Origin of the sequence: Glaciimonas sp. PCH181, from assembly GCF_003056055.1 — a bacterium.
GTDB lineage: Bacteria > Pseudomonadota > Gammaproteobacteria > Burkholderiales > Burkholderiaceae_D > Glaciimonas.
The window spans coordinates 1,038,088-1,095,758 of sequence record NZ_PYFP01000002.1 but is presented as its reverse complement, the minus strand read 5'-3'; the positions used below and the strand labels follow the sequence as shown (position 1 = coordinate 1,095,758).

General features: G+C 52.7%; 52 protein-coding genes (1 of these 52 running past the window's edge). 28 read left to right on the top strand and 24 right to left on the bottom strand.

Annotation, left to right across the window (positions count from 1 at the left end; translation table 11 throughout):
- Positions 1-2: 2 nt before the first annotated feature.
- A complete protein-coding gene (locus tag C7W93_RS18140) occupies positions 3-1,238 on the bottom strand; it encodes a SpoIIE family protein phosphatase (RefSeq protein ID WP_108441659.1) in 1,236 nt (411 codons plus the stop codon).
- A gap of 481 nt (positions 1,239-1,719) precedes the next feature.
- Between C7W93_RS18140 and C7W93_RS18135 the strand changes: the two genes are divergently transcribed.
- From C7W93_RS18135 to C7W93_RS18125, 3 genes are all read left to right on the top strand, one after another.
- Positions 1,720-3,012, top strand: a complete 1,293-nt coding sequence (locus C7W93_RS18135; RefSeq protein WP_108441658.1) for an EAL domain-containing protein — start codon at positions 1,720-1,722, stop codon at positions 3,010-3,012.
- A 211-nt stretch (positions 3,013-3,223) separates the two neighbouring features.
- Positions 3,224-3,550, top strand: coding sequence for a hypothetical protein (locus tag C7W93_RS18130; RefSeq protein WP_108441657.1), 327 nt, complete (start codon positions 3,224-3,226; stop codon positions 3,548-3,550).
- 258 nt (positions 3,551-3,808) lie between these two features.
- Complete coding sequence (locus C7W93_RS18125) at positions 3,809-4,192, top strand: hypothetical protein (RefSeq protein WP_108441656.1); 384 nt, start codon at positions 3,809-3,811, stop codon at positions 4,190-4,192.
- Between the two features lie 17 nt (positions 4,193-4,209).
- Here the strand turns inward: C7W93_RS18125 and C7W93_RS18120 are convergent, their stop codons facing one another.
- From C7W93_RS18120 to C7W93_RS18110, 3 genes are read right to left on the bottom strand one after another with little or no spacing between them, the layout of a single operon-like run.
- The gene (locus C7W93_RS18120; protein WP_108441655.1) at positions 4,210-5,571 is read right to left on the bottom strand and encodes an ATP-binding protein; all 1,362 of its coding nucleotides are present in this window, start codon (positions 5,569-5,571) and stop codon (positions 4,210-4,212) included.
- A complete protein-coding gene (locus tag C7W93_RS18115) occupies positions 5,526-6,221 on the bottom strand; it encodes a response regulator transcription factor (RefSeq protein WP_108441654.1) in 696 nt (231 codons plus the stop codon). Before C7W93_RS18115 ends, C7W93_RS18120 begins: the two co-directional genes overlap by 46 nt.
- Before the next feature lie 55 nt (positions 6,222-6,276).
- Entirely contained in the window at positions 6,277-6,873 is a 597-nt protein-coding gene (locus C7W93_RS18110) for a phosphatase PAP2 family protein (protein WP_108441653.1), read from the bottom strand.
- 466 nt (positions 6,874-7,339) lie between these two features.
- Between C7W93_RS18110 and C7W93_RS18105 the strand changes: the two genes are divergently transcribed.
- Positions 7,340-8,092 carry a hypothetical protein gene (locus C7W93_RS18105; protein ID WP_108442206.1) on the top strand — a complete coding sequence of 251 codons (753 nt, stop codon included), beginning with the start codon at positions 7,340-7,342 and terminating at the stop codon, positions 8,090-8,092.
- A gap of 22 nt (positions 8,093-8,114) precedes the next feature.
- Here C7W93_RS18105 and C7W93_RS18100 read toward each other — a convergent pair whose 3' ends face one another.
- Both C7W93_RS18100 and C7W93_RS18095 read right to left on the bottom strand, forming a co-directional pair.
- Positions 8,115-9,512: a sensor histidine kinase gene (locus C7W93_RS18100; protein WP_108441652.1), complete on the bottom strand. Its 1,398-nt coding sequence runs from the start codon at positions 9,510-9,512 to the stop codon at positions 8,115-8,117.
- Positions 9,509-10,174: a response regulator transcription factor gene (locus C7W93_RS18095; RefSeq protein WP_108441651.1), complete on the bottom strand. Its 666-nt coding sequence runs from the start codon at positions 10,172-10,174 to the stop codon at positions 9,509-9,511. Before C7W93_RS18095 ends, C7W93_RS18100 begins: the two co-directional genes overlap by 4 nt.
- Positions 10,175-10,308: 134 nt before the next feature.
- On the opposite strand from C7W93_RS18095, the gene C7W93_RS18090 reads away from it, so the two are divergent.
- From C7W93_RS18090 to C7W93_RS18080, 3 genes are read left to right on the top strand one after another with little or no spacing between them, the layout of a single operon-like run.
- Positions 10,309-11,118, top strand: a complete 810-nt coding sequence (locus C7W93_RS18090; RefSeq protein WP_201747285.1) for an ABC transporter ATP-binding protein — start codon at positions 10,309-10,311, stop codon at positions 11,116-11,118.
- Between the two features lie 8 nt (positions 11,119-11,126).
- Positions 11,127-12,029 carry an ABC transporter permease gene (locus C7W93_RS18085; protein ID WP_108441650.1) on the top strand — a complete coding sequence of 301 codons (903 nt, stop codon included), beginning with the start codon at positions 11,127-11,129 and terminating at the stop codon, positions 12,027-12,029.
- 58 nt (positions 12,030-12,087) lie between these two features.
- Positions 12,088-13,113, top strand: coding sequence for an ABC transporter substrate-binding protein (locus C7W93_RS18080; RefSeq protein ID WP_108441649.1), 1,026 nt, complete (start codon positions 12,088-12,090; stop codon positions 13,111-13,113).
- Positions 13,114-13,475: 362 nt separating this feature from the next.
- Here C7W93_RS18080 and C7W93_RS18075 read toward each other — a convergent pair whose 3' ends face one another.
- Genes C7W93_RS18075 through C7W93_RS18065 form a run of 3 tightly spaced genes read right to left on the bottom strand, consistent with a single transcriptional unit; the run spans position 13,476 to position 17,120 of the window.
- Entirely contained in the window at positions 13,476-14,405 is a 930-nt protein-coding gene (locus C7W93_RS18075) for an ABC transporter permease (protein ID WP_108441648.1), read from the bottom strand.
- Positions 14,402-15,472, bottom strand: coding sequence for an ABC transporter permease (locus C7W93_RS18070; protein ID WP_201747315.1), 1,071 nt, complete (start codon positions 15,470-15,472; stop codon positions 14,402-14,404). The genes C7W93_RS18075 and C7W93_RS18070 overlap by 4 nt, the downstream gene beginning before the upstream one ends.
- Positions 15,473-15,503: 31 nt before the next feature.
- Positions 15,504-17,120, bottom strand: a complete 1,617-nt coding sequence (locus tag C7W93_RS18065; protein ID WP_108441646.1) for an ABC transporter ATP-binding protein — start codon at positions 17,118-17,120, stop codon at positions 15,504-15,506.
- Positions 17,121-17,806: 686 nt separating this feature from the next.
- Between C7W93_RS18065 and C7W93_RS18055 the strand changes: the two genes are divergently transcribed.
- From C7W93_RS18055 to C7W93_RS17985, 14 genes are all read left to right on the top strand, one after another.
- Complete coding sequence (locus C7W93_RS18055) at positions 17,807-18,643, top strand: outer envelope protein (RefSeq protein WP_108441644.1); 837 nt, start codon at positions 17,807-17,809, stop codon at positions 18,641-18,643.
- A gap of 239 nt (positions 18,644-18,882) precedes the next feature.
- A complete protein-coding gene (locus tag C7W93_RS18050) occupies positions 18,883-19,968 on the top strand; it encodes a BMP family ABC transporter substrate-binding protein (protein WP_108441643.1) in 1,086 nt (361 codons plus the stop codon).
- Between the two features lie 232 nt (positions 19,969-20,200).
- Positions 20,201-20,926 carry a GntR family transcriptional regulator gene (locus C7W93_RS18045; RefSeq protein ID WP_108441642.1) on the top strand — a complete coding sequence of 242 codons (726 nt, stop codon included), beginning with the start codon at positions 20,201-20,203 and terminating at the stop codon, positions 20,924-20,926.
- A gap of 676 nt (positions 20,927-21,602) precedes the next feature.
- Positions 21,603-22,481 (top strand): formyltetrahydrofolate deformylase, encoded by an 879-nt coding sequence (gene purU, locus C7W93_RS18035; protein ID WP_108441640.1) that lies wholly within the window; start codon positions 21,603-21,605, stop codon positions 22,479-22,481.
- A 164-nt stretch (positions 22,482-22,645) separates the two neighbouring features.
- Complete coding sequence (locus C7W93_RS18030; protein WP_108441639.1) at positions 22,646-23,887, top strand: FAD-dependent oxidoreductase; 1,242 nt, start codon at positions 22,646-22,648, stop codon at positions 23,885-23,887.
- Positions 23,888-23,897: 10 nt separating this feature from the next.
- Entirely contained in the window at positions 23,898-24,164 is a 267-nt protein-coding gene (locus tag C7W93_RS18025) for a sarcosine oxidase subunit delta (protein WP_225869928.1), read from the top strand.
- Entirely contained in the window at positions 24,161-27,091 is a 2,931-nt protein-coding gene (locus C7W93_RS18020) for a glycine cleavage T C-terminal barrel domain-containing protein (RefSeq protein ID WP_108441637.1), read from the top strand. The genes C7W93_RS18025 and C7W93_RS18020 overlap by 4 nt, the downstream gene beginning before the upstream one ends.
- A gap of 8 nt (positions 27,092-27,099) precedes the next feature.
- Positions 27,100-27,873: a hypothetical protein gene (locus tag C7W93_RS18015; protein ID WP_146177580.1), complete on the top strand. Its 774-nt coding sequence runs from the start codon at positions 27,100-27,102 to the stop codon at positions 27,871-27,873.
- Positions 27,870-29,198 carry a type III glutamate--ammonia ligase gene (gene glnT, locus C7W93_RS18010; RefSeq protein ID WP_108441635.1) on the top strand — a complete coding sequence of 443 codons (1,329 nt, stop codon included), beginning with the start codon at positions 27,870-27,872 and terminating at the stop codon, positions 29,196-29,198. Before C7W93_RS18015 ends, glnT begins: the two co-directional genes overlap by 4 nt.
- A 109-nt stretch (positions 29,199-29,307) precedes the next feature.
- Positions 29,308-30,204 carry a class II glutamine amidotransferase gene (locus C7W93_RS18005; protein WP_108441634.1) on the top strand — a complete coding sequence of 299 codons (897 nt, stop codon included), beginning with the start codon at positions 29,308-29,310 and terminating at the stop codon, positions 30,202-30,204.
- Positions 30,192-30,881, top strand: a complete 690-nt coding sequence (locus tag C7W93_RS18000; RefSeq protein ID WP_108441633.1) for a protein glxC — start codon at positions 30,192-30,194, stop codon at positions 30,879-30,881. The genes C7W93_RS18005 and C7W93_RS18000 overlap by 13 nt, the downstream gene beginning before the upstream one ends.
- A gap of 14 nt (positions 30,882-30,895) precedes the next feature.
- A complete protein-coding gene (locus C7W93_RS17995; protein WP_108441632.1) occupies positions 30,896-32,260 on the top strand; it encodes an FMN-binding glutamate synthase family protein in 1,365 nt (454 codons plus the stop codon).
- 197 nt (positions 32,261-32,457) lie between these two features.
- Entirely contained in the window at positions 32,458-33,312 is an 855-nt protein-coding gene (gene folD, locus C7W93_RS17990; protein WP_108441631.1) for a bifunctional methylenetetrahydrofolate dehydrogenase/methenyltetrahydrofolate cyclohydrolase FolD, read from the top strand.
- A 540-nt stretch (positions 33,313-33,852) separates the two neighbouring features.
- Positions 33,853-34,248 carry a hypothetical protein gene (locus C7W93_RS17985; protein WP_108441630.1) on the top strand — a complete coding sequence of 132 codons (396 nt, stop codon included), beginning with the start codon at positions 33,853-33,855 and terminating at the stop codon, positions 34,246-34,248.
- Between the two features lie 201 nt (positions 34,249-34,449).
- Here the strand turns inward: C7W93_RS17985 and C7W93_RS17980 are convergent, their stop codons facing one another.
- Entirely contained in the window at positions 34,450-35,049 is a 600-nt protein-coding gene (locus C7W93_RS17980) for an XRE family transcriptional regulator (RefSeq protein WP_201747284.1), read from the bottom strand.
- 1,031 nt (positions 35,050-36,080) lie between these two features.
- On the opposite strand from C7W93_RS17980, the gene C7W93_RS17970 reads away from it, so the two are divergent.
- The 5 genes from C7W93_RS17970 (at position 36,081) to C7W93_RS17950 (ending at position 41,451) form a co-directional block, all read left to right on the top strand.
- Positions 36,081-37,721, top strand: coding sequence for an APC family permease (locus C7W93_RS17970; RefSeq protein ID WP_108441627.1), 1,641 nt, complete (start codon positions 36,081-36,083; stop codon positions 37,719-37,721).
- 168 nt (positions 37,722-37,889) lie between these two features.
- Positions 37,890-38,513, top strand: coding sequence for a dimethylamine monooxygenase subunit DmmA family protein (locus C7W93_RS17965; RefSeq protein ID WP_108441626.1), 624 nt, complete (start codon positions 37,890-37,892; stop codon positions 38,511-38,513).
- Positions 38,510-39,460 (top strand): PDR/VanB family oxidoreductase, encoded by a 951-nt coding sequence (locus C7W93_RS17960; protein ID WP_108441625.1) that lies wholly within the window; start codon positions 38,510-38,512, stop codon positions 39,458-39,460. The genes C7W93_RS17965 and C7W93_RS17960 overlap by 4 nt, the downstream gene beginning before the upstream one ends.
- 19 nt (positions 39,461-39,479) lie before the next feature.
- Positions 39,480-40,529 carry a DUF3445 domain-containing protein gene (locus tag C7W93_RS17955; RefSeq protein WP_108441624.1) on the top strand — a complete coding sequence of 350 codons (1,050 nt, stop codon included), beginning with the start codon at positions 39,480-39,482 and terminating at the stop codon, positions 40,527-40,529.
- Positions 40,530-40,851: 322 nt separating this feature from the next.
- Complete coding sequence (locus tag C7W93_RS17950; protein ID WP_108441623.1) at positions 40,852-41,451, top strand: GNAT family N-acetyltransferase; 600 nt, start codon at positions 40,852-40,854, stop codon at positions 41,449-41,451.
- A gap of 422 nt (positions 41,452-41,873) precedes the next feature.
- Here C7W93_RS17950 and C7W93_RS17940 read toward each other — a convergent pair whose 3' ends face one another.
- Positions 41,874-42,263, bottom strand: a complete 390-nt coding sequence (locus tag C7W93_RS17940) for a MipA/OmpV family protein (protein ID WP_108441621.1) — start codon at positions 42,261-42,263, stop codon at positions 41,874-41,876.
- Positions 42,264-42,455: 192 nt separating this feature from the next.
- Here C7W93_RS17940 and C7W93_RS17935 point away from each other — a divergent pair, with 192 nt between their 5' ends.
- Both C7W93_RS17935 and C7W93_RS17930 read left to right on the top strand, forming a co-directional pair.
- Positions 42,456-43,139 (top strand): response regulator, encoded by a 684-nt coding sequence (locus tag C7W93_RS17935; protein WP_108441620.1) that lies wholly within the window; start codon positions 42,456-42,458, stop codon positions 43,137-43,139.
- Positions 43,136-44,533, top strand: coding sequence for a HAMP domain-containing sensor histidine kinase (locus C7W93_RS17930; protein ID WP_108441619.1), 1,398 nt, complete (start codon positions 43,136-43,138; stop codon positions 44,531-44,533). Before C7W93_RS17935 ends, C7W93_RS17930 begins: the two co-directional genes overlap by 4 nt.
- A 132-nt stretch (positions 44,534-44,665) precedes the next feature.
- Here C7W93_RS17930 and C7W93_RS17925 read toward each other — a convergent pair whose 3' ends face one another.
- From C7W93_RS17925 to C7W93_RS17865, 13 genes are all read right to left on the bottom strand, one after another.
- Positions 44,666-45,760, bottom strand: coding sequence for a LytR C-terminal domain-containing protein (locus C7W93_RS17925; RefSeq protein WP_108441618.1), 1,095 nt, complete (start codon positions 45,758-45,760; stop codon positions 44,666-44,668).
- Positions 45,761-45,805: 45 nt separating this feature from the next.
- Positions 45,806-47,188 carry a VWA domain-containing protein gene (locus C7W93_RS17920; RefSeq protein ID WP_108441617.1) on the bottom strand — a complete coding sequence of 461 codons (1,383 nt, stop codon included), beginning with the start codon at positions 47,186-47,188 and terminating at the stop codon, positions 45,806-45,808.
- Positions 47,189-47,207: 19 nt separating this feature from the next.
- Positions 47,208-47,819, bottom strand: coding sequence for a TadE/TadG family type IV pilus assembly protein (locus tag C7W93_RS17915; RefSeq protein WP_108441616.1), 612 nt, complete (start codon positions 47,817-47,819; stop codon positions 47,208-47,210).
- Positions 47,816-48,334, bottom strand: coding sequence for a TadE/TadG family type IV pilus assembly protein (locus C7W93_RS17910; protein WP_225869927.1), 519 nt, complete (start codon positions 48,332-48,334; stop codon positions 47,816-47,818). The genes C7W93_RS17915 and C7W93_RS17910 overlap by 4 nt, the downstream gene beginning before the upstream one ends.
- A gap of 93 nt (positions 48,335-48,427) precedes the next feature.
- Complete coding sequence (locus tag C7W93_RS17905; protein WP_108441615.1) at positions 48,428-49,372, bottom strand: type II secretion system F family protein; 945 nt, start codon at positions 49,370-49,372, stop codon at positions 48,428-48,430.
- A 42-nt stretch (positions 49,373-49,414) separates the two neighbouring features.
- On the bottom strand, positions 49,415-50,392 hold the full coding sequence (locus C7W93_RS17900) for a type II secretion system F family protein (protein WP_201747314.1): 978 nt from the start codon (positions 50,390-50,392) through the stop codon (positions 49,415-49,417).
- Positions 50,393-50,493: 101 nt separating this feature from the next.
- Positions 50,494-51,855 carry a CpaF family protein gene (locus C7W93_RS17895; protein ID WP_108441613.1) on the bottom strand — a complete coding sequence of 454 codons (1,362 nt, stop codon included), beginning with the start codon at positions 51,853-51,855 and terminating at the stop codon, positions 50,494-50,496.
- Between the two features lie 56 nt (positions 51,856-51,911).
- Positions 51,912-53,147 carry an AAA family ATPase gene (locus C7W93_RS17890; protein WP_108441612.1) on the bottom strand — a complete coding sequence of 412 codons (1,236 nt, stop codon included), beginning with the start codon at positions 53,145-53,147 and terminating at the stop codon, positions 51,912-51,914.
- Positions 53,148-53,196: 49 nt separating this feature from the next.
- Positions 53,197-53,475, bottom strand: a complete 279-nt coding sequence (locus C7W93_RS17885) for a hypothetical protein (protein ID WP_108441611.1) — start codon at positions 53,473-53,475, stop codon at positions 53,197-53,199.
- A gap of 10 nt (positions 53,476-53,485) precedes the next feature.
- Positions 53,486-55,177, bottom strand: a complete 1,692-nt coding sequence (locus C7W93_RS17880) for a type II and III secretion system protein family protein (RefSeq protein WP_201747283.1) — start codon at positions 55,175-55,177, stop codon at positions 53,486-53,488.
- Between the two features lie 51 nt (positions 55,178-55,228).
- Positions 55,229-56,089 (bottom strand): Flp pilus assembly protein CpaB, encoded by an 861-nt coding sequence (gene cpaB / locus C7W93_RS17875; RefSeq protein WP_108441610.1) that lies wholly within the window; start codon positions 56,087-56,089, stop codon positions 55,229-55,231.
- Between the two features lie 61 nt (positions 56,090-56,150).
- A complete protein-coding gene (locus tag C7W93_RS17870) occupies positions 56,151-57,497 on the bottom strand; it encodes an ATP-binding protein (RefSeq protein ID WP_201747282.1) in 1,347 nt (448 codons plus the stop codon).
- Between the two features lie 37 nt (positions 57,498-57,534).
- On the bottom strand, positions 57,535-57,671 hold the 3' portion of the coding sequence (locus tag C7W93_RS17865; protein WP_201747281.1) for a prepilin peptidase. Its footprint extends 478 nt past the window's final position; 137 of the gene's 615 nt are visible here — the last part of the coding sequence; its start codon lies beyond the right edge, outside the window; it ends in the stop codon at positions 57,535-57,537.

Genomic DNA, 57,671 nt, shown 5'->3' with positions numbered 1-57,671 from the left:
TTTTAATGTACCCGGAAAGCAAAGAAGGTCAGATCGTCACGACGCAGATGTGCGCCTTGATAAGCTTTTTGTTCGCCCATGAGTGTCTCGGCGAACGCGCTCATCGGTAAATGTCGATTGGCCAGCATTGCGGTGCGGATACGTCGCTTGCCAAAAGCGATATTTCTGCTTCCGCCAATCTGATCGATGATGCCGTCGGTGGCGGCAAATACAATCGTATTGCGAGATAGGGTAGTCGTACTGTTGGACCAGTGGGCATTGAGCGGCGTAGCAACGTAGCCCAGGCCGATGCGCTCACCATCGACCATAACGACTTCGTCGTGCTCTGGCATGAGTACGAATAGCGATATTTTTGCGCCCGCGCTGGTTAATATCGACGTACTTGTGTCAAACCAGAAAAAAGTCGCGTCCATGCCATCATCGGATTCGGATAGTCGATCGGCTGCCGTGTGCTGACCTAACGATTGCTTGATGCTGCGATTGACCTCGCTTAATAACAAGGCCGGGTCTTGTGGGCCGTGTTGCACCAGCGCCTGAGCAAGCGTAGAAGAGGCAATCAGCGTCAAAAATGCACCCGGTACGCCATGCCCGGTGCAGTCAGCCACCGCAGCAAACCAGCCGCCCTCAAAGTGCGTGAAGTGGTAAAAATCACCGCCCACCACGTCACGCGGCTCCCATACCAGACAGGCGTCTGTCAACGCGCTGCTCATGTTGTCGCGTGAGGTACTCAACATGGCGCGCTGGATCACGCTGGCATATTCAATACTTTGCATGATGTTGCGATTTTTTTCAGACTGTAAATCGACCATCATCCGCATTAAATCAAGACCAGAACCCCAGCCTAAAAATGCGCCGTTGCTGATAATGATAAAGCCGTCCGCCAATGTTTTGTCCCCAGCTTCGACCGCCATCAAGGCCAGTTTTTCGATGACGGTTTCAGCCTCCACAATCAGTGGTTCCTTGTCCATGAACGCGATACAGCTCTTTTTTTCGTAAAGTTCGCGGTGATAGGGTTTGGACATCTGCGACATGAAGATATGCCGACTAATTAATCCCATGGGCCGCTGCTGTTGCAGCACCACCAGACTGACCAGATCGCGGTGCTGGCTAAATATCTCCACTACGCTGGCGTTATTTTCATCTACGGAGATGGTCGGCATGACGATACTGAGATCCCGGGCAGAGGGATGTCGCACTATCGGGCTTTTGGTCGGCGTACTGATGAAGCCATTTTTCATGTTTGCAGGGAAGATAAAGATGTGACGCTACATTTTTTCAGCGCTGACATTGAATGACAACAATATCGCAACGGTGTGACATAGAGATGACCTGGCCTTGGGATGCCGCGCACCGAACCAGAAACGCCCAGTGTGCAACTTGCTGGCGGTTCCTTATCGCTTTCATCAAGCTGTCATAAATGTTGGCCATAATTTTCGTTTGGGAAGAGTTTCCCGTTTGTCAGACGCGTGCGTCGCTGACGCAATTCTCCACCTTAGTTTCTATGTAATGCCTGCTTTTTGCAGCTATCTGTTTGATCCGGGATGGGCGCTTTTGCTGCTGACATTTCTGATAGACGGAGGATGCAAATGTCGTTGACAACACGCCGGCAGGCAACAGCATTGCTGCACTGATTCGTTGTCGCGCGGCGTCGGATTGTCCGCTGCCTGTGATTCAGATTCAGATACCGACCAGAGTATATTTTCAGGAAGTAAGAATCGTATGTTACTGGCGCGTCTTCAAGAAATTCTCGCAAAGCAGCAACTCAGTGCGTTGTTTCAGCCCATCGTTGGCATGCAAAATGGCGAGATTATCGGTTATGAAGGATTGATTCGGGGGCCATCGGATAGTCCGCTGCACGCGCCGATGGATTTGTTCAAGGTAGCCAAGGCCAATAACCTGACGGTAAAAGTAGAGCATATGTGTCGGCGCGTAGTGCTGGAAAGCTTTGCCAGGTTGGCGTTGCCCGGTAAGCTTTTTCTCAATGTTAGTCCGGAGGCGCTATTACAACCGGATGCGACGCACGGCGAAACACTGGATTCGATTCAGCGCCTCGGCATCTCTCCAGAGCGACTGATCATTGAGCTGACCGAAAGTCAGCCGACCTCAGACTACGAATTGCTGCGAAAAGCTGTCACGCATTACCGCAATATGGGTTTTCAGATAGCGATTGACGATCTTGGAGAAGGATTTTCCAGTTTGCGTTTATGGTCGGAACTGCGCCCCGAATACGTCAAAATCGACATGCATTTTATCCAGGGCATTAACCGCGATCCGGTGAAGTTGCAATTCGTGCGATCGATTCAAGAGATCGCACAAACTTCTGGCACCGTGGTGATCGCCGAAGGTATCGAAACCCAGATTGAAATGCTGATCGTTCGAGATTTGGGCATCGCTTGCGGACAGGGATATCACATTGCGCGTCCGCACAGCGCCCCGGCAATTACACTCGCGTCGGAAGTAGTGCAGAGCCTTGCCCGTGATGATCGTCACTATTTCGCTGCAGACGTCATAACCTCTTCAGGCGTGTCGAAAAAAAACATCGCCACCGCATTCAGGCTGGTGCGCGTTGTCCCGATCGCCACACCAGAGATGCCTAATCATGCAGTGCACGCGATGTTCCACGATACTCCCGATTTACACGTCATTCCCGTGGTGGGAAACGGGATTGTGTTGGGATTGATTACACGGGCAAATCTTCTGCAACAGTGTGCTTCTCCCTACTTGAAAGAATTGCACGCGGAAAAGGCTTGCACCTTGTTCATGGATTGCCAGCCGATCATCGTTGATCAGAGCACGACCCTTTACGACCTGAGTCAAACGATTGCAGTGGCTGAGCGCCATCATCTGTTCAACGGTTTTGTGATTGCCGATCAGGGGCAGTATCTAGGCATGGGGAACGCGCAAGATTTGATTCGCGAAATGGCCCGCATCGAGCACGTCGCTGAAGGCTTTCCTGACGCGCTGATGCTGCGGTCTCCCCATGTGGCATCGGGTTCGCTGAATCACCATTAATTAACTAATTAACTAATTAACTAACTAACGTTCACCATCGTTCACCGCCATCACGCCCGGCCAGCGACAAGTCCCGTATGTCTTTAACATCTATTTTCAATCAGTTGTAACGGTGTGTAATAACCGTCAACGTGATGCTTGCTGCAGTCGTTTATAGCGCAAGACCTCAAGAAACACTTGAGGATTTAAGACAACATAAAGGATTGAAAAAATGAACAAATTACTCGCTACTCTGATCGCTGGTCTGTTTGCAACTTCAGTTTTTGCACAAGCACCTGCTGCACCGACAACACCTACTGTAGCTACTTCAGTGTCTGCTAAAGCAGATCTGAAACAAAATAAAGCAGACGTTAAAGCCAATGCAGCGGAATCGAAAACCGATGTCAAGGCCGATGCAAAAGTAGCAGATGCGAAAGCCGACGCTAAAGAAACTAAGGCCAAAGCGCATCATAAAGCAGCTAAAGTTAAATCAGCAGCGAAGGCCGACAATACTGCCGCTAAAGTAGATGCAAACGCGACAGTCGGCGTCACTAAGTAAGCAGTTTGTTGTAGGAAAAAAGACAGGCTTAGCCTGTCTTTTTTATTTTTATCAGCATCAAATTAAAGTTGTGCGTCACAAAAAATCGGACAAATTTTCGCTGCAATGTTTTGTGACTGTTGTTACCAAAACCGGATAGCCTTGCAAGCGAATGGGGCGTTTAATAGCTACACATAGTTTACAACATAGCTAAAAAACGTAGCGCAAATTTAGCGCAAATGCCTGACCCAAAATTAGTTAAAACGAAGGAGAATGATCATGAAAAAATATCTCACTATTGCAGCAGGATTGATTGCAGCGGCGACATTAACGATGGCGGCTGCCCCGGCGATGGCCCGGGTTGATGTCGGCGTAAATATCGGCTTACCGGGTATATACGTCGCCCCGGAACCAGTTTATGTGCAACCGCCGCCAGTGTATGTAGCACCGCGTCCGGTCTACGTCGCACCGCGGCCAGTGTATGTTGCGCCACGTCCGGTCTATATTGAGCCGGAAAGAGAAGGCGAATGGCGTGAACGTAATATGCGTGCGCGGGAATGGCGCGAACGTCAATGGCACGAGCGCCATGATGATCGTCGGGACTATCGTGACGACCACCGCGATGACCGTCATGATGACCACCGCGACCACGATGGTCGCTAACACCATGACCGCAACGATTAAACCGGTAGCCGAATGATGACTTTTAGTCCGAACGGCGGATGGCTGCTGGCGTTGCGTAATTCGACTGTTCCTTGCAAGCGCATGACGATTGATTTGACGATGGACAAGCCCAATCCCGATCCATCTTCGTCATTGCCGAGGATTCGGTAAAACGGATCAAAAACCCGTTCGCGTTCCGCCACAGAAATACCGGGGCCGGTATCTTCAACCTCGATGGTGACGACGCTATTCCCTGTACGCACGCGGACGTTGATAGTGCCGCCAATCGGTGTGTAACGAATCGCATTATCGAGTAGGTTGCGGATCAGCGTGATGACATCCACTTCCGGTGCGACCAATATTGCTTCACTGTCTGCTTTTGCGTCGGTATCGGCATCAACGCCGATGTCGATTTTTTTTGCCTCTGCCAGCGGCAGCGTATCTTCCATAATCCGTCGCAACACCTTTTGCACCGATAGCGTCGTGGTGTGGGAATAGCCGGTATTTTGTGAGCGCGCCAGTGTCAGTAATTGCTCCAACAATGTCTTGGCCCTGGTTAATCCTTCCCGCAGCGGCTGTAACCGCGCTTTGGATAAGGGCGATAATTCCGTTGCCGCCAGATTTTCGGCTTGCAGTGATAAGGCGGTCAACGGTGAGCGTAATTCATGCGCCGCATCGGCCAGAAAGCGCCGTTGCGCATCCATCACATCGGCGACGCGCCGCAACAGGCGGTTGATCGAAGCGATTAACGGACGTATTTCATCCGGCACGTGTTGATCGTCTAGCGGACGAATATCATGATCGTCGCGCTGATCGACTTCTTGAGAAAGTCTGGAAATGGGCCGCAACATACGTCGCACCAGCAAACTTACCAATCCGATCAGTAACGGAATCAGCACCACCAGCGGCATCACGGTGCGTAAGCCGCCGTCGCGTGCGACTTCATCGCGGACCTCGGTGCGCTGGCCGACTGCTAAGCGCTGCCCGGAACGGACGGTGCGGACAAACATACGCCACGGAATTTCGTGCACTGTGACTGTCTGGATGCCATCCGGCAAATTGGCAGGTAATGCCAGCGGTCCGGTATTGTTACCCAGTGTTTGCACTATGACCTGTGATTCTGAATCTTTTATCGGTCCCACGCTTCGGGGATCGGGCGTGACCAGTGGCAAATCGCTGCCGTCGATCATCGCCGCAATCTGGCGCAATTGATCGTCTTGCAAATCGTTAGCTTCACTGAAGGCCGATATAAATGAAATCACGCCAGCGACCATCGCGATCACCAGAATGATTAACGACAGCCAGAGCGACAGGCGAAATTGCAGAGAACGGTTTAGTTTTTCTGTGACATATTGTCGTTTTGCTTTGCTACCATCCATCCCAGCCCCCTGACGTTTTTGATCGATGCCGCACCCAGTTTTTTACGGATCGAATGGATCAGAAATTCGACAGCGTTGCTTTCGACTTCTTCGTTCCAGCCATATAAACGATTTTCCAGTTCCTGACGCGATAATATCGCCCCCGGTCGCAGCAACAGCGCGTGCAGCAGCGCGAATTCGCGTGCCGATAGGCGGGTGACGATGTTTTCAAAAGTCACTTCGCGCGTAGTCGGATCAAGGCTCAGTGCGCCGTTGGTCATCAGCGGTGTTGCGTTGCCAGCCTGACGGCGGATCAGTGCCCGCATCCGCGCCAGCAATTCGCCCATTTCAAAAGGCTTGACGACATAATCGTCAGCGCCCAAATCCAGTCCACGGATCCGGTCATCCACCGCATCGCGAGCAGTAACGATCAGCACCGGCAACGTGCTGCCACGCTGGCGTAACTGACGTAAAACTTCAACGCCGTCCAACTGCGGCAGCCCAAGATCCAGCAACATCAAATCGTAGCTTGCAGGGTGGTCGGTGGCGAGCGTCGCATTCAGCGCAGCGTTGCCGTCATGCGCCCAATCGACGGTATAGCTGGCATCGCGCAGTGCCATTTGTATTGCTTCGCCGATCATCCGATCATCTTCCACCAGTAATACCCGCATCATGGCTTCCTTCGTGTCAATGTCTGCCAAGTCTGATAGTCGCCGATTCACCTGATTATTTCAACATCCATCCGCGCCGGATAAACGGCGCAAATAATCGTCGATGAATTGCCGAGGCGCAACAAAATGCCGGGGCGAGATACCATTTTGCGGTAGCGACGCCAAGCCCGGTGCTGAGCGCAGCGACGATCACCGCACCCAACATATCCAGCGGAAAATGTACGCCAACATAAATCCGCGCCCACGCAACCGGTATGCCCATTAGCGTCAGCATCAGGCCGATTACGCGCAGACGCTGATGCAGCAAGAAACTAAACGCTACCGACAAGAGCAGCGTTAAATGATCGCTCGGGAAAGAAGAGTCGGCGGCGTGCGGCACAAAATTATGTCCCAGTCCCATCACGAACGGGCGCGGATGCTGCCATACCATGCCGATAAGTCCATTGATTAGCATCCCGAGGATAGCAGCGGCGGTCGCTTGCAACATGAATTTGCGGGTTTTTTCAGCGCCCGACAGCCAACCAACTAGCACTGCAATTGGGATCAGCCAGATCAATTGTTCAGAACATATTTTGGCGATCGTCAGCATGACCGGATCCGGATGCGCCGGTGCATTGATGAGCAGAAATAGCGCTTGATTCAGTTGTTCCATGAAACCTCAAATTAATAAAAGATGGTGCGACGGCAGCTGTAATCACAGCAGCAATGACCATGCTTGCGGGACGATGCCCGTGTCGATTGACCATTTACCGTGATTACTTGGTTGGGTTAATGCACAGCCTAAACGCCAACACTTAGCTGTCACTGAGGGTTAAGAGCAGGGGATAGACGGGGCGTAAAATCCGCGAAAAAGTGATGCGGAGGGGTAAAAAGTTGGTTTTCGAGAGCATTTCAGACGGTTTAGCCGCCAGTGAGGCCCGCGTGAAAATATTTTTTATGCTTATAGCAGCTTTCATTCAGCTTAAATCAGCAGCGTAGGATTTTTGTGATGCGTATCAGACCCCTATGTTTCTCCTAAGTTTCATTTGCCATAGTGCAAGCCGGTTATTTCGCATCCATCCCCCGCATTCGGAGAAAACCCTATGAACATGCCTGTGAATAAAAACACGGCGCGCATGCTGAACAAGGCACCTGAAATTACGTTAATTTTCTGGATTATGAAGATTTGTGCAACCACGCTGGGCGAAACCGGTGGCGACTTGCTATCGATGACGCTCAACGTTGGTTATGCGGTCAGTTCTCTTATTTTGATCGGGATATTTCTGGTCACCCTGATCGCCCAGTTATCCACCAAAAAATTCCATCCGATTCTGTATTGGACGGTGATTCTTTCGACCAGTACCGCAGGCACGACCATGTCGGATTACATGGACCGCACGCTGGCACTCGGTTACGCCAAAGGCACGCTTATATTGATCAGCATTTTGTTGGCGATTCTGGCGTATTGGCGCGTTAGCGAGAAATCGTTATCGGTTCAAAATATCAAGACTTTTAAGGTCGAACTGCTGTATTGGGCAGCAATTTTGTTCTCCAATACGCTTGGTACGGCATTAGGCGATTATTTGGCGGATAGCTCTGGCTTAGGCTTTGGTGGCGGCGCATTTCTAGTCGGCGGCGTCATCGCGTTGGTGGTATTAGCAGCGTTTTATACCAAAATTTCTAAAGTCCTTTTATTCTGGGTCGCGTTTGTATTGACGCGTCCATTTGGCGCAACATTGGGCGATCTGCTGACCAAACCGATCGCTAAAGGCGGGCTTAATTTCGGCACCGTCGGATCGTCGATGATTCTGTTTTCGGTGCTGGCCGTCTTTGTCATTTATTCGGTGCGGGACCACAAACGCACTATGCAGCGCATTCCGGTCGAATCCTGATGGCGATGAACAAAACGCAGCCTTAGCTTAATACGACCGTAGGCGGTTCCGATGGGATCGCCTTGAAACCGAGAGCGACAATAAAGTCATGGTTTTCAGCTACCTCAAATCGCATATAGCCGTGATGTGCGCGCATCACTTCTTCAACGATAGACAGGCCCAGGCTGGCGCCCAGACGGTCGCCGCTGCGGGCCGAGAATGGCTTGCGGATGCGATCCCAATCGACTTTGGCAATACCGGGACCGTCATCCCGCAGTTGCAGTTCCCAATACGCGCTGACCGGCACTATTTCCAGATGTAATCTGGTCGGTGCGCCATACTGCAAAGCGTTACCGAGAATGTTTTTTATCCCCTCACGAATACTCACCTTGTCGCCCACTATCAAACAGGGCACATCCGGCGCCAGCATCGCAATATCCAGATCGCGCTGCGCAAAATGCGACAACATCGCCGTCATTTCGTCTCTTGCCAGTTTCGCCAGATCCAGCGTCTCCATCTGCACCGAATCGGCCCGATGTTGCACCATGGCGTGATTGATTAATTGATTGACCAGCGTACCCAGATCATGGGTCCGCTCACTTAACCGCGCGATAGTACGCTGGCGTGCACCATCGTCAGTTTGCATCGATAACAATTCTGTCTGCGATATCAGAGCAGTCACTGGCGTGCGTAGCTGATGCGCGGCGTCGCCGATCACGCGCCGCATCAGTTCACGATGCACGGTCAGACGATGCATGAATTGATTGATGGAACTGATCAGCGGATGGATTTCGGCCGGTACTTCGATGTTGAGCGGCGAAAGATCGTGCAAATCGCGGCGCTGAATCGCAACCCCGATATTTTTCAATGGCGACAGCGCCTGATACAACGTAAACATCGCCGCAATCACCGTCACCAAGCCCATTACGATAATCACCAGCGACGCATTCACGGCAAGATTAGCGGTAAAAGACTCGCGCCCATTATTAGTCTGGGCAACCATGATCACCGCCCACGGATTTGGCCCCGCTACCGGCATGCGGCGGCCGATGATGGCGATGCTTACTGGCAGGCCGAGATACACAGCACGTATGACCAACGGCCCATCCGCCAGCTTGTTCCACGGGATAGGCAGCTTAAATTCGGGATCGCCTGCCACGGTCCGTCCATCAGGATCAATGACCGCGTAAAACACCTGATCGCCAGCGCTCAGCATTGAGAAGGCCGAAATCGGCGCATCGACATTGACCGCGCCGTTGTTGTACCAGGTGTTCTCGGCAATCGACAGCGCGCTGCCTGTCAGGATGCGGTCATAGGCAGCATTCGCAGCCAGCCGGGTAGAAAACCAGATCGCGATCAGTAAGGCAACCGCGCTGACCACAAGCACCAGCCCGACCCGGATAACCAGCCGCAGATAGAGCGAGCGTCCGAGGACGATCATTGCAGCACAACCTGATAACCGAGACCGCGCAAAGTACGAATCTCACAGCTTGCCTGCGACAGTTTTTTACGCAAACGCGCAATATATTGCTCGACCGAATTTGCGCTGGGCGTGTCATCGATGGTGAATAATTTATCGATTAATTCATCCTTGCCAAAAATCCGTCCGGGATGAGAAATCAGAATCTCAAGCAGCGTTATTTCGCGCCGCGTCAGCTCCAGCGGGACGTCATCCACCTTGACCGTGCGATTTTTGCGATCCAGCACGACATTGGCGCATTTCAACAAATTGGTTGAATCACCCGTGCCGCGTCGCAGCAAAACCCGGATACGGGCTTCCAGTTCGCGAAAATCAAATGGCTTCACCAGATAATCGTCCGCGCCAGCGTCCAGCGCGTTCACCCGTTCTTCAATTTCGGCGCAGGCCGTCAGCATTAATACTTGCGTTTTAAGCGGCACGCCACGCACGCGCTTTAGCAGCGCGTAGCCGTCCATCTCTGGCAACATCACGTCCAGAATGATGAGATCGTAATGCGGATCGATCACCATATTCGCGGCTTTGCGGCCGTTAGCCTCCCAATCCACGGTGTGTCCCAGGCGCAACAAGTGCGCCACTATTGCGTCGGCGACGTCTACCGTGTCTTCCACCAGAAGAATGCGCATCGTATTTGTCTCTTCAATTTCTACGTATGATTTTTATCATTATTTCCCGGCCGTTGCAGAAAAAAACGTCAGGTTCGTTACAGTTTCGCAGATTAGCATTAGTCTGTAGAAAAAATAAAATTATGGAGACTGAGATGATAAGAGACGACCCTGTCGTTCAAGGCGCCCCTGTTGCGCCTGCTGAATCGGCTACGCCCGCGCCGTTGCTGGAAATTGATAACGTCACCTTGCAGTACAAAACCAGCGATCATCTGGTCACGGCAGCGAAACAGGTGAGCTTTAAAGTCTATCCGTCCGACCGTTATATCTTGCTCGGCCCCTCCGGCTGCGGCAAGTCGACGCTGCTCAAAGCCATAGGCGGTTATCTGGAGCCGGTGCACGGCGCCATCCGTCTAAAAGGCAAAACGGTGACGCAGCCCGGCCCGGATCGGATGATGGTATTTCAGGAATTCGATCAACTTTTGCCATGGAAAACCGTGCGTCAAAACGTTGAATTTGCGTTGCATGCCAGTCGCCGCTTGCGTGGCGCAGAGGCAGCAGAGCGCGCTGCTTACTACATCGAAAAAGTTGGTCTGATCAAGTTTATCGATAGTTATCCGCATACCCTTTCTGGCGGCATGAAGCAACGCGTCTCGATTGCGCGTGGCATGGCGATGGAACCAGATGTGCTGCTGATGGACGAGCCGTTTGCCGCGCTTGACGCGCTGACGCGTCGCAAGATGCAGGACGAATTGCTGCGGCTGTGGGACGACACCCGTTTTACCGTGTTATTTGTCACGCATTCGATTGAAGAGGCGATCCGTATCGGTAACCGCATCTTGTTATTGTCGCCGCATCCGGGTCAGGTCAAGGCAGAGCTCAACAGCATTCCGCCAGAAGAGATGGGCACCGCCAGCCAGGCGCAGCTAGAAGCCAGAATTAATGACATGTTGTTCGGACATTGAGATTAGCCATGAAAATATCACCCGCCATTTCGTCAGCCCCAACAACGTTGTCTACTTTATATGTACGCCCCGAATACGTCCTTGCGCCAGAGCGCGCGGACATCACAGAGGTCCAGCGACCTTTATCGTTTTTTGAATCCCTATACCGTCACGGCTGGCTACGTAAAATTGTCATTCTGCTATTTCTGGCAGTCATCTGGGAAATGTATGGCCGCTGGCTAAATAACACGTTGTTATTTCCGAGTTTTTTCCAGACAGTGCAGGCATTCTGGGACGGCATCATTAGCGGTGTCTTGCTCGAAAGAGCCGCAGTCTCGCTAAAAACTTTGTTAATCGGCTACGGCCTGGGGATTGCGTTGGCGACTTTGCTCACAACAGTTGCCATCAGTTCACGCATCGGTACGGACTTCTTAGAAACGCTGACCTCGATGTTTAATCCGCTGCCAGCGATTGCGTTATTACCGTTGGCGCTGATCTGGTTTGGATTGGGCACGGGCAGTATTATTTTTGTATTGGTGCATTCGGTATTGTGGGCGGTGGCGTTGAATACGCACAGCGGTTTTCGTGGCGTATCCAATACTTTGCGCATGGTCGGTCAAAATTACGGCCTGAAACGTTTCTCGCTAGTTGCCGCCATTCTTATTCCGGCGGCATTTCCAAGTATTCTGACCGGTCTTAAAGTCGGCTGGGCCTTTGCATGGCGCACCTTGATTGCGGCCGAACTGGTATTTGGCGTGTCGTCCGGCACCGGCGGTCTCGGCTGGTATATTTTTGAAAATCGCAATCAACTTGAAACCGCAAACGTTTTTGCCGGGCTATTTTTTGTCATCATGATTGGGTTATTTGTTGAGAATTTTATTTTTGCCACGATTGAAAAGCGCACCATTCGTCGTTGGGGAATGCAGCAATAAAAGATTGGTATTTTAAGCAAAGTACCTCAGTAATCATTAAAAAAATCAGGAGACAAACATGCAGCGCAGAACATTCAGCAAACTAGTCGTCGCCGGGACATTAGTCCTGTCCAGCCTATCAACATTCATGAGCACCGCCCGCGCAGAGGCGTCAACAATCAGAATTTCGCACGGATACGGGATTCTCTACCTGCCGCTGATGGTGATGCGCGATCAGCAGTTGGTCGAAAAACAGGCGAAAAAAATGGGCATGGGCGATATCAAAATTAATTGGTTGCTGCTCGATGGCGGTAACGTGATTAATGATGCGATGCTGGCCGGTAATCTGGACATCGCAGGGACCGGCGCCCCGGGCTTCATTACGTTATGGTCCAAAGCGCAAGGCATTCCGCGCTCGGAAGTAATCGGTCTGGGTGCGCTAAGCACATCCTCGCTCTGGCTGAACACGAATAATCCGGCGATTAAATCGCTGAAAGATTTCACGCCTAAGGACAAAATAGCGATTCCAGGTATCAAGACATCGTTGTCAGCGGTCGTATTGCAAATGGCTGTCGCCAAAACATTTGGCGCAGAGAATTACGCCAAGCTCGACCCTTTGACGGTTAGTCTGGGACACCCGGAAGCGGTGGGATCGCTGATGTCTGGTAAAACAGAAATCACAGCGCATTTCACATCGCCGCCATTTTCATATCAAGAGCTGAAAAATCCAAAAATTACTCGGGTATTGAGTTCTTCAGAGGTATTGGGAAATATTACGTTGGATGTTGTGTTTGCGCTCAAACAATTTACTGAAAATAATCCAAAATTGGTGCAGGCATTTATCGCGGCGCAGGAAGAAGCCAACACCTATATCGAAAAAAATCGTAAAGGTGCAGCAGATACGTTTATCCGGGTGTCTAAAATCAAACTGACGGCTGATGAAGTTGAGAAAATGTTGGCAGATCCGGATATTCAGTTTCACACTACACCGAACAGTTTGATGCAGTACGTGCAGTTTATGGATAAAGCAGGGACTATTAAAACTAAGCCGGCTAAATGGTCGGATATGTTTGTTCCGTCGGTGCGCAGTCGGGCGGGAAGTTAACTAGTAACAGGCTGTAGAACGAAGATTAAAACAGCGTTAGAAATATCCTGCGGTCAGGGTATTTCTGCGCTGATGGCATAAAGCATCGGCATCAATACCAGTTGATGAAATTATTGAAATCACAGAAATGTGAGCGAAAAAAATCCCACCACACTGTTGTTCAACAGTGCAGCATCGGCTTAAATTTCATTAAAATGGCGGCTAGATTTGTCGCGTTGCGGCTCGTTTTTTACGCACATCGCTGACGCCGATCAATGCTGCACATTCAACGGCACTATGGACATTCTCACGCTGGAGCCTGTCAGATTTTCTGTGTGAACGGGGTTATGAAATAAAACCGAAAAACTCTACAAAACCCCACCTCATGCATCTGAATGAAAACTCTTCCCCAAAGAAACCGGCTGATTCAACAATATAGTCTTAGGATCACGACAAATAATCACCAGCACCACCACAGTAGCTACATACGGCAGCATAGACAAAAACTCCGAAGGAACACCCAACCCAAATCCCTGCGCGTACAGCTGTAAAACAGTCACTCCGCCAAACAAATAAGCCCCCGCCATCACGCGCAGTGGCTTCCACGTCCCAAACACCACCAACGCCAGCGCAATCCACCCTTTACCAGCAGTCATCCCCTCCACCCACATCGGCGTTTGAACAATAGATAAATAAGCCCCCGCAATACCCGCAGTAGCGCCGCCAAACATCACCGCCAGATAGCGAATAAAAATTACCGGATGCCCGATAGCATGCGCAACGGTAGGCGATTCCCCCACCGCCCGTAGCTTCAATCCACTATGGCTTTTAGTCAAAAACCAATACACCGCGCCGCCCAACACCAGCGATAGATAAATCATCACGTCATAGTGAAAAAATAGCTGCCCGAGTACTGGCAATGTCGACAATACCGGAATCTCAATCCCCTTCAATCCCGGAATCGGTGTCCCCGCCAGATCGTGCCCGACAAAAGCCGACAATCCAATCCCGAACAGCGTCAACGCCAACCCGGTTGCGACCTGATTGGCCTGTAACGTCAACGTCAAAAAAGCAAAGATCAGCGACAACGCTATCCCTGCTGTAGCCGCAGCGATAAAGCCCAGCGTCGCGCTACCGCTGGCCAGCGTCGCGGCAAATCCCGCTACCGCACCGACCAGCATCATGCCTTCAATCCCCAGATTAAGAACGCCGGCCTTTTCAACAACGGTTTCACCCAACGCCGCATAAATCAATGGCGTCGCCGCAACAACCGTACTGACAATAATAGGAAGAACGGGGCTAGCAGGATTCATGCTGTTTCCTTGATGGCGGCGGCGTTAGAAGCACTAGAAATTGCGCGGACGGTGCTGACATTCTTTAATTTAAACGTAATGAATAAGTCGGCTGCCAGTAAATAAAACAACAGCAAACCCTGAAACAAACCAGTAATCGCGGAAGGCAACGCCATCTGCATCTGCGCCGATTCGCCGCCCAGATACAACAGCGACATCAGCAATGCGCCAAGCACAATCCCGACCGGATGCAAGCGCCCAATCCACGCCACGATAATCGCCGCGAAACCGTAACCGGGCGAAATTTGCGCCTGTAACTGACCAATCGGCCCCGCGACTTCGCATAAACCCGCCATTCCTGCCGTCGCGCCGCTAATCATCAACGCCACCCACACATTGCGTTTGTTAGAAAATCCCGCATACGCCGCGGCAGCAGGGGATAGCCCAGCCACTTGCATCCGATATCCAGCGAAAGTTTTACTAGAAAATAACCATGATGCCAGCGCCAGCACCAACCCCAGAATAAAGCCCCAATTAGTCCGCGTGCCTTCGATCAACAACGGAATCAAATGCGCATCGCTGAAAGTTTTGGATTGCGGAAAATTAAAACCTTGCGGATCGCGCCAGGGCCCATGCACCAGATACGACAACAGCAATTGCGCGATATATACCAGCATCAACGTGACCAGAATCTCGCTAGTATTGAAGCGGTTGCGCAGAAACGCCGGTATCGCTGCCCACGCCATGCCGCCCAGCGCACCGGCGACAAACATCAGCGGCAAGCCCCAGATTGCGGTGCTGTCACCCAGCCACAGCGCCACGCCACCACCAGCAATGGCACCCATCGTCAGTTGACCTTCTGCGCCGATATTCCAGACATTGGCGCGGAATCCCAGCGCCAGACCCAGCGCGCACAACAACAATGGCGTAGCTTTTAGCAATAATTCGCCGACCCCGTACACGGTTTGTAGTGGCTTGATAAAAAACACGTAAAACGCTTGCTGCGGATCTTTGCCGAGGATGGTAAAAATCACGATCCCCGTCAGCAGCATCGCCACCGCAGCAATCAGCGGTGAAGCCACTCGCATCATCGGCGACGGCGCCGCACGTCGTTCAAGTTTAAGCAAGATGATTCTCCTGATTGATGGAAACTCCGGCAGCGAGGCCGGAAGGTGACTCGTTGATAGCGTCTGGCGGCAGCGCGTCAAATTTGCCGCTCATCCAGTTGCCGATTTGTTCGATGCTGGTATCTGCCAGTCGCACTGCTGGCGATAAGCGACCTTCGGACAGCACGCAAATCCGGTCACTGATGGTGAACAATTCTTCCAATTCTTCGGAGATCACCAACAACGCCACACCTTGCGCACGCAGATCGATTAACGCTTGCCGAATCAACTGTGCAGCGCCCACATCCACGCCCCAGGTCGGTTGCGCCACAATCATCATTTTTGGATTCAGCATGGTTTCGCGGCCGACGATGAATTTCTGTAGATTGCCGCCCGATAAACTGGATGCAGCAGCATCCGCGCCGCTGCATTTGACGCCGAAGCGGGCAATCACGTCTTGTGCAAATTGTTGAATCGCACCGGGTTGTAGCAGTCCTTTGCGCACCATGCCGTGGCGCGCGCCAGTCAGCAAGGCGTTCTGCGCCAGACTCATACTGGGCACTGCGCCGCGCCCTAAACGTTCTTCTGGCACAAACGTCAGGCCGTGCTGTCGTCGTTGGGCTGGATTCAAACGTCCGACCGATTCGCCCATCAGCACGATCATCGGCGCTTGCCCAGTCGGCGTGTCCGTCAGGCTTTCGCCAGACAATGCCGCCAACAATTCTTTCTGGCCGTTGCCGGAGACCCCGGCGATGCCCAGAATTTCACCGCTGCGCACGTTCAGGCTGATGTTTTTTAGTGTGGTGCCGAACGGGTCAATTGTTCCCAGAGATAATTTATCCAGCGCCAGACGGACTTCGCCAGTGGCTTGCGGGGTCAAATGGCATTCGGCCAGTTCGCCGCCGATCATCATCCGGGCCAGACTGTCGTTGGTTTCGTTTTTTGGGATAGCGGTGCCGCTGACGCGCCCGCCGCGCAAAACGGTCGCGGTATCGCACAGGGCACGGATTTCATCTAGTTTGTGGCTGATATATAAAATGCTGCAACCTTCCGCCGCCAATTGGCGCAAGGTCGTAAATAAGGTCAGCACGGCTTGCGGCGTCAGGACCGAGGTTGGCTCGTCCATGATCAACAGTTTTGGCTGCTGCAACAGGCAGCGCACGATTTCCACTCGTTGGCGTTCCCCGACCGACATGCTGTGGACTAGCCGATGTGGATCAATCGGCAGGCCGTATTTTTCTGATACTTCCTTAATTTGCACCGCCAGCAAAGCCGGAGCGACCTGCACATCCAGCGCCAGGGCGATATTTTCAGCGACAGTCAGCGTCTCAAACAACGAAAAATGCTGGAACACCATGCCGATGCCCAAACGCCGGGCCTGCGCCGGACTGGCGATATCCAGATAACGTCCCTCCCACAAAATGCTGCCTGCATCCGGTTTGGTGACGCCATAAACGATCTTCATCAGCGTACTTTTTCCCGCGCCGTTCTCACCCAGCAACGCGTGAATCTCGCCGGGCTGGACGCTCAGGCTGATCCCGTCATTAGCGACTACGCTGGGATAGCGTTTAGTAATGTCGTTGAGGACAAGGCGTGGCGGCAATGCGGATGAATCCGGCAATAGGTCCATGGGAAGGTCCGTTTAAGAGAAGTAAACAGGACTTACACAAAATCGCCCCAGCGGCGTTGCGCTGTCCTGGCAATCTACGCGGTCCGACCGTACTGTCTTTGTCGGCACGCGTTGCTGGGACAAATTTTGTGTAAGCCCTAAAAATAGAATAGGAAGCAACCCAGGGGAAGTGCAATTGTCATGCCAGAGCCGAAATTGCTGCGGTAAAGCGCGGCAAAAATCGCCTGATCAAGCATGCCGATGCCGGGGCAGCAGGCTGGAAATAGACAGTTTCGCCCGATTGTCATGGTGCGATGCGATATATTTTGTCGACAATATTAAACAAAAATTTGTCACAAAATAACTATAAATTGGTGAATATTCGCTATTCATATTTGCGACTATTGCACCGTAACAGCGCATTGATAATTTACAAGCGCCAATTTAATGCAAAAAATAACAAAGGCCGCACCGATTATCAGCATCCATGCGCCCGCTGAGGCCGAATAGTTAATTTTTGCGCCAGTTTATGATTGGCAACAATTGGCACGGTAATTGCTGTCAAAACATTTAAGAATTTTAAGCAGAGCGATTTGCGAAATGACCTCAAATTGGACTGCGCGCTATTTTTAAATGTTGTAAATCTCGTAATAAGGGGAAATGAGGCTCCTTAACTCCTTAGTGATCCACTCTCTTGGAAACACATCATGGCAAAGCAAGCAGCAGTAAAAATCAGCAAGTTCGCGGTCAATGTATTAACAGTGGCTGCAGCGCTGGCGAGCGTTCAGCAGGCCAGCGCTGCTGAATGGAGCGATACCTCCATCGGCTATCGTTACGGAACGAATTTTGCTGAGCCGTATGTCGGCACCGGGATTGCAAAGAGCATTATCGATATCCAGCATGCTAGTGGTTATAAGTATGGGACGAACTTTGTGAACGTGGATTTGTTGCAGTCCGATAGTAAGGATAGCAATGCGCAGGAAGCCTATATCGTTTACCGGAATACGCTGGATTTGGGCAAAGTAAGTGGAAAAACCTTGTCATTCGGTCCGGTGCGTGGGCTTGGTGTGACGGCTGGGTTTGATTGGAATACTAAGAACGATCCGGGTTATGCATCGAGAAAACGTATGTTGGTGTTGGGACCGACGTTGATGATGGATGTGCCGGGTTTTTTGAATGTCAGTTTGTTGCTGATGCGTGAGAGTAATCAGCCGGTCGGCGTGACTAGTCGGTATACCTACGATACGCATCCGATGCTGAGCCTGGCCTGGGGAATTCCTATTGCTTCGACCGGGTTGGCGTTTGAGGGATATTTCGATTACATCGCGGCTAAGGGTACGAATGAATATGGTGGCGGGACTGCGCCGGAAGTGCATTTCGATGGTCAGATAATGTATGACTTGGGGACGCCTTTGGGGATGGGGAAGAATACTTTGCGGGCTGGTCTTGAGTATGAGTACTGGCGCAATAAGTTTGGTACGCCTTCTACTGTTAAGGGGTCTTTGGCTAAGACGCCTATGGTTCGGGTCGAGTATCACTTTTAAGGTTTGTTGAGAGCGTATTTGCTGCGTGGGGGCTTTGGGTTTGGTGGTTGCTTAGATGGGATGTGCTCCGTTGATGCAAGCCGGGGGCGGCCCAGCCGCTAGTCACTTTTTCTTGCTTCGGCTAGGCGCCCCCACAGAAAAAGTGACTGGCTGTCGGGCCACCCCCGACAAAGCCTCCACGGAGCGCCAACCGTGTTATCAGCCACAAACCGATATCTAAACACCAAAAGGAGTTCTGAATGTTTCAATTACGTTCTACATTAATCGCCCTGGCAACAGTCACCACCCTAACTCTAGGCGTGCTACCAACAGCCAGCGCCGCCGAACCATTAAAAGTCGCGTTCGTCTATCTAGGCCCAGTCGGTGACGGCGGCTGGACATTCCAACACGACCAGGGCCGTCGCGCCATCGAAAAAGAATTCGGCAACAAAATCAAGACTACTTATGTAGAAAACGTCCCGGAAACCGCCGATGCCGAACGCGTCATCCGCCAACTCGCCGTCGATGGCAATCAGCTGATATTTACCACCTCATTCGGCTACATGGACCCAACGATCAAAGTCGCCAAAGCTTTCCCGAAAGTCCACTTCGTCCACGCAACCGGCTACAAAACCGGCCCCAACGTAGGAACCTATCAAACGCGTTTCTATGAAGGTGCCTACCTCCTCGGCATCATCGCCGGAAAAATGACCAAAACCAATACATTAGGTTTTGTCGGTTCATTCCCAGTCCCGGAAGTCGTCCGCAACGTCGACGCCTACACCCTCGGCGCAAAAAGCGTCAACCCTAAAATCAAAACCAAAATCGTCTGGGTGAATACCTGGTATGACCCAGGCAAAGAACGCCAAGCCGCTGAAACACTGGTCGCTCAAGGTGCCGACATGCTCGCTCAAAACACCGATTCCCCTGCTGTCGTGCAAGTCGCTGAAGAAAAAGGCGTCCACGCATTCGGCTGGGATACCGACATGGCAAAATACGGCCCTAAAGCCCACCTCACCGCAAATACTGAAAACTGGGGTGTGTATTACAGCCAGGAAGTAAAACGCGAATTGGCCGGCACATGGAAACCAGAAAAAACACTCTGGGGTATTCAAGAAAATCTAGTCGTCTTGTCACCTTTGAATCCTTCGGTCCCAGCAGATGTCGTCGCACTTTTCAATGAAAAGAAAAAAGCCATCGTTGATGGCAAGTTGCTTCCTTTTGGCGGTCCGCTAAAAGACAACACCGGTGCCGTTAAAGTAGCTGCAGGTGCAGTCTTACCGATGGGCGATTTGATGAGTATTAACTGGTTGGTCGATGGCGTAGAAGGCACACTGCCGAAGTAATTATTCGTAAAAGGGGCCGTGGCCCCGCGCGGTAATATTCTTCGCCCCGGTGTGGCAAAAAACGGGGCGAAGACAGGTTTATTTTAGCGATTTCGATCATACTAAAGGGCGCTAAAGCGGCCTTAAACACTACCGGTAGACAGGCGCATTATCAATTGCCAAAGTATGATTAAACAGCATAAATAAGCCCCAGCAATAAGCCACAAAAACGACGATTTCTAATCCGATCAATATGAATAAAACAGCCAAACAATTGCACGTTGCCACCCCCACGGCAGGCAAACCACAAAGCAATACGGAAGATCGGATTTACCACGATATCTATGATGCGATCATGGAGCATCGTCTGCCACCGCGCACTAAACTGACCGAGCAAGTTTTATGTCAGATTTACGATACCGCGCGCCATACAGTGCGCAAAGTGCTGACCCGCTTAGAGACTGAAGGTCTGGTCGAGCTGGAAGCCAATCGCGGTGCGTTTATCGCCAGCCCCACCAGCGTGGAGGCCAAAGATATGTTTGAGTTGCGCAATATCATCGAACACGCAGCACTGGAAAAAGTTGCTCATAGCGCCACGCCCAAGCAATTAGCCGCGCTGCGTAAAGGCGTCGATGACGAGCGCGCCGCCTATCTCACTGGCGATCGTCCGCGCTGGATACGCTTGTCCGCGCAATTTCATCTGGAGTTGGCAGAATTAACCGATAACGTGCTGTTGGTCGGCGTACTGCGCAAGCTGGTTTCGCGCACGACATTGCTGATCGCCAAGGTCGAAGCGCCGGGGCAGAATGCCTGCTCTTTCGATGAGCACGAAAGCGTGTTGTTGGCGCTGGAAAGCGGTGATGCCGCCTTAGCCCAGTCGCATATGGCGCATCATTTACGCAATTGCGAGGCCAGAGTTCAACCCGAACCGACGGCAAATTTTGACCTGCGGGCAGCTTTGGGGAAACCGCCTGAATAAAGTGATAAATTCGGCCAATAAAGTCAGGCTATAAATTCAGCACATAAAACTAGAATCAATCTTTACCCAAACACATGCCGTTGCCGCAAATAAGCACTTCCTTCCCTCCGCGATAAAGTCTGCATCTTCATCGCAAAATGGCACAACTCAGCCACATACGCATCGGTTTGCAACGGCAAAAACGTACTCAGCGTAGCCTGTTCCGCTGGTGCAAAAACCGTCCGCAGATGCGCATTTTCGATGGCTTTTATCCGATCGGCGCGGTACAACGGTTTGTCTGCGCCTGCGATTAGTTGTGCCGCTTACCTCAGCGCAACCATCCGATTTTGCATGATCTGCGCCATCACCGCCCCTTATTCCAGCACTGCCAAATCACCTTGCAGCAACGCGTTGTAACTATGCATATCCTCACGTTCTTGCGGATTGGCGCAGCTGAATCCAGCGGAGTTCCTTAGCGCGCCCAAATGCTGCGGTTTTTAGAAATTTGTCTAATCTCACTTGTCCAGAATGCGGCATGTTTTCTTTAGCGCACACCAGCAAAATTCGCCGCTACGCCCCACAAACGTGACGATTTTTCTCTAAGAAAAAGATAAAAATCCACCTTCGTTAAAATAAGTTTACTCAAAAGAATAAAAGGTGCATCATGTGAACTATTAATTCTCACTGGTGGATAATCATGACACGTGTTCAGCCTCAGTCTCTCCCGCGCCGTTACACGCTATCACTATCGTGTCCTGACAGTGTCGGTATTGTGGCTGCGGTGAGCAGTTTTGTTGCTGATGCCGGGGGATGGATTACTGAGGCTAGCCATCATGCTGATGAAGTAAACAAGCGGTTTTTCATGCGTCAGGAAATTCTGGCTGATTCGATTTCTTATGATATCGATGCCTTCCGGTCGCGTTTTGCCTCCATCGCGCACGATTTTTCGATGCATTGGCGAATTGCTGATTCGGCTAAAAAGAAACGCGTAGTCTTGCTAGTTTCCAAGCAGGAACATTGTCTTTACGATTTGCTGGCGCGTTGGCAATCGCAAGAATTGGATATCGATATCCCCTGCGTGATTTCAAATCACGAGACGTTCAGAGGATTGGTCGAATGGCACGGAATTCCTTTCCATCACGTGCCGGTGACAGCGACCAATAAAACCGAAGCCTATGCAGAAGTAGCGCGGTTGTATGACGAAGCGCAGGGCGATGTGATGGTGCTGGCGCGTTACATGCAGGTGTTAAGTCCAGAGTTATGCGCTCGTTATCACGGCCAGATCATCAATATTCATCATTCCTTTTTGCCGAGTTTCATCGGCGCAAAACCCTACCATCAAGCATTTGAAAAAGGCGTCAAATTGATCGGCGCGACCTGTCATTACGTCACCGAAGAGTTGGATCAGGGCCAGATCATTGAGCAGGATGTGAACCGCATCGATCATTCCGATAAGGTCGAGGATTTGGTGCGCTATGGTAAAGATATTGAGAAGGCCGTGCTCGCACGCGGCCTGCGGTATCACCTGGAAGACCGCGTATTAGTACATGGCAAAAAGACCGTTGTATTTAAATAAAAAATGTACGTAAACGCCCCAGCGGCGTCTTTCCCTTTAGCCAGCGCGGCGCATGATTTAAGCCTGCGTCTCGGCAACCAGTATTACCGACCCGTCGTCGGCTGAATTTTTTCACAAGTTGATTGCTGCAACAACTTTGCGTAATTCTTAATAAGGAAATAGCGATGCCTTGGCGACTCGTACGTTTTGCCCTTTCAAAGAAGCATCCCGAACCGCGGATGTTTGCCGAGCCCGGAGAGCTTAAATCCAGTTACGACGCAGTGATTATCGGCGGCGGGGGACATGGGTTGGCAGCGGCCTATTATCTGGCCCGCGATCATGGCATGACGAATGTGGCCGTGCTGGAAAAAGGCTATATCGGCGGCGGTAATACGGGGCGCAATACAACGATCATTCGTTCCAATTATCTGACCCCTGAAGGCGTTAAATTCTATGACACCTCGGTCGATCTCTGGAAGGATCTGTCGCAGGATTTCGATCTGAATCTGTTCTATTCCACCCGTGGGCATTTTACGTTGGCGCATACCGATTCGGCATTGCGCACGATGCGCTGGCGGGCCGAGGTCAATAAGCATTACGGCGTTGATTCTGAAGTTGTGGGGCCGAGCGAGATTCTCAAAGCTTGTCCGCAAATGGATATTACTTGCGGCGGTCACGCGCCAGTGTTGGGTGCGCTTTACCATGCGCCAGGCGCGGTCGCACGGCACGATACCGTGGCCTGGGGTTATGGTCGCGGCGCTAGTTTGCGCGGCGTAGAAATCCATCAGCAAACGCAAGTCATGGGGATTGATGTGCAGGGCGGCAAAGTACGCGGCGTGCAGACCGATCGCGGCTACATCTCGACGCCGAAAGTGCTCTGCGCGGTGGCTGGATCGACCCCGCGCATGACCGATATGGTCGGCCTGCGCACGCCGATCTATATTCATCCATTGCAAGCGATGGTCAGCGAGCCAATGAAGCCGTGGCTGAATCCGATTCTGGTATCCGGCAGCTTGCATATTTACGTCAGCCAAAGCGCCCGCGGCGAACTGGTGATGGGTGCGTCGCTGGACCCGTATGAAGTCCATTCAACCCGCTCGACGCTGGATTTTGTTGAGGGTTTGTCGGCCCATATGCTGGATATGTTCCCTTTCCTGTCGAACGCAAAAGTAGTGCGGCAATGGGCGGGGATGGCAGACATGACGCCGGATTTTGCGCCGATCATGGGCAAGACGCCGGTAGAAGGTTTTTATCTCGACGCCGGTTGGGGCACGTGGGGATTCAAGGCGACGCCGGTCTCCGGCAAAACCATGGCGTACACCCTCGCCAATGACCGCAACCATGAACTAATCGAAGGCTTTTCCCTGTCCCGCTTCGCAAATTATGCGTTGACCGGCGAAAAGGGTGCCGCATCGGTGGGCCACTAATATGAAAATAATGACTTGCCCCATTAACGGGCCGCGCCCGATCAGCGAATTTGTCTACGGCGGTGCGTTCCGTCCGATGCCAGATCCCGACGCTGCCAATGATATTCAATGGGCCGACTATGTATTCAATCGTAGTGGTGCTGCGGCGGTGAAGATTGAATGGTGGTGCCATTCACCCTCTACAACCTGGTTCATGGTCGAGCGTGATACTGCGCGCGACGTGATTTTGCGCAGTTTCTTGTATAGCGATGCCGCCATCGAAGGAGCACCGAAATGAGGCTGCAACCCGTCACCGGCGAATGGATTAACCGCCAAACCACTGTCGAATTTCAATTTGAAGGCCAGACCTATCGCGGCTATGCTGGCGATACGATTACCAGCGCGATCTGGAGCGCCGATACGCGCTTGCTGGGCCGCAGTTTTAAATACCATCGTCCGCGTGGCGTGCTGTCGCTGGCGAATCACGATATCAACGTGCTGATGCAGGATGGTCAGCGTCTGAACGTGCGCGCCGATGTAGAACCGATTCCGGCCAACCGGGCATTAACGGCGGTGAATACGTTTGGCGGTCTATCGGCAGATTCGGGCCGTTGGCTAAATAAAATGTCGGCATTTTTACCGGTCGGTTTTTATTACAAAGCGTTCCATACCAAGAAATTATTCCCGATGTGGGAAAAGGTTTTTCGGCGTCTGACGGGACTAGGCGAAATCGATTTTTCGACACCGCATCGGCGCACACCGAAGTCTTACGACTTTTGTGATGTACTGGTGATCGGTGCAGGACCATCCGGACTGGCCGCTGCATTAGCCGCCGTCAAAGCCGGTGCCGAAGTCGTGATCGTCGATGAAAATGCGCGGGCTGGCGGCAGCGCCGGTTATCAGCGCGGTGGTTCATCGGTGAGTTTCAAACGGATCGAAGCATTGCTGGCTGAAGTCGCCGCCGAACCGCGTATCCGCTTGCTGGAAAGTACGATGGCCGGGGCTTATTACGCCGACCATTGGGTACCGTTAATCGATGCCGAGAAGCTGACCAAGATGCGCGCCAAAAGCGTCGTCGTCGCCAGCGGTGCATTTGAACAACCAGCCGTATTTCATAACAACGATTTGCCGGGTGTGATGCTGGCTTCCGCTGCGCAGCGTTTGATGTATCGCTATGCAGTGCAACCGATGCAGCGCGTGGTACTGCTTGTCGCGAATGCCGATGGCTATCGTGCGGCACTGGATCTGGATGCGAACGGCGTACAGGTCGCAGCGCTAGTCGATATGCGGCCCAATCATTTGATGGCGGAACTGGATATTGCGGTGCTGAAACGCGGCATCAAGATTTTCCGCAGCCATTGCGTACTGGAGGCGGAAGCCGCAGCTGGCGGCAAGGCAGTCGGCGCAGCGATTATTTGTCCGATTGATCGCAAAGGTGCAGCCAATCCTGCCGAGCAAGTCCGGCTGGAATGCGACGGCATCGTCATGAGCGTTGGCTGGGCACCTACCGCCAATTTGCTGTATCAGGCTGGCACCAAGATGCAATTTGCCGAGGCCACGCAGCAATTCGTGCCTGAGCAATTACCGAACGGCGTATTCGCCTGTGGTCGCGTCAACGGTGTGTATGAATTTGAACGCAAGCTGATCGATGGCGAGCAGGCCGGTCGCGCTGCTGCTGCCTATATCGGGCATGGTACAGCGCAGGTTGCACGCGCCTTGCCGGAGATCGAATCGCCATCGCATCCGTGGCCGATAGTCGCGCATCCCAAGGCCAAGAATTTCGTCGATTTTGACGAGGACTTGCAGCTGAAGGATTTTGAAAATGCGGTGCAAGAAGGCTTCGACAATATTGAGTTGTTAAAGCGTTACACCACGGTCGGCATGGGGCCATCGCAAGGTAAACATTCCAACATGAACGCGCTGCGGATTCTGGCGCGGCTGGTCGGTAAAACGCCGGGCCAGGTGGGGACGACGACTGCACGCCCATTCTTCCATCCGGTGCCGATGTCGCATCTGGCCGGACGTGGTTTTACGCCAGAACGTTTGACGCCGTTGCATCATCAGCATCAGCAATTGAACGCGGTATTTATGCCTGCTGGCGTCTGGCAGCGTCCCGAATATTACGCCCGTGTAGGACAGGATCGGACCAGTTGTATTCGCGCAGAAGTGGCGGCTGTGCGTAACGGCGTCGGTATGATCGATGTCGGCACACTGGGCAAGATCGAAATCTATGGCCCCGACGCAGCCGCCTTTTTAGAGCGGGTATACATCAGCAGTTACGCCAATCTGAAGGTCGGCATGTCACGCTATGCGGTGATGTGCGATGAGTCCGGTGTCGTGATCGACGATGGCGTCGTGGCCCGATTGGGCGAGCAGCATTTTTACTTCACCACGACCACTTCCGGCGCGGCTGAGGTATATCGCGAACTGACGCGCTTGAATATTTTGTGGGGGATGAACTGCGGTCTGGTGAATCTTACGGGCGCGATGGCGGCAATGAATCTGGCTGGGCCAAAATCGTTGGCGGTGCTGGAACAACTGACCGATCAGGATTTGTCATCGACCGCCTTCCCTTATCTGGCGGTACGCGATGCCACGGTAGCGACGATTCCTGTGCGCATCATGCGGGTTGGTTTTGTCGGTGAATGGGGCTATGAAATCCACGTCCCGGCGGAGTATGCCAATACGCTGTGGGAAGCACTCTGGGAAGCCGGAAAAAGCGCTGGCATTTGCGCCTTTGGTGTGGAAGCACAACGGCTGCTGCGATTAGAAAAAGGCCACATCATTATTGGTCAGGATACCGATGGACTGACTACGCCGTTTGAAGCCAATCTGCGGTGGGCGGTCAAAATGAATAAGCCATTTTTCATCGGCCAGCGCAGCTTGGGAATTGTCGACCGCAAACCATTGCGGCAAACGCTGGTCGGCTTTGTGCTGGGTGTGGGCTATAACGGCACGGTGCCAAAAGAATGCCATCTGATTATTGAGCAAGGCGAGATCGCGGGCCGTATTACCAGCATCGCCTGGAGCCCTGGTCTTGAGCGCTTTATCGGTCTGGCTTTCGTGCGGCCGGATTTGTCGACGGTAGGGCAGTCTGTATCGATTCGTTTGAGCGACGGCGGTCTGGTGACGGCAACGGTGCATGAAACACCGTTCTACGATCCTGCCAATGCCCGTCAAAAAAATGTGCGTGAAGAAACCCGGATCAAGGAGGAAGTCGTATGACAACCGGCATGACATCCAATAGGCAAGCTGGCGCGAACGCGTCAGCGCTATCAGCATCGACGACATCGCTGCGCCGCAGTCCTTTGCAGTCGGCGATTACCCCACACCATCCGCAATGGGTCATCATCGACGGCATGAGCACGGCGTTTCAGTTCGATACCAAAGACGCCGAGCGCATGGCTGCGTTGGGGATTGCCGATCTGTCGTTCATGTTTCGTTGCGGCTTAAAAGGGCCGCATAGCGTGGCCTGGCTGACGGCTCAGGGTTTGCCGATTCCGCAAATAAATAGTTGGGAGCCATTGCCAGGCGGCGGCATCATCGCCCGTCTTGGCGTGACAGAATTTTTGATTGAAGATAGTGCCGGTGACAGCACAGCAAAACAGCTGGCTGACGCGCTTAAAACGCGGCCGGACGGGGTCTATCCGGTATTGCGCCAAGACGCTTCATTTGCGGTGACCGGGGCTTTTCTGCAAACGCTTTTGCGGCAGACTTGCGCTATGAATTTCAACGTTCTTGATTTGTCGACACGGCCGTTGGCGCTGACCTCGATGGTCGGTGTCCAGGTATTGGTAATTCCAAGTGAGCTTAACGAACAACCGCTGTACCGGGTCTGGTTCGATGGGACTTATGCCGATTACCTTTGGCAGACCTTGTTGGGCATCGCTGGTGAGCATGGCGGTGGGCCTGTGGGTCTGGATTGTTTGATGCAGAAAAATGCAATGCAACAAAACACACGGCAACACAATTCCCACCACTTAATACCTCAACGGAGTGCGCGATGAACTTACAGGAAGCCAAAGCATTTATTGACAAGCACCAGATAAAATATATTTTGGCGCAATTTGTCGATATTCACGGCGTCGCCAAGACCAAGTCGGTGCCAGCCCAGCATCTTGACTCGATTCTTAAAAATGGCGCAGGCTTTGCCGGTTTCGCCATCTGCGGTATGGGTATCGAGCCGCACGGCCCCGATTACATGGCAGTCGGCGATATTTCCACGCTGTCGCTGGTGCCTTGGCAACCCGGCTATGCACGTATTGTGTGCAACGGACACACTAACGGCAAACCGCACAGCATCGATTCTCGCAACGTATTGCTAAAACAGGTCGAGCGCCTGAAGCAGCATGGCTGGATTCTGAACACCGGTTTGGAGCCGGAATTTTCATTGTTGCGCAAAGATGAAAAGGGCGGCATCCATCCTTTCGATGAGACCGATACGCTGGCAAAGCCCTGTTACGACTACAAAAGTAGCACCCGCACTGCCGCCTATCTGGAAGAACTGGTGGCCGCCTTGCAGGATGTCGCCATCGATGTTTTCCAGATCGATCATGAAGACGCCAACGGCCAGTTTGAAGTCAATTACACCTATAGCGATGCACTGAAATCTGCCGATGATTTTGTCTTCTTCAAGATGGCAGCATCCGAGATCGCCAACCGCCGGGGGATGATTTGTTCATTCATGCCGAAGCCGTTTGCGAATCGTCCCGGTAACGGCATGCACATGCACATGTCACTGTCGGATGGCAAAAAGAATTTGTTCGCCGATGACAGCGATCCGCGCCAGCTTGGCTTGTCGAAACTGGCCTATCACTTCATGGCGGGTTTGCTGGCGCACGCACCGGCGATCACCGCGATTTGCGCACCGACGGTCAACTCCTACAAGCGTCTGGTCGTCGGGCATTCGCTCACCGGCGCGACCTGGGCGCCAGCGTATATCAGCTACGGCAACAATAATCGTTCATGCATGGTCCGCATTCCTGAGGGACGCATCGAATTGCGTCTGCCGGATGGCGCTTGCAATCCGTATCTGGCTGCTGCCGCAGTGATCGCGGCCGGGCTGGATGGCGTCGAACGCAAGCTTGATCCGGGCGAGCCGCAAAACTTCAATCTCTACAATTTATCGGTCGCTGAGTTGGCAGAAAAAGGCATCGGCGTATTGCCGCAAACCTTGCACGACGCAGTGGCGGCGTTGGAGGAAGACAAAACGATTTGCGAAGCGCTGGGACCGGTGGCGCAAGAATTCATCGCGCTAAAACGGAATGAATGGGGCACTTACATGCGTCACGTATCGGACTGGGAAGTGGCGACGTATCTTGAGTTTTTTTAAAGACAGTATTGCGGGTTGGCTGGGCAGATTTTTCTGCTTCAGCAGGCTGGCCCGATAGTTGACAACGAATTAGTAACGAACATTGAACAATGCACTAGGAGAATAAATTATGTGTGGAATTGTTGGTTTACTCGTCAAAACGCCCGCCTTGCGTGAGCGTTTGGGTGAGTTATTGGTGCCGATGATGATAGGCATGACCGAGCGTGGGCCTGATTCTGCCGGGCTGGCGATATTTACCGATACGCTGGGCGTCGGTCATAAATACAGCCTGTATTCAGGCGGAACGGAAGCCTTTAATTGGGGCGGCGTGGCAGAGGATTTGTATAAACACCTGCGCGCCGAAGGCCGTTGCGAAGGCCATGGCAATCACGCCGTGCTGACCTGCGCGCTGGCCCCGGACGTGATCCGCCAATGGCTGAAAGAACATTATCCGATGCTGCACGTTTTGTCCTGCGGTCGCGCGATTGATCTTTACAAAGACATCGGCACGCCAACAGAGGTGTGTGATCGCTATGGGTTTGCCGGTCTGAAAGGCACGCACGCCATTGGTCATACCCGCATGGCGACAGAATCAGCGGTGACGCCGGACCGTGCCCATCCTTTTACTGCCGGTGAAGATTTCTGTCTGGTGCATAACGGTTCGTTGTCGAACCCGAATGGCTTGCGTCGCAAACTGGAACCGCAGGGCATCCATTTCGATACCGATAACGATACCGAAGCTGCCTGCCGTTTTCTGGAATGGCGGATGCGCGAAGGCGACACGCTGGACGCTGCCATCAAGAAGGGATTTGACGAGCTGGACGGCTTCTATACCTTCTTAATCGGCACCGGCGATCAAATGGCGCTGGTCCGCGATCCTTTCGCCTGTAAGCCAGCGATTGTGGCCGAAACCGATGATTACGTCGCCATTGCTTCAGAGTTTCGTTCGTTAGCGCATTTGCCTGGCGTCAAAAACGCCCACATTTATGAACCGGCCCCGGAGGAAATTTACGTATGGAAAATCTGACTTTTGATCTCGCCGAGCGATCGCTGCGTGACCTGAATCAATTCCTCCACAAAGAGGCAAACGGTAAAGGTATCAAGCAGGTAACGGTGAACAATCCTGACGGCGCGCACAACATCGCGGTCGGTCTGAACGAAGCTATCTCGGTCAACGTGCACGGACATGCGGGCTATTACGCGGCCGGGATGTTGAAGAGCGGCACGGTAACGATTTTTGGCAATGCAGGTACGGGCGTGGCAGAAAATATGATGTCTGGCAAGGTCCATGTCAAAGGTTTTGCGTCGGTTTCTGCCGGTGCTTCGGCGCATGGCGGTTTGCTGGTGATCGATGGCGACGCATCGCTACGCTGCGGTATTTCGCTCAAGGGGGCGGATATCGTCGTCGGCGGATCGGTGGGCAGTTTCTCCGGCTTTATGGCGCAAGCCGGACGGATGGTGATCTGCGGCAATACCGGCGACGCACTCGGCGATTCGCTGTACGAGGCGGTCATTTACGTGCGCGGCAACATCAAGTCGCTAGGTGCCGATGCCCAACTCGAACCGATGAAGGATAGCGATTATCAGGAAGTCGGGGAATTGCTCGATAAAGCCGGTTTGCCGCACGATCCGAAAGATTTTAAACGCGTCGCCTCGGCCCGGAAGCTGTACCACTGGAACGCGGATGCCAACCAAGAATATTGAGCTAGGAGTAAAGCATGAGTAATAACGAACACATACTAAAGCGGATGCTCAAGGAAGAAAGCGCTGGCTTCGACCGTAAAACGATTGATTACATCCAAAATGCTGCGGCACACGGACTGTATGAGATTCGTGGGCTGGGTGCTAAACGGGCATTACCGGGTTTCGATGATTTGCTGTTATTGGGTGCATCGTTGTCGCGTTATCCGCTGGAAGGTTATCGGGAAAAATGTGTCACCAAGACGTTGTTGGGAACACGTTTTGCGAAGAAACCGATCGAGTTGGAAATTCCGATTACCTTCGCCGGGATGAGCTTTGGTGCGTTGTCGGCTAACGTCAAAGAATCGTTGGGCCGCGCCGCGACTGAACTCGGCACCTCGACGACGACTGGCGATGGCGGGATGACGCAAGAAGAGCGCCAATCGTCTAAAACGCTGGTGTATCAATGCTTGCCATCGCGTTATGGTTTTAATCCGGACGATGTACGCAAGGCGAATGCGATTGAACTGGTGATCGGGCAAGGCGCGAAGCCGGGCGGCGGCGGGATGCTGCTGGGACAAAAAGTTTCGCCACGGGTAGCCAAAATGCGGACGCTGCCAGCGGGTATCGATCAACGTTCCGCCAGTCGTCATCCGGATTGGACCGGCCCGGACGATCTGGTGATCAAGATTCAGGAATTGCGTGAAATGACAGATTGGGAAACGCCGATCTACGTCAAGGTTGGGGCGACGCGAACGTTTCATGACGTGAAGCTGGCGGTGCATGCCGGTGCGGATGTCATTGTGGTTGATGGGATGCAGGGCGGGACAGCGGCGACGCAAACTTGCTTCATTGAGCATGTCGGGATTCCGACGCTGGCAGCGTTACGTCAGGCGGTGGATGCGCTGGAAGATTTGAATATGAAGGGGACCGTGCAGTTGATCGTCTCCGGCGGGATTCGGAGTGGGGCGGATGTTGCCAAGGCGCTTGCAATGGGCGCGGATGCGGTTGCCATCGGGCAGGGTGTGTTGATTGCACTTGGCTGTAATAGTGATTCGTATGTGTTGGATGGGATTCATCATGATGCTACGGAAGACTATGCCAAGTTGGGGACAGCGGCGGGGTTTTGCCATAACTGTCATACGGGGAAATGTCCGGTTGGGGTGACGACGCAAGATCCGATTTTGTCGCAACGGTTGCATCCGGATATTGGGGCTAAGCGGTTGAAGAATTATTTTAAGACTGTGAATATGGAGTTGACGACGATTGCACGGGCTTGTGGGAAGCAGAATGTGCATCATTTGGAGCGGGAGGATTTGGTGGCGTTGACGATAGAAGCTGCGGCGATGGCGAGGGTGCCATTAGCGGGGACTGATTGGATACCAGGGTATTCTAAGTTTTGATGCTTTAGTTCGGTTGGACGGTTGGCGCTCCGTGGGGACTGTTTGATTTGGTGATTTTTTGAGGCGGGATGTGCTCCGTTGATGCTTGCCGGGCCGCCCCCGGCTTGCATCGACCGAGCGCCGACCGTTTCAATTACAGACACCCCAGCAACCGTAAATCGATGACCAAATTTACAACTTTCTTCAGGAAATGCAAGATGGCATCCAACATCCTTGATGGCAAAGCACTAGGCCTAGAACTACAAGATGCACTACAACTCCAGGTAAAAAAGCTAACCGCAGCCGGCACAATCCCAGCGCTAACCGTAATTCTGGTAGGCGATGACCCCGCATCTCAGGTCTACGTCCGCAACAAAGTCCAAACCTGCGAACGTACCGGCATTCGCTCAGAAATGATCCGCTATCCAAGCGACGTTTCCCCTGCCATCGTACTAGCAAAAATCGCCGAATTAAACGCCGATCCCACCATCGACGGAATATTAGTCCAACTCCCCCTACCAAAACAATTCGACGAAAAAATCGTGCTAGAAGCAATTTCCCCCATCAAAGATGTAGACGGCTTCCACGCCGAAAACGTCGGCGCATTAAATCAAGGCTCGCCTCGCTTCATCCCCTGCACGCCCTACGGCGTAATGAAATTACTAGAAAAAGGTAAAGTCGACTTAAAAGGGAAGGAAGCCGTCATCGTAGGCCGCTCTAACATCGTCGGCAAACCAATGGCAGCATTACTGCTAGCAAAAGGCGCCACCGTCACAATTTGCCATTCGCACACCGCCGACCTCGGCTTCCACACCCGCCGCGCAGACATACTCGTTGCCGCAGTCGGCCGCCCAAACATGCTTACCGGCGACATGGTAAAACCCGGCGCAGTCGTCATTGACGTCGGCATCAACCGACTAGAAAACGGTCGCCTCTGCGGAGACGTAGATTTCGCTTCCGTGCAAGAAAAAGCCGGATTGATTACCCCCGTTCCAGGCGGCGTCGGCCCGATGACAATTACGATGCTATTGACCAATACTGTCGAAGCCGCAGTACGACGCAGCTTGCAATAAATCAGCCTATTTTAAGATTGCTGTGAAGGCGATTAAAGATAGTCTGCTTGAAAGTAAATGAACCGCCATCAAAAAATAACTTTGCCGTATCGATTTCAAATTGATACGGCAAAATTGTTGTCCCCATAAAGATAGATGCCACCCCATGTAGTGCGCAAATGCTTGTCAAAAAAACTGCACATTGTAGATTTAGGGAAAATTCTTAACCTTGGGGTAAACCAAGGGCAGAGCAATCGTATTAAGTGGCTTTGATCGTATAAAACCGCACCATCCACGCTGATTTAGCGGTTGACCGCAGTTTTCTGCGGGGTTACCGTGGCAGCGTTCCTCAAAAAACAACCAGATACGACCGTCCGCTATACAAAACACTGACCGCGCAATGCACCGCGAATAATGCGGAATTCGTCCCTGTTGCTCCTTGGACAGCGAAGGCAAAGAAGCCTTGCCGGTATTGTTTTGTGTCAGCGCTGTAAAGCGCATCATTTGCCGCCCGCCCCGTTTACCGACGGGGAGTTGCTCCCGGAATATAGGATAGACCCCATGCCAGACGCCAAGCCGCCTAAAAAAGTAAACTCCCTCTCTTCAGATATGGCTGCTGATGCATTTAGCTTGATGAATGATGAGGCAAAAAGTGCCCACTTTGCGCAGTTCGCCAGCACCACTGCCGACATCTGTATGGGGATATATACCTGCCTGAATATCATTGAAGCCAGCCAGCGCGCACATCCTGACAATCCGGCAGGGGCTGCTGCCGCTGCAAAGTCGCCACAGGTGACGTCTGCGCAGGCGCTGGCTTTGCAGAAATTTGTCCGCTCCTCAGCGTTGTTAATGCATGCGTCTGCCGAGAGTCATATCCATGCGATCCAGGCCCACACTGACGCCCAGAAAGAGACCTTGATGGCCATCAAAAGGGCGCTAAAGCGTGATGCTGAATAAGGCTTCTTGTTTTTGCTGGCAGAGAGCTGCTAGCCTGAACGTTTTTGTCCGGCGTTAGTAGCGCGGCTTCCATCACAGCGCGTAAAGAACGTTTTGCCTGACAGCGTATTGCGTGCTGATCAGGCATAAACGGAAAAATATCAAACAACCGAGCAACCAAACTATCAAGCAAGCTATCCTGATATTTCCTGCATTCAAACGTCATTCAAACGTCGGATAAATAGTTATCGACAAAAACCGTAACGGAAATTTAATCAATCGCTCCGGTCCGTGCGGGATATCCGCTTGAAAAGTGAACGAATCGCCGGGCTCCAGAAGATAAGTTTCGGTGCCGTGGCGGTATTCAATTTCCCCTTCCAGCATATAAATAAACTCCGTCCCCGCGTGTTCAAAGGTGGGAAATGTCTCCGATTCATCATTCAGCGTGATCAAAAACGGCTCGAATAACTTGGTCGGCCCCTGATCGTAAGCCAGCAGATGATAAGTATGACCGCGCTTGGTGCCGCGTCTGACCACCTCCATGCCTTCGCCGCTTTTAATGAGTTGCGCGCTGCCTTCCGGTATGTCGTATTGCCGAAACAATGACGACATCGATACGCCCAGACCGCTGGCAATGCGCGACAGGGTTTCCAGACTGGCTGAGGTTTGGCCGTTTTCTATTTTCGACAACATGCTGCGGCTGATCTCTGTTCGCAGGGCGACTTCTGCGATGGTCAGATTGTGTTTCAAGCGTAATTCATGAATCGCGCTACCGACGTAGCGCGTCAGCGATGGTTCGGGCTTTTGATTGTCTTTTTCCATAATCCTTGTAACGGCGCGTGACCGCTGATGCATTTTTGAAGGTCGCTTGGGTGACTCTAAGGGTGCTGGCGTTGCTGAACTCATAGCTAACTGTCGCGAAACGCCAGGCGACTTTGATGACTTTCGTAATCTTGTCATGATTTGGGTCCTGAGTGTGCCAATAACCAACCTTCAAATGATCCGGGATCTATCTTTTTCTTGCGCGTCGTTCAGACTGCCGGTCTTGCAGCAATATGTACGGTTAAACATCTGCCGTATTCCGCTTGCTACTAATAAGTGCAAACGCAGTTGTCCTCTCTATCCGGCCTCCGGACCGTCTACAGAATTCCTCCAAATACCAACACCCCCAACTGAGTAACCCAAACGGCGTATTGAAACATGCGCGCAACCCCCTATACGATACCTAACGATACTAGAGTATCTGCCGAGGGTGGAGACCCCGAGCCGAAAGAATAATGATGATGGTAGTTAGCAACGGTATCAGGCGTAAAAGACTGCATCCTGCAGCGCTTCGGACTGAATGTCCTCATAAATTTTGCCATTGAGCAACCCCCAATCCGAGTTCTAAATAAAACGTATGCAGAGGAAGAAATCTGGAATATTATGCCCTGATTAATTCTTATCAGTAAATTAAATTTCATATCATTACATAATAAAGGGAGATTTAAAGACAACAATAGGCAGGAAATGACGACCTGAATCAGCTGTATTCAGGGCTATCGTTCATTGGCACAAAGTTTGCTCTACAAACATTCAGTTCTTTGGGGGAATCAAAAATTCCTAACGTGAAACATAATTCCACGCAAATTGGTGCAAAACCGCACTGATTATTGCCCGTTTTTGTTGATGACCGCACCAAAAGGAGGCTTTATGAGAAAAGTAACATCCGCCAGTTCTGTCACGGGTTTCCGCATTATCAGATCCACCCCGACAGCCATTGCCCGACCCACTGATCGTCCATTTTCCGGCACAGAATTTTCTGCCGTTCGCGGTTCCAACCCGCCTTGCATGTCTTTCCTAGCGGAGGCAGCATGAAACAAATCTCCGCAACTGATGCTGCCTCTCTTAAGCGCGTTTTAGAACCGCCGCAGGGAGAAAACAGCCTGCAAAGAAGTATCAACTGGACGGGGGCGTTCTGGGTTGCCTCCGGCGTACCGGCGTTAGTCTTGTTTTCGATAGGCGCAATTGCCGCCACGGTGGGTCAGCCGGCCTACCTTATCTGGATCGTCTCGATAGTAATGGGTTTTTTTCAGGCGTTTATTTACGCTGAAATCGCAGGCTTATTTCCAAACAAATCGGGTGGTGCGTCGGTCTACGGCGCCATCGCCTGGGTCCGTTATTCCAAATTTATTGCGCCGATTTCGGTGTGGTGTAACTGGTTCGCATGGTCGCCGGTGCTGGCGATTGGGTCCGGGCTGGCGGCAGGCTACATTCTGACCGGTCTGTTCCCCGCCGACGCGCTGATCAACACCTGGCAATTTACATTGCTTGATCTGGACATCGTTGGCAAAGGATTGACGCTGCGGCTGAATGCGACATCGATAGTCGGTGCGGTCATTCTGCTAGCGTGCTTCGCGGTGCAACATCGTGGGCTGTCCGGTTTTGCCAAGTTGCAGGCGGTACTCGGTCTTGCTGCACTATTCCCACTGACGATCATTGGCCTGGTGCCGCTGCTGACCGGCGATATGCCGTCTTCGCATTTTGTTCCTTTGTTGCCGCTTGCCCATGATGTTAAAGGCGCGGTCATTTTCGGTTCGTGGAATATGGCGGGCTGGACCTTGATGGCGGGCGGTATGTTTATCGCGGCCTGGTCAACGTATGGCTTTGAAACGGCCGTCTGCTATACCTCCGAATTCAAAGACCCAAAGAAGGACGTTTTCAAGGCGATCTTCTTTTCCGGTTTGCTGTGCCTGGCGATCTTTACGCTGGTGCCGCTGGCGTTCCAGGGCGTGTTAGGTCTGGATGGGATGCTCGATAAGGGGATTTACGACGGGTCCGGCGTGGCAAAGGCGATGGCGCACATGATCGGCGGCGGGATATTGGTCCAAAACGTGATCGTCATCATGCTGATTCTGGCGCTGGTGTTGGCGATCATGACATCGATGGGCGGATCGTCGCGCACGCTGTATCAGGCTGCTTATGATGGCTGGTTGCCGAAATATCTGACCCGCGTCAACAGCCATGGCGCGCCGACCGCTGCGATGTGGACCGATCTTGGCTTCAATCTGATTTTGTTGCTGATGTCAGATTATGTGATGGTGCTGGCGATGTCCAACGTTGGTTACATCATCTTTAATTTCCTTAATCTGCAAGCTGGCTGGATCCATCGGATCGACCGTAAACACCGCGAACGTCCTTACAAAACCAAAAATATCATGATCGTCTTTGGCGCGTTTCTGGGCTTCGTCAATCTGGCGTTTATGGGCCTTGGTGCGGATATCTGGGGCGTCGGTACGTTGCGTAACGGGCTGATCTTTGCTTCGCTGATTGTGCCGGTATTCCTGTTCCGCCACTACGTGCAGGACAAGGGCGTGTTCCCTAGCTCAATGGCGGAAGACCTGGAACTGGAAGAGGCACAACTGACTAATCGAGCCGGTCTGTGGCCGTTCGTGGCGTTGGCTGCAGGGATTGCGGTGGTCTGGGTTTGCCATTCGATTGCTGTCTTGCCATAGCGAATTGCAGGGGGTACGGATGCGCGTACCTCCTTTTTACGTCTGCAACGTTTTTTTAATAAGCAACAACGCAGTACCGAGCAAAAATAATACACGGCGAGATGTCTAGTTTTTTGGAGGTAGTCAAATTGCGCGGTCTTAGACCGGGTAATGCAGAGGAGCTGATAAATGTTGATTTCAGGTATCAAGAGCAAGCCCACGTACCGAGAGCTTGCACCGGATGGTTCAGGACACCGACACTTGCTGATTGCGCAAGGACAGGGAGGCGAAGGAATTAGTCGGTTGCATGCAGCTTTGCAAGCCTTTGGCGAAGAGAGCGCCAACATCGAAATTTATTATGCGAGCGAATCTATTCTGAATGCCGATCGGACCGAGATGGTACGTGCGGCAGGCGCCACAGCCGATGCTGGCACGCATATTTTTGCGAGTTGCGCTGCGTTGACAGAGGCGCTCAGGATTGTATTAAATACCTCTGAGATGGGGATGCGCATGTATATCTGCGGGACCGAACGGTTTATCTGGACGGTCACCAATCTCGGCCTTGAATTCGGTATCCGCGATGATGAAATTCAGCAAGAACATGCCGACTCAGAAGCGCGTCAGATCGCCTGCGTGCATTGTCAGGGACTGACCTATCCCGTCAGAACCAACATTGTGCGTTGCGCTGCCTGCGGTCGCCATTTGCTAGTGCGCGATCATTTTTCACGCCGCGTAAACGCCTATATGGGCGTGCAAATTGATGCTGAAGCACCCGGAGAAATTCCCGCTATCGTGGAGGTATACGCGCCATGACTTATCAAAAAACCTTGCACGTCCGTGTAGTTGCCGTCAATCAAGCTAGCCCTGAGATTCGCCATTTTGTTTTAGAGTCGCTCGACGGTGCCGATCTGCCGCATTTTTCGGGCGGCAGTCATGTCGTGGTGATCATGCGCCACGATGGGCATACTTACAAAAATCCGTATTCGCTGATGGGCGATGGTTATCACAGCCGGCAATATCACATCGGCGTACGGCGTGAAGCACCATCGCGTGGCGGCTCGCATTTCATGCACGATAACGTCAAGCCCGGCGACATGCTGGAACTGATGCCGCCAGCGAATTTGTTCATGATCGATACCTTTGCGCGTAAACATTTGCTGATTGCGGGCGGTATCGGCATTACGCCGATACGCTCAATGATTTTCGATCTGAAACGCAGCCATACCGATTTTGATTTGCACTATTGCGTGCGCAATCCAGAGCACGCGGCATTCTGGGATGATCTTGAAGAGGAATGCGGCCCCCGCGCCAAGTTGCATACGGGTGAAAATCGGCTGGATATTCCAGGATTATTACGCTCGCAACCTAGCGGCACGCACGTGTATGTGTGCGGTCCGCAGCGGATGGTTGAGGGCGTGCGCGCGGTTGCCGCCGACATCGGCTGGAGCCCCTGCCACGTGCATCACGAAGAGTTCAGTCACGCCACCGGCGGCGCACCGTTCGACGTCTTGCTGGCAAGCAGCGGCCGCAAGATTCCGGTAGCGCATAACCAGACCTTGCTTGAAGCATTGGAGGATGCAGGACTGGAACCGGCCTATATGTGTCGCGGTGGAGTATGCGGTGCGTGCGAGACGGCGGTGATCGACGGCCAGATCGATCATCGCGATCACTTTCTGACCAATGATGAAAAAGCAGGCATGCAAAAAATGATGATCTGCGTATCGCGCGGTGCCTGTGGGCGCATCGTCGTCGACTTATAAAAATGAGGGAGATCCAGACATGTCTGTAATGAAATCCGCTGAACATTTTCGTGCGCCGTACACGTTTTCTAACAGCGCTGAAGCGATCCAACGTTTTCCGTTCCCGTATCCGGAAGATCAGTATATGTACTCGGTAAATATCGAGCAGCATAACGGCGGCCCCAAGGGGTCTGTGTACGAACATCCTTTCGATGTCGATGAGCATTATCTGGGCGAGGTCGCCGATCGGCGTCTGGTGTTGGCCGCCGATCCGCTGCGCTGCCAGATTTTGCCGCATATGGAGACCGCTTCCTGGGATACGTTAGAGCTACTGATGGAGTCGCTTTCGCGTGATTATCCGACGCATTTTTCGTTGACCAAAAACGGCGATGAATGGACTTGGGAAAACCGGTTGATGAAGATCAAGAATACATTCTTTTTCGGCAATGCCGCGACGCTGCCATACCCGCCGCTGGAATACATCACGCGCCAGGCGCAGGGCGATTTTGTCATCATGGATCAGCGCAACAACAATCTCTACATGGACGCGGGTATGGTGACCACACAGGCCGATTGGTCATTGAATTTCGATCTCGGCATGGATTTTATGGAATGGCATGGCCCGGTCCCGCTGGCGCATGAATTGGGGGTGTTTGATCGGGCGTTAAAATTCCTTTTGCTGCTGCAAGTGGGCCGCCCGGTACGTCGTCTTAACTGGACTATGACAATCAATCCATTGCTGGATACCTCGCCGGAAAACTATGATAAGTGGGGACCAGACCGCGCTACTGTCACCGCTGAAAATGCCGGTAAGTTAGTACATCTGCGGGTGGAGTTGCAAACCTTGTTCCGTCTGCCGCGCTCGAACGGTATTTTGTTCGGCGTGCGCGTGTATCTGATTCGCCTTGATGAACTGGTGCAAAATCCGGCATGGGCACGTCGCATGCATCGGGTGTTGCAGGGACTACCGCCAGAATTGATCGACTATAAAGGCCTGACGCGTTTTCGTGAGCACGCGATTAGTTGGCTCTCGCAGTTTGACGATGGCACGCCGTCCCCGCCGAAGGGTTTGTTGTCAGGGCTGAACTAACGACGAATGCTCGTCCTGTTTTTAAGAAAAAAACAGGACGAGCATCGGAAAAATAGATCAAATTCACTTTAGCGAGCTTGCCGGTTTAGCTGGTATACACCGCCATTTTTTGCGATTCGGCTGACGAAAGCCGCGATACAACCCTATGAAGGGCGCTGTAACCGGTGTCTCTGGTCTATCCACCATGGCACCAATGTTCATTGAAGATTGCTGCCTAAGGTATTGGTGGCGGCGCGCTGGTAGGTGCTACGTCGCATTTGGATTGATAAAACGTGCTGCGGTGTTTTATGATGCGCTTTCCTGTCACGGAAGCCGACACGCTATGAATGACAACGCTGCGCAATTTTTGCAACCTACTCTGGTCGGGATGACCGTTGAATTGCTGCCGCTTCAGCCAGAACATGCGGCCGGACTGCTAGACGCTGCGGCAGACGGTCAATTGTGGAACATGACATTAACGGTCGTTCCGGGGCCCGAAACAGTTGACAGTTACATCACCAAAGCACTGGAAGGCCGACAGGCTGGGACGGTCATGCCATTTGTGATCGTCAGGCGCGATACAGGATCGATTGTCGGCTGCACGCGTTTCTGGAAAATTGATGCTGCGAATAGAAAGATGGAAATCGGACATACCTGGCTGAGTCAGTCAGTCCAGCGCTCGGGCATCAATACCGAAGCCAAGTACCTGTTGCTGAGCCATGCATTCGACGTCATGAACGCCGTCCGCGTGCAGTTCACGACAGACGAACTGAACGAAAAATCGCGGGCAGCGATTCTGCGCATCGGTGCAAAACTAGAAGGTGTCGTGCGCCATGAACGCATCATGCCGGATGGCCGCAAACGTAATTCGATCCGCTTCAGCATCATCGATACCGAGTGGCCGGAAGTGAAGATGATGCTGGAACAAAAGATCGCCGGATAAACGATGCGCTGATCATCAGGGCCGTTGCCAGCCTCTGGCAGCTCGGATAAAGATAGTCGCTCTGCCAGCGGCGCGACGATAAAACGTTAAATCGGCATTAAAAAAGAAGATCATCCGATCTTCTTTTTCCCCTTAAAACGCTGACAAGTCCTCCTGCTTATTTAAAATCCCATTCCATTTGGCGTGTAATGGGAATATCCCGCGTACTTGCTACGCATAACGCGAGATAGTCAGTAAATCGCGGCGGTGATGGGATGCCTTCTTTCAAGATATTATTATTGCTAAATACATAATTTAAACTGGCAAATTCCGCGTACAGCTTCAACGCGCGAGTCAGCAAGCGCGGATTGCAATGCGGAATGCGCTCCCTGATGCGGGTCAGCAGACACTCTACGTCGCTGACTTCGATATGTTCATATTCGCTAGACGTTACATCGGCAAGTTTGGCGGCGGCCGTCGCGATACGCCAGCGCTGCGCTATAGTGCAGGTCGCCAAGCTGGCCGCCGTAACCAAGGCCGCGCATGGTGCTGGCAAACAAGCCGTTTTGCATCTGATAGTCCAGCAACAGCGCCGGGCCGACTCTATTTTGATTGGATCCCGAATAGCGGGGGCCGTAGGCCGCACCGGCGCCTATTGTCAGCATGTTCTCTTGCTTGTTATCTTGTTTATTCTGGGGTTTGGCTTCAGCTTGCGCGCTGGCGCTGTGTAAAAAACCCAGCGCAACCAATGCCAACATGGCAAGCTTGAACGGTTTTACTATTAGTCTGAGGGATGTTGGTCGGCGGCTAAAATGGATGTTGCAAGGTGTCATGGTCAATGTCCGAAATAAATTGAAAAGGCGCGACCAGCATCAATCCGATTACTGGCTGTCAGGTTTCAAAGTATCCTTGGGCGATATGAAGAAGACCTATGGCTTGCGTGAAGCCTTTCTGAAGAGAGAAAGGCTGGTCCGGTAACCGCGTTTCTTTAGCCATTCTTCAGGCGACGATGATTTAATAAAACGATGAAAATACTATTAATTGAAGACGATCTCGACCTTGGTAACGGCGTGCGAATTGCGCTGTCCGATCAAGGAATGGAGGTAATTTGGGTCCGGCAGCTAGAGGCTGCAGCCCGGCATCTGGAAACGAATGTCTGCGATTTGGTACTGCTCGATCTGGGTCTGCCGGATGGCGACGGCTTGACGTTATTAGTGCGCCTGCGCCGGGATCGGCAAGATTTGCCGATCATCATCATGAGCGCCCGCGATGCCCTTAATGACCGACTGCATGGTCTCGACAGCGGTGCCGATGACTATTTGGTCAAGCCCTTTGTGCTCGCCGAATTGCTGTCCCGGGTGCGCGCATTGGCGCGGCGTAGTTTCGGCTATGAAGGCGAAACCCTCGAACTGCGCGGCCTTAGTCTGCATGTGCCGACCCGTCGCGTCAGCATAGAAGACAAACCAGTAGAGCTGACCGCCAGCGAATACACCTTGCTCAAAATCTTACTGATGCGCATCGACCGCGTGATGACCCGCCGCAATCTGGAAGATCAGGCCCTGCCCGGTGGACAAAGCAATGCCAGCAACACGCTGGATGTGCATATGGCCAATTTGCGCCGCAAGATCGGTGACGGCTATATCCGCACAGTGCGCGGCGTCGGTTATGTGATCGACCAAAAAGCGCCGGCGCGGAGCGAACGTAAATGATCCTGGCTTGGTGGAAGCGTTTGTTGAGGCCAACGTTGGTACGTCGGCTGCTAATGGCGCAAATGCTGCTGCTGACGGTGATCTGGAGCTTATTACTCGGCTACGTTTCGTTGGCGACCAACGCCAATACCAACAATCTGCTGAACTCCCAGGCGACCTATAACGCGGTCTTGAACGTCATCGATAATTTGGTCGATGCGCCAGCACAGCGCCGCTATCACGCCATCTATTTGCTCGATCTGGCGTTGCGCGAAGAGTACGATGTTGAGAAAACCCCTGAACTCGCCCCCGCGCTGGTGGTGCGGCAGGGTAAAGACCTTATTTATCAGTCTGAGGGCGCACCTGTCGGTGTCATGCCGACGATGTCAGACGCAATACAAATTTTTCATGTCAACGGCGTGCGCTGGAAAGCGCGTACAGACCGCTCGAAAAACTCGGACATTAGCGTCACGATTAGCGTTCCGTCCGATAAATTACAATTTTTTATCACCTTAAATTCGCATGGCTATTATATTTTGCCGCTGCTGATTAGCCTGCCTTTCCTGCTGATTCCGGCATGGCTGTCATTGCGTTTCGGCCTCCGCCCATGGAGCAAAGTAGTGCGCGAGATTGCCATGCGCGGTCCTGAAGATTTACGACCATTGTCGTTCAAGCCCAAACATCTGGAGCTTCGGGCCATGGTCGACAGCATTGACGATTTGCTGCAACGGGTAAACGAAGGTGCGATACGCGAACGCTATTTTATCGCCGATGCGGCCCACGAATTGCGGACCCCGCTGGCAGCAATGCGCATCAACGCAGAAGCCTTGCAAAGTAAGACGCAAGACCCGCGCGACAGTGAGTTGCTGGACGGCATCATGAACAGCAGCAATCGCGCTACGCGGCTAGTGCGGCAGTTGTTGCAACTGATGCGCAGCGACACCAACGATACCGCCCTGCCGCAAAAATTGATGCTGGATGCACTGCTGCAAGACCGGCTGGCAGCGTTGTCGCCATTGGCAAGCCTACAGTTTGTAGAGCTTGAACTAACCTCGGACAGCGAGGTTTTTATTATGGGAAAACGCGAAGATCTGGAATCATTGATTGATAATCTGATCGAAAACGCCATCAAATATAGCCCACCCCACGATACCGTCACAGTGCAATTGCACAGCAGCATCAATGAAGTATTGTTGAGCGTCAGCGATAACGGCCCCGGCATCGGCCCAGCTCTGCGCGAACGGGTATTCGACCGTTTTTTCCGCGCACCCGACCAGACCCAAAATGGCAGCGGTCTGGGATTATCGATTGCCAAAGCGGTAGTAACCCGCCACGGCGGAAAAATCCGCGCGCAAATGAATGACAATAACCGTGGCGCGTTGGTGATTGTCACGCTGCCGCTGGCGGTTTGTTGATGGACAGTCGCTTGGGCGGCGCTCTTCTTGTATCAATATTCTGAATGATTCTTTGGTCGGCCGTAGCCTGTAAGTCACTGGAATGTACAATATTTTGTGCTTTTCATGACGCAGTCTGAGTTGATTTCCCCATCAAAATAGCTGCGGTATTGCTGCTGCAAGAATTTTCGCTGTGGTGAGCAAGGCTAGTCGCGGTGTGGCATCTTTCCCCAACACCAATTGCACATCCGTCTCTTTACGCATTTGCGTATCAAGCACCAGCAACGGCGCAGCTGGCAGCTTTAGGCCGACGCGGGCTGCATCATAGTAAAAACCATCCCGATAGCGAACTATGGTGCGATTTTGCTGAAACGGTTTGAGGTTCGAAAGTCGGGCTGTTGGCAGACCGTTTTGCACCATCGTCTCCGCTACTTTTCTTGCCAGATCAGGTATGCCATTGGCATTCGTCACTTCAAAATTAAATCCTTTGTTTTGTTGCGAACTTTGCGGTGGACTTTGCTGCGCTTCCTTAGGCTGGACCGGGTTGCGGCTGGTATTGAGCGTCACGCTGGGAAGCTGCGTTGGGGCCTCCAGATCGATACTTTTACCGCTGGTTAACGCAGGCAGCGTGCTATTGTTTTTGACGCTGGTCAACGTGTTTACCGTTACGAGCTTCGACAAAATATTCCCCGATGCAAATTGCGATGGTTCTGGTTCGCCCATTTTCTGCTGCGCCTTAGCAAGATTATTGCGGGTGCGCAGGTTATTCGGCTCTAGTACCAGCGCTTGATTGAATGCGGCCACTGCACCGGCATAATTACCTTGCAAATAAAAAGCATAGCCAAGGTTGTTTTGGACATGCGCGAGTTGGGGATTTTTCGCCAGAATCGCGTTGAATGCAGCGATGGCTTCGTCGAATTTACCTTGCGCCGAATAAATCGTCCCAAGCGCATTTTGCGCATCAATATAATCGGCATTCAGCGCCGCCAGCGCTTGTCGATAGGCGTCTTCCGCTGCTTGCAGACGATTTTGCCCTTGCAGATAGCGGCCTAATTGATAGAAGCCGCGCGCGCCGCTGTCGGAGTTACGAATCCGCAGCAGAGGGTCCATGCGCATGGTTTGCATATTGGGTGCTGGCGTTGCGTGCGTTCCAGTCAAGCTGCTGCATCCCAGCAATACCGGCGTACTGCACACTAACGGCAGCAGCAAACAGGTCCGTTGCATGGCTTTTTGCACAGTTTGCTTCATGATTGCGCTCCTGAAAGGGTGAGTTCGTTGCACTGCTCTGCAAGCTTATTTTGTAATCCGCAAAATGGCCGATGCCAGTTTGTCGAAACAAGGCGCTAAGGCATTCTCGTCCACTGCATGGCAATAAATACCGACTGGCTGGCCCGCCCCGGCAGTAACACAGCGCGGCAGCGCATCACCGGTATTCGCCATACATTTGAGAATGTCTTCGCCCTTGTCGCTAGGAGGCGGCCCGTTGGCATTGATCAGTTCAGTACCAAGGCCCAGCGTGAAAACAAAAATACCTTCGGCGCGTGATTTGGTTGCCATCGCCTCTAATAGATTGCGCGAGGCACGGTTAATATTGGTCCAGGTTTTTGCATTCGTGCTGGTATCGTTGGTGACCACACGCGGACTGTTGGTAATGATCGGAAATTCCGTATCTGTCAGACTATGTGCGTTATAAAAGTTTGGCAGCGCAGCGGGATCCAGGTTTTTGACAATTTGGTTACCCGGATTACATTTTCCGGCAGCAAGCTGGTTTTGCTGATCATATTTCCATAGGCCTTCGGGCGTGCCGGTACCGGTGCCATCGCCGGTAATGAGTGAACCAGCGGTAAGACAATCTGCTGGCGTCTTGAACTTGAATACGGATGCAATCGTATTCGGTGAGCCGTCGGAAAAGAACACGATCACCCTCAGGCTAGAGCGATTCGCCAACGCGATGCTGTTGAGCTGATTGCGTGCATTCCACATTCCTTCGGGCGAGTTGGTCAATCCGGCAAAATTTAATTTGCTGATTTGGCTGTTCATGGTGGCGATATCGAAGCCTCTTTGGACCGGCCTGATGGCATCATCCAAAAATGCCCCGTACGAAAAATGGATTAGCGCAACCCGGTCCAGCAGGGGATTGAATTTTGTCAAAAACAATTTCGCATTGGTCCGGACCGTCGCAGCGACTGATGACATCGATCCCGATGTATCCATCACAAACGCCAAATCTAAATCTTTGCGTATCGTCTGGGCAGAGGCGGCGACGTGCATAAATTGAAAATTCATGACGTGCATAAACGTCACCGGCACGGCGGCGCTGGCATTGCCATCAATGGTGACTTGCCCGCCATTAAAAACAAACGTCGGATCGGTAAAATTAACGGTCGTACCCAGATAGCCGGTAGGGTAATTAGCGTTAAAGAATTCTCGCGCCGCTTGCGTGCCGCTGGCGATCTGCTCAGCCTGTGTTGCACCTTGCGTCACCGCTCTTGCTGCGGCGACCACGGACGAATCGATTGCCGCGTTGAGTTTGGCCTTGGTCATGTACGCCAACGCGGTATCAATCGCCAGGCCAATCGCGCCCATCAGCACCACCAGTGAGATGGCGACGATCAGAAAAACCTGTCCGCTCTGTCTGGTCAGTTTTGCTGGTTTTGCTGGATTGATCGTTCTCATGCTAACTCCCCAAATTATTTCAGAAGATTGTCGCGGCGTAGAGATTCGGGCCGATTTGCCCTATCGTGCCGGTTCCGACATTCAAGCCGTTGAAGAACATATTGAAGTTGTAAAAAGCTTCGACCGCGTACACCACCTCGCCGTCCGCCAATAAGCCGGTCATCGCATTCGCCGTGCTGGCGCTGTCGGGATTGGATGGGATGCTGCTGCAACTGCCATCGCTGGCCCAATTGCTGCAAGTGGAGATCGTACTGGCCGGAAAATAGCCAGTACTGCCTTGCCAGCGATACTGTTCCAGAATCACGTTTCTGACCACGCCGCCTTGCAGATGCCCCATCACTTTAGAGATGTAAATCATGCCGCGCGTCGACATATCCAGCGGCGGTGCGGTGGAGGCCAGCGCCGTCATCAGATTCTGGCTAGACGTGCTAGTCAACGAGGCACCGCGTGAAGCGATGTTCGCGCCTTCCCGACTGATATTGATCAAAATAGTATTCGCCTGAATCGCCCGTGCACAATCGACCACCGGAATCGACAACAGTGTCAGCACCGGCAAAATAAGGGCAAATTCCACTGCGACAATGCCAGAGCACGCACGACGCAGACGGCTGATGCGTTGGTTGTTTTTCATTGAAAGGCCTCATTACGCATCGTGGCGGCAACGTTGAACTGGTATTTTCCGCCGGTAAAAAACGGTCTCAGTACGGTCAAATTTGACCAGGTGCAATTAACCAGTTGCAGAACAATGATGTCGCCGGGGCCGCCAAACAGCGTGGGCGACGGCGCGCTGGCGTTATACGTCTGGCTGCTTTGCGAACTGCCGTCGCTGCCGTAGTTGGTAATCGCTATCGTCGGCGCGACCGAGTCATACAGGCCCATCGAACTATTTTTTATTTCCTGTATGACGGCGGCATAACGCTGTTGGGCGGCAGCGTTGGGATCAAGATTGCTTTGTCCCGTAATCGCATAGCGCGCCCCTTCCCGGACCGCGTATTGCATCGTCAGGTTGACCCAAAACATGGTGCCGAGATCGATAATGGCGAACAACAGAAAAAAGAATAACGGAGCCAGCAACGCAAACTCAACTGCCGCGATACCTTTTTCGAATGCTCTTTTGAGTGCGCCTTTGCGCATTTTCGCAATCATGATGTTCACCCGTCTGTGTGATGTCACCAATCCATCAATGTCACCAATTTCACCCATTTCATCGTTGCCGCCGCTGCGGATTGGGCCATGCCATTACGATCCCAGTCCCGGCAGCAAAGTGCGATAAATCTGAATCACTGCTGGCCCCAGCAGCACCAGCAGCAGGGCAGGAAAAATACAAAATATCAGCGGAAACAACAGCTTTAGCGCAATTTTTGCCGCGCATTCTTCGGCCATCTGGCGCCGTTTGATACGCAGACTTTCCGAATGGACTCGCAGCGAATCGGCGATACTGGTCCCGAAGCGCTCCGCCTGAATCAGCATCGCGACCAACGTATCGACATCTTCCACGCCGGTACGCATTGCCAGATTGCGCAGCGCTTTTTCTTTGCTGCTGCCTGCCCGTAATTCCAGCGTCACGATATGGAATTCTTCGCTGATGACGGGGGTATTGCCCGCCATTTCTTCGGCCACGCGGGCGATGGCGGCGTCCATCGCAAGACCGGCCTCGATGCACACCGTTAACAAATCCAGCGCATCAGGAAACGACTCGAAAATGGCACGTTTGCGTAACGTGATTAATTTCGAAAGAATCAGATTCGGCAGATAAAACCCTATCGCGGCAGCCACCAACAGACAAAGCAGTAACGGCGAGGTTGTCAGCTTTACGGTGAAAATAACCAACGTCAGCCACACTAAAATCGGTAAGGCGCTTGCCAATAGCGTTTTTGCGCCAAAGTAAATGATCTGCACGTGTGGACCGCGAAAACCGGCATTCATGAAGCGCGTACGCAATGCCGATTGTTCCCATCCTTCTTCGGGTATCGACAGTTTCGCCAGCGGAGTAGACAGTTTCACGACTCTGGCGATCCAGGTATTCTCTGGATTTAAGTCTGCTGCAATCGGTCCATTTTCCCCCGCAAGACGTTGCAAACGCTGCTTCACCGAGCTGGGCGAGATCTGACGTATCAGCAATATCGAGAAGCCGAAAACGACGCAAAAGATCAGCAACAGATAAATTATTTGGATGAGTGGCATGGCCTTTTCCCTTACTTTTTTATGTGCTACTGATGACTTTATTCAGACCCGGATACGGATCAGTTTGCGCATCCAAAAAATGCCGATCACCATCAATCCCAGCATCACCGCCAATAGCTTTCTGCCAAGCTCATCGGTCCATAACACTTTCATGAAGGCGGGATTGATCACATTCAGCAAAGCCACCAGACAAAATGGCAGCAAACTCAGAATCCAGGCGGACAACCGTCCCTCAGCCGAAAATACCCGTATTTGTCCAAAAAGCTTGAGGCGTTCGCGAATAATCCCGGCAATATTGCCAAGGATTTCAGTCAGATTGCCGCCGGTTTCGCGCTGGATCAACACTGCCACCACGAAGTAGCTGACATCCGTACTTGGCACGCGTGTTGACAGATTTCTTAGCGCATCTTTCATCGAAATCCCATAGTTCACTTCATCGAAAACGATGCGAAATTCGTTGGCAATAGGCGCCGCCATTTCGTTGCCGACCATCTGGATCGCAGAAGGCAACGCATGTCCGGCGCGCAGGGCCCGGCTCATCAGATCAAGCGCATCAGGCAACTGGCGTTCGATATGTTTCATGCGCTTTTGTTTTTTGCTGAAAATGAACAGCAGCGGCACGAAGATGGCAGCAATGGCGACTGGCAATACGATCAGCAAAGGAACGTGAAAAAATACCAGCAACACCAGCGCGCCCAGACCCATTCCCAGCGACCAGAGGCAAAACTGCCCGACGTTCAGCGTGGTGCCGGATTGCTCCAGCAAGCGATCCAGAAGATGAACCCGCGGCGCTCTCAGCAGCAAACGTTGTGCGCCTGCCGTTTCGCTCAGCAGCCTTTTTTTGATGATCGACAGATCCTGCCGTCCTTCATGCGCGCCTGCCGACATGATTTGCAAACGTCGCGAGATGCGTTTGGCGACCGGCCCACGGGTTGTATTCCAGGTCGCATACACGCCCTCAAGCAGCAGCACCACTGCGATGAAAATGGCTACTACAAAAAATATATACAGATAATCCACCATAGCCTCCTGCTGGTTTTATAGGGCATCTTAGTGGCCACCTTATTGGCCACCTTCTTGCCCATCTGATGGCCCGCTTATTTAAGCAGTCCTTGCCGGTTCTACACCTCATAAATCCGGGATGGCTCAAATAACGCATCGGGCAATTCCACGCCATACATACGCAAACGTTCGGTAAAGCGCGGGCGCACGCCGGTCGCGCAAAAATGGCCCGTTACAGCACCGTTGCTGGTCACGCCGGTTTGGCGGAAGGCAAAAATTTCCTGCATGGTAATCACATCGCCTTCCATGCCGGTTATTTCCTGAATGCTGACCAGTTTGCGTTTGCCGTCCGATAAACGCGCGATCTGGACCACGACTGAAATCGCGGTGCTGATTTGATGCCGGGCGATTTTCGATGGCAGATTCATCCCGCCTAGTCCGATCATATTTTCCAGCCGGGTCAGCGCATCGCGTGGGGTATTTGCATGGATGGTTGCCAGCGATCCTTCATGGCCGGTATTCATCGCTTGCAGCATATCGATGGCCTCGGCCCCGCGTACTTCGCCCAGAATGATGCGGTCGGGGCGCATCCGCAGTACATTTTTTACCAGTAGACGTTGCGTGATTTCGCCCTTGTCTTCGATATTCGGGGGCCGGGTTTCCAGTCGCACGACGTGCGGCTGTTGCAGCTGCAATTCAGCGGCGTCTTCAATGGTCACGACACGTTCAGTCACGCCGATATAGCTCGACAGCACATTGAGCAAGGTCGTCTTGCCGCTACCGGTGCCACCTGAAATAATCATGTTCAGTTTAGCTTTTGCCAAGCCCTGCAACACTTGCACCATGGCCGGAATCAGACTCTGAAACGAGACGAAATCATCCATCGTCAGCGGTTTGGTGGCAAATCGCCGGATCGACATGATCGGGCCATCAATCGCCAGCGGCGGAATGATCACATTCACCCGCGAACCATCGGGCAGACGCGCATCGACCATCGGGCTGGACTCATCGATACGACGGCCCACGCGCGACACAATTTTGTCGATAATTTTCATTAAATGCGCGTTGTCGTTGAAGCGAATATCGGTGCTTTCCAGCTTGCCGAAACGTTCGATGTAAACGTGTTTATAGGTGTTCACCAGAATGTCGGAAATTGTCGTATCGGCCATCAACAATTCCAGCGGCCCAAAGCCCATCATTTCGTATTGAATGTCGCGCACCATGCTTTTGCGTTCGAGATCGTTGAGCACGATGCTGTCCGCTTCCAGCAATTGCTCCACCAGATTTTTCAGTTCAAAGCCCAGTTGTTGCTGCGTCAGACTTTCCATCACTTGTAGATCAATGCGATCCAGCAACGTGCTGTGTATCCGGGTCTTTAGATCGCGATACACGCGGTTGTCGATAGAGCGCATATGCATCGACGCAGGCATCGCGGTAATGCCGTCGGCTTGGTGGCTGTCAAGTTGGTCGCGGAGTGACATGATGGCTGTCCTTTGGGTTGATGCTGCCTGAGGTATTTAATAGATGTTCGCTGCGCTTATCCACGCTTCAACATGCGCGAAATCCAGCTGGCACCGTTCTGATCCGGCGACCGAATCAGCCATTCATTCCAGTCATTCAGCGCTTTGGTGATCGGACTATTGCGCGTCAGTTTGGCAATCGGTATGCCCTGATTGACCGACGCTGCCGCCGCCGCGTAATGATTCGGAATCGTCCGCAATACCTTTGCGCCTAGCGATTGCTCAAGATCGGCCATGCGGATATCGCCGCCTTTTTCATGGCGATTGATGATCAGATGTACTTTGTCTTTCGGATAATCCAGCGACCGAAAAACATCCAGCAACCGTTTGCCATCGCGGATAAACGGCAGCGTAATTTGCAACACCGCAAAAATCATGTCGACATGGTCCAGCGCCTTGATCGTTTGCGCATTCAGATGGCGGCCCACATCCAGCACCACAAAATCGTATTGATTGCGTGCCAGTTTCAGCAAAGCGTCGATATGCTCCGCTTTCACTTCTTGACCCAGAGCAGGATCTTCCGGCGCTGCCAGCACGCTCAGATTCGGCCCGACATTGACCATGCTGGACGCCAGCAGCGCTGCATCCAGTCGATGAATATTGCGCGCCACGTCAGACAGCGTGGTCGCCGGTTTTTGGTCCGACAGAAACAGCAACGCATCGCCAAACTGCAAATTAAGATCGAATAACGCGACTTTTTTATTGCTCTGTGTTGCCAGCGCATACGCCAGATTCGCTGCCAGAAAGGTCGCACCGCTGCCACCCTTGCAGGAAATGAACGCCAGTATTTTGCCTTTTCTGGTCGGCGCAAAACCCAGCTTTTGGCGCACACGTTGCAACGCGTTTCTGAGGGTTTCGGTATCGACCGGCGACGGCAGTACTTCGCGCACACCCGCCCGCATCGCCTGAATCAAAAAATCCGGCGTATGTTGATCACACAACACGATGAACGCCATGTTTGGATAAATATGCCCCAGCCGTTCCAACGGTGCCAGATCGTCATCGTCTGTCTGCGCCGCTTCATAGTCGACGATCAGCACGTTCGGCACCGGGCTGTTAGAGAACGCGCCCAGCTGCTGCGGCTTGCCCTCTGCCTCGGAGACGATAATCGTGCTGTCGATTTCTTGCAGCGCATGCACGATATCTTTCAGATGCCGCTTGTTGGGCGATACCACAGTGATGCGTAACGCATCCTCCGTGCCAGACTTGTCCGCGCCTTCTGAAGCAATAATGGAGAGTGTTGGCTTATTCATGGCATGCGCTCATTTTTGCTGGTTAAATATGATGGGCTAACTCCGGCGCTTAACTGCCGCCAATGCCAATCGTAAAGACGCTCGGTTGCGGCGTAGGTGTTTGATACGACTTGTAATAGCGGTTCACCGCTTCACGTCCGGCCTGACCGTCGATGCTGACCTGGCTGCTGCTGCTGGATGCGTTTGGATCGATGGTTTGCTGCGCCTTCAGCACGTTCAGGCTGTTCCCGAATTGGCTATCCAGATGCGGCGTCATCGCGCACGCTGTCAGCCCGATAACGCTGATCCCGATCAATGCAGTGCGCAATAAAGTGCGTGGGGTTTTCATGTCCGTCTCCTTATTTAAATTCAAAGCCGGAAGGGGCGTTGGGCTGTACCGATGGCACAGAAGATGAGACCTCAGGCGTCGACATCGATACCGGTCCACCGTTAGTTGGTGCTGGCACTGTTCTGGCTGGTGGTGCCGATCCTTCCATCTTGCCGCCGAGGAAAAATTCGGCACGGTTCGGCTCCACAAACTGATCGGTCGGCAGCGCATAATCTGGCGGTAATGGTTTTACCAGACGCGGCGTGACGATGAAGACCAGTTCGGTCTTGTCAGTCTGAAAACTACTGCTGCGAAATAGCGCGCCAAGAATCGGGATTTCGCCCAGCATCGGAAACGCTGTCACGTTCTGCGTGACATTATTTTTGATCAACCCGGCGATAGCGAAACTCTGCCCATCCAGCAATTGCACGGTAGTCGCTGCACGGCGTGTCGTGATCAGCGGCAGAATCGATGTCACGCCGGTTCCAGCAGCTGAAATCCGCGCCCCGGTAGTCGACAGTTCGGATACTTCTGGTGCTACTTTCAGATTGATGCGACCGCCGTCCAGCACCGTCGGCGTGAAGCGCAAGCCAACCCCGAACTCTTCTTCTTGCAGTGTGACGACGCCGTTGGTCCCTTGCGGCACCGGGATAAAAATTTTGCCACCGGCCAGAAAGCTGCCTTCTTGCCCGCTGATCGCCATGATGGTTGGCTCCGCCAGAATTTTTACCAGACCGTTTTGATTTTGTGCATCAATGCCGCCCTTATTGCCGTTGCTTTTGGTGACGTTAAGTACGCCATTGCTGCCAGAAAGAAAATTTGTCACCAGACTGGTCGCCCAACTTCCCCGGCTGATTGCCGCAGAGAAATTTGCCCCTAACTGATCGAGCATGGTTTTTGAAATCTCCGCCACTTTGACTTCCAGCATCACCTGCTGCGGCGTCGCAATCGACAACATATTGACGATTCTTTCACCGCCGCCACCGCCACCAGCGCCCGGCGCACCGGCAGCTGCGCCGGGTTTGCGCACATACGCACTGGCAATCGCCATCACCCGTTCAACCGCCATCGCGTCGGCCACCGATCCGCTGATCACCAGGGAATCTGCTGCCGCACCGATGCGGATATTCTTTTCTTCCGGCATCAGTTGCAGCAATTTCGCCTGCACCGATGCGGTATCTACACCGACCGATACTTCGACCATCGCGCAACGTCCCTCTTTGGTCTGGAACATCAAATTGGTCGAGCCGGTCTTTTTGCCGAACAGAAAAAACATGCTGCGCGCTGTCGGCGATGTCATCGGTTCGACCTGCACCACATCGGTATCGCCGACCGTGCGCAACCACGCTGGCGCAGGTAAATGCAGTTGTGGCAAGTTGAGCAAGCCGGATTTTCCTTCGGGCAGATTGACGTTTGCTGTCTGCGAAAATTCGCCCACACAGACCGGCGCGGGCAGGTTACGCATGCCGGTTTTTGCGCCCGTTTTCGGATCTGTTTTGGTTCCGGGCATGGCGTTTGAATCTGGCGTATTCACCGCATTCAGCGCAACTTTCGGTGTGGCTGGATTGGCCGCAGTTGTGGTTGGCGTCGGTAGATTATTCTTGACCGAGATTTGCGCCTGACCCGCTAACGGCATCGACATCAGCGCACCTGCGGCAACACCGATCAAATAAGGTTTGAGGTGGTGCGTGGTGGTCGACACCGATTGCTTACTTTTGCTCATGGTATTTCCCCTGTTGTTCAGACTGAATGGCCCCGTTCTGGAAGCACAGTTTTAATAGCAATGCGTGACATAGCCGGTGCCGGTAATAACTTGCTGGCACTGCTCTTCGGGCAACAAGCGGGCGACTTTAACGGCCGGTTTTTTCGCCTTGACGATTACCACTACTTTTTGCGGTGCAGGCGTTGGCGTCACCGGCGCGACTGCAGTTGTGTACAACAAGCTTTGTTTGGTCGCGCCGCCAGTCTGTGTCGGCTTCAGATCGATCTGATTGCGCAAGACCAGCGACAACTGCCCGACGCTGCGTGCAAGATCCAGCTTTTCTGCCTGCTCGGGTGAGACTTCCAGCGTCACGGCGCTGACGACTTTTGGTTTGGTTTCATCGCGTCCGGCTTCTTGCGCCACCGCCAACACCAGAATCCGCTCTAGTACCAATTTGGAAATATTCAAATCCTTATTGCCGTTTTTGGTGGCCTCGTCCTGCGTACTGACCAGAATGTCGACAAAGTTCCCCGGGAGTGCAAAACCGGCTACACCGATGACGTCATTTACACGCACCGTCATCGCCCGTTTGCCATCGGCAACCACCGCTGACAAACCGCCGGTCGCGCCTTCCGGTGCTAGTTTGGATTCCATCAATGGCTCGCCCCGCAACAGGCTGACTCGCGCCACGCGGGTATCCAGCAGCTTTAAATCGGTGAAGGTTCCAGCCGGTACGCTGCCAGCTGGCCAGTCTGCCAGTCGCAACATTTCCGGCGTAACACGCGTGCCAAGATTAATATCCACTGCCGCCACGGCGACTTTATTGGTGCTCAAATTAGCTTGCTCGGCAATCCAGCGCGACGCCAGCACCACGGCGACAAGCGCGATAAGGATCGATATGCCGATCATCACAAATGCTCTGGTATTTTTCATACATCCCCCGTGTACTGACTTCAGTTAAATAGTGATTGAAAGGCTGCCGAACACACGCGATTCATAGCAATGCATCGCGCTGCTTATTTTGGCCGGTCGTGAAATAGTTATGCCAGGCCCAGTCCAGAACTTGCGTGTTCAGTTCCGGCGCTTTGCCTTCATACAGCGCCAAATCTCGGATTTGGCCTAACAAATCACGCGGATAACAGGCCAATAAAGGGCGGTTTTCCTTGTGATGGTATTCATGCAGCAGGTACTGAAATACCGTCTCAGAAAATCCAATCGCCAACTCACCGCAGACCCCGCGAAAGACGCGCCGATACTGTTCTTCCGTCAGCGCGGTGATCTCGATCTTGTAACCAAGACGGCGCAAAAAGGCTTCGTCGGCCAGATTGCTGGGCGCCTCGTTGGATAAAAAAATCACAATCACGTCAAACGGAATTTGGAATTTATAGCCGGTATGCAAAGACAAATAATCGTGACCGCGACCTAGCGGCACGATCCAGCGATTCATCAATTCTTGCGGTGACACCCGTTGCCGTCCCAGATCGTCAATCACGAACAAACCGTTGTTAGCCTTGACGTGCGGTGGGGCCTGATAAAAACGCATGGCGTCGTCAAATTCCAGCTCTAGCGTATCCAGCGTCAGTTCGCCGCCGCTGAACGCAATCGGTCTTTTGCATGCCACCCAACGACTATCGGATTGATTTTTGCGGTCAAGATTGGTGACCGATGCAGGAATTTGCGGCATCACTTGATGAACATGCGGATCAAAAATCTGGATGACTTCGTTATCCACCATCAACGCGTGCGGGATCGCGATATAGTCCGACAGCAAATGCGTCAGATTCTCGGCAATATAGGTTTTTCCGCTGCCTGCCGGACCATACATAATGATGGCGCGGCCAGAATTCATTGCCGCCCCTAGTTGATCCATCACCGTATCCTGAATCACAAAACCGGCAAATCCCGACGCCAACCGTTCGCGTGTATAGCAGACATGGCGCATCGATTGCCGTTGCACTTGCGCGGTATAGGCTTCCAGGCTGACTGGGGCCGGACCGGCATAGTGGTTACGCCGAAAATACTCAACGGTGCGATTCCGTCCGGTGTCGGACAGTTGATAAATCGTGCTGGCGCTATTGTCATCGCGGCTCATTACCGCGCACAGATGTTCGGTGCGCATAAAAAGCAGCACGCTATCGAGCACGCTCACCGGCAGTTTGACGTGGATGGACAAATCCGCAAGACTGACTCTGCCGCGTAAGTACAGAATTTTGCACAATAATTCGGACAGAAACAGCAGCGGCAAACCGGTATCTTCCACAGTGCGTGGCGGCTGCGGCATGGTCAGTTGATCGCTGGCTGCCGTGGCGTTTGCGATGTCCACCAAACTGATTGTGTTCATGAACCCCCCTATTGATTGATGGTGGTTTTGCAGGCGGTTAAAAGACGCTAAGTGCATGAAGAAAGCCAACATGGCCGCTATAGATCATTCCAAAATAACTTAACGTTCCGGCGGCAATCGCCACGCCGTAAGGCAGTTTTCCAGCAGAAATCGACGCGCTGTCCAGTGTCGGCA

Coding starts and splice junctions, on each gene's coding strand:
- C7W93_RS18140 (WP_108441659.1), bottom strand. CDS start 1,238: ATGAAAAATGGCTTCATCAGTACGCCGACCAAAAGCCCGATAGTGCGA.
- C7W93_RS18135 (WP_108441658.1), top strand. CDS start 1,720: ATGTTACTGGCGCGTCTTCAAGAAATTCTCGCAAAGCAGCAACTCAGT.
- C7W93_RS18130 (WP_108441657.1), top strand. CDS start 3,224: ATGAACAAATTACTCGCTACTCTGATCGCTGGTCTGTTTGCAACTTCA.
- C7W93_RS18125 (WP_108441656.1), top strand. CDS start 3,809: ATGAAAAAATATCTCACTATTGCAGCAGGATTGATTGCAGCGGCGACA.
- C7W93_RS18120 (WP_108441655.1), bottom strand. CDS start 5,571: ATGGATGGTAGCAAAGCAAAACGACAATATGTCACAGAAAAACTAAAC.
- C7W93_RS18115 (WP_108441654.1), bottom strand. CDS start 6,221: ATGCGGGTATTACTGGTGGAAGATGATCGGATGATCGGCGAAGCAATA.
- C7W93_RS18110 (WP_108441653.1), bottom strand. CDS start 6,873: ATGGAACAACTGAATCAAGCGCTATTTCTGCTCATCAATGCACCGGCG.
- C7W93_RS18100 (WP_108441652.1), bottom strand. CDS start 9,512: ATGATCGTCCTCGGACGCTCGCTCTATCTGCGGCTGGTTATCCGGGTC.
- C7W93_RS18095 (WP_108441651.1), bottom strand. CDS start 10,174: ATGCGCATTCTTCTGGTGGAAGACACGGTAGACGTCGCCGACGCAATA.
- C7W93_RS18090 (WP_201747285.1), top strand. CDS start 10,309: ATGATAAGAGACGACCCTGTCGTTCAAGGCGCCCCTGTTGCGCCTGCT.
- C7W93_RS18085 (WP_108441650.1), top strand. CDS start 11,127: ATGAAAATATCACCCGCCATTTCGTCAGCCCCAACAACGTTGTCTACT.
- C7W93_RS18080 (WP_108441649.1), top strand. CDS start 12,088: ATGCAGCGCAGAACATTCAGCAAACTAGTCGTCGCCGGGACATTAGTC.
- C7W93_RS18075 (WP_108441648.1), bottom strand. CDS start 14,405: ATGAATCCTGCTAGCCCCGTTCTTCCTATTATTGTCAGTACGGTTGTT.
- C7W93_RS18070 (WP_201747315.1), bottom strand. CDS start 15,472: ATGCGAGTGGCTTCACCGCTGATTGCTGCGGTGGCGATGCTGCTGACG.
- C7W93_RS18065 (WP_108441646.1), bottom strand. CDS start 17,120: ATGGACCTATTGCCGGATTCATCCGCATTGCCGCCACGCCTTGTCCTC.
- C7W93_RS18055 (WP_108441644.1), top strand. CDS start 17,807: ATGGCAAAGCAAGCAGCAGTAAAAATCAGCAAGTTCGCGGTCAATGTA.
- C7W93_RS18050 (WP_108441643.1), top strand. CDS start 18,883: ATGTTTCAATTACGTTCTACATTAATCGCCCTGGCAACAGTCACCACC.
- C7W93_RS18045 (WP_108441642.1), top strand. CDS start 20,201: ATGAATAAAACAGCCAAACAATTGCACGTTGCCACCCCCACGGCAGGC.
- purU (WP_108441640.1), top strand. CDS start 21,603: ATGACACGTGTTCAGCCTCAGTCTCTCCCGCGCCGTTACACGCTATCA.
- C7W93_RS18030 (WP_108441639.1), top strand. CDS start 22,646: ATGCCTTGGCGACTCGTACGTTTTGCCCTTTCAAAGAAGCATCCCGAA.
- C7W93_RS18025 (WP_225869928.1), top strand. CDS start 23,898: ATGACTTGCCCCATTAACGGGCCGCGCCCGATCAGCGAATTTGTCTAC.
- C7W93_RS18020 (WP_108441637.1), top strand. CDS start 24,161: ATGAGGCTGCAACCCGTCACCGGCGAATGGATTAACCGCCAAACCACT.
- C7W93_RS18015 (WP_146177580.1), top strand. CDS start 27,100: ATGACATCCAATAGGCAAGCTGGCGCGAACGCGTCAGCGCTATCAGCA.
- glnT (WP_108441635.1), top strand. CDS start 27,870: ATGAACTTACAGGAAGCCAAAGCATTTATTGACAAGCACCAGATAAAA.
- C7W93_RS18005 (WP_108441634.1), top strand. CDS start 29,308: ATGTGTGGAATTGTTGGTTTACTCGTCAAAACGCCCGCCTTGCGTGAG.
- C7W93_RS18000 (WP_108441633.1), top strand. CDS start 30,192: ATGGAAAATCTGACTTTTGATCTCGCCGAGCGATCGCTGCGTGACCTG.
- C7W93_RS17995 (WP_108441632.1), top strand. CDS start 30,896: ATGAGTAATAACGAACACATACTAAAGCGGATGCTCAAGGAAGAAAGC.
- folD (WP_108441631.1), top strand. CDS start 32,458: ATGGCATCCAACATCCTTGATGGCAAAGCACTAGGCCTAGAACTACAA.
- C7W93_RS17985 (WP_108441630.1), top strand. CDS start 33,853: ATGCCAGACGCCAAGCCGCCTAAAAAAGTAAACTCCCTCTCTTCAGAT.
- C7W93_RS17980 (WP_201747284.1), bottom strand. CDS start 35,049: ATGGAAAAAGACAATCAAAAGCCCGAACCATCGCTGACGCGCTACGTC.
- C7W93_RS17970 (WP_108441627.1), top strand. CDS start 36,081: ATGAAACAAATCTCCGCAACTGATGCTGCCTCTCTTAAGCGCGTTTTA.
- C7W93_RS17965 (WP_108441626.1), top strand. CDS start 37,890: ATGTTGATTTCAGGTATCAAGAGCAAGCCCACGTACCGAGAGCTTGCA.
- C7W93_RS17960 (WP_108441625.1), top strand. CDS start 38,510: ATGACTTATCAAAAAACCTTGCACGTCCGTGTAGTTGCCGTCAATCAA.
- C7W93_RS17955 (WP_108441624.1), top strand. CDS start 39,480: ATGTCTGTAATGAAATCCGCTGAACATTTTCGTGCGCCGTACACGTTT.
- C7W93_RS17950 (WP_108441623.1), top strand. CDS start 40,852: ATGAATGACAACGCTGCGCAATTTTTGCAACCTACTCTGGTCGGGATG.
- C7W93_RS17940 (WP_108441621.1), bottom strand. CDS start 42,263: ATGACACCTTGCAACATCCATTTTAGCCGCCGACCAACATCCCTCAGA.
- C7W93_RS17935 (WP_108441620.1), top strand. CDS start 42,456: ATGAAAATACTATTAATTGAAGACGATCTCGACCTTGGTAACGGCGTG.
- C7W93_RS17930 (WP_108441619.1), top strand. CDS start 43,136: ATGATCCTGGCTTGGTGGAAGCGTTTGTTGAGGCCAACGTTGGTACGT.
- C7W93_RS17925 (WP_108441618.1), bottom strand. CDS start 45,760: ATGAAGCAAACTGTGCAAAAAGCCATGCAACGGACCTGTTTGCTGCTG.
- C7W93_RS17920 (WP_108441617.1), bottom strand. CDS start 47,188: ATGAGAACGATCAATCCAGCAAAACCAGCAAAACTGACCAGACAGAGC.
- C7W93_RS17915 (WP_108441616.1), bottom strand. CDS start 47,819: ATGAAAAACAACCAACGCATCAGCCGTCTGCGTCGTGCGTGCTCTGGC.
- C7W93_RS17910 (WP_225869927.1), bottom strand. CDS start 48,334: ATGATTGCGAAAATGCGCAAAGGCGCACTCAAAAGAGCATTCGAAAAA.
- C7W93_RS17905 (WP_108441615.1), bottom strand. CDS start 49,372: ATGCCACTCATCCAAATAATTTATCTGTTGCTGATCTTTTGCGTCGTT.
- C7W93_RS17895 (WP_108441613.1), bottom strand. CDS start 51,855: ATGTCACTCCGCGACCAACTTGACAGCCACCAAGCCGACGGCATTACC.
- C7W93_RS17890 (WP_108441612.1), bottom strand. CDS start 53,147: ATGAATAAGCCAACACTCTCCATTATTGCTTCAGAAGGCGCGGACAAG.
- C7W93_RS17885 (WP_108441611.1), bottom strand. CDS start 53,475: ATGAAAACCCCACGCACTTTATTGCGCACTGCATTGATCGGGATCAGC.
- C7W93_RS17880 (WP_201747283.1), bottom strand. CDS start 55,177: ATGAGCAAAAGTAAGCAATCGGTGTCGACCACCACGCACCACCTCAAA.
- cpaB (WP_108441610.1), bottom strand. CDS start 56,089: ATGAAAAATACCAGAGCATTTGTGATGATCGGCATATCGATCCTTATC.
- C7W93_RS17870 (WP_201747282.1), bottom strand. CDS start 57,497: ATGAACACAATCAGTTTGGTGGACATCGCAAACGCCACGGCAGCCAGC.